General features: G+C 44.9%; 59 protein-coding genes (2 of these 59 cut by a window edge). 6 read left to right on the forward strand and 53 right to left on the reverse strand.

Annotation, left to right across the window (positions count from 1 at the left end):
• From ACTNCK_RS00575 to ACTNCK_RS00590, 4 genes are all read left to right on the forward strand, one after another.
• Positions 1 to 786, forward strand: partial view of a sulfate adenylyltransferase subunit 1 gene (locus ACTNCK_RS00575; protein ID WP_441080324.1) — the 3' portion only. Its footprint begins 813 nt before the window's first position; 786 of the gene's 1,599 nt are visible here — the last part of the coding sequence; the start codon falls outside the window, past its left edge; it ends in the stop codon at positions 784 to 786.
• A 71-nt stretch (positions 787 to 857) separates the two neighbouring features.
• Positions 858 to 3,320 carry an ATP-dependent DNA helicase gene (locus tag ACTNCK_RS00580; protein WP_441080325.1) on the forward strand — a complete coding sequence of 821 codons (2,463 nt, stop codon included), beginning with the start codon at positions 858 to 860 and terminating at the stop codon, positions 3,318 to 3,320.
• Positions 3,292 to 4,248 (forward strand): DMT family transporter, encoded by a 957-nt coding sequence (locus tag ACTNCK_RS00585; RefSeq protein WP_441080326.1) that lies wholly within the window; start codon positions 3,292 to 3,294, stop codon positions 4,246 to 4,248. Before ACTNCK_RS00580 ends, ACTNCK_RS00585 begins: the two co-directional genes overlap by 29 nt.
• On the forward strand, positions 4,235 to 5,257 hold the full coding sequence (locus ACTNCK_RS00590; protein WP_441080327.1) for a nicotinate-nucleotide--dimethylbenzimidazole phosphoribosyltransferase: 1,023 nt from the start codon (positions 4,235 to 4,237) through the stop codon (positions 5,255 to 5,257). Before ACTNCK_RS00585 ends, ACTNCK_RS00590 begins: the two co-directional genes overlap by 14 nt.
• On the opposite strand, the gene pgeF is transcribed toward ACTNCK_RS00590, so the two are convergent.
• Complete coding sequence (pgeF, locus tag ACTNCK_RS00595) at positions 5,254 to 6,069, reverse strand: peptidoglycan editing factor PgeF (protein WP_441080328.1); 816 nt, start codon at positions 6,067 to 6,069, stop codon at positions 5,254 to 5,256. The two genes, ACTNCK_RS00590 and pgeF, sit on opposite strands and share 4 nt — an antisense overlap.
• 122 nt (positions 6,070 to 6,191) lie before the next feature.
• On the opposite strand from pgeF, the gene ACTNCK_RS00600 reads away from it, so the two are divergent.
• Together ACTNCK_RS00600 and ACTNCK_RS00605 are read left to right on the forward strand one after the other, a co-directional pair.
• Positions 6,192 to 6,893: a zinc metallopeptidase gene (locus tag ACTNCK_RS00600; RefSeq protein ID WP_441080329.1), complete on the forward strand. Its 702-nt coding sequence runs from the start codon at positions 6,192 to 6,194 to the stop codon at positions 6,891 to 6,893.
• 142 nt (positions 6,894 to 7,035) lie between these two features.
• Entirely contained in the window at positions 7,036 to 8,109 is a 1,074-nt protein-coding gene (locus tag ACTNCK_RS00605; RefSeq protein WP_441080331.1) for a tyrosine-type recombinase/integrase, read from the forward strand.
• Positions 8,110 to 8,118: 9 nt separating this feature from the next.
• On the opposite strand, the gene ACTNCK_RS00610 is transcribed toward ACTNCK_RS00605, so the two are convergent.
• From ACTNCK_RS00610 to ACTNCK_RS00865, 52 genes are all read right to left on the reverse strand, one after another.
• Positions 8,119 to 9,036 carry an RluA family pseudouridine synthase gene (locus ACTNCK_RS00610; RefSeq protein WP_441080332.1) on the reverse strand — a complete coding sequence of 306 codons (918 nt, stop codon included), beginning with the start codon at positions 9,034 to 9,036 and terminating at the stop codon, positions 8,119 to 8,121.
• Positions 9,015 to 9,533 (reverse strand): signal peptidase II, encoded by a 519-nt coding sequence (gene lspA, locus ACTNCK_RS00615; protein WP_441080333.1) that lies wholly within the window; start codon positions 9,531 to 9,533, stop codon positions 9,015 to 9,017. The genes ACTNCK_RS00610 and lspA overlap by 22 nt, the downstream gene beginning before the upstream one ends.
• 8 nt (positions 9,534 to 9,541) lie before the next feature.
• A complete protein-coding gene (gene aroB / locus ACTNCK_RS00620) occupies positions 9,542 to 10,642 on the reverse strand; it encodes a 3-dehydroquinate synthase (protein ID WP_441080334.1) in 1,101 nt (366 codons plus the stop codon).
• Positions 10,643 to 10,666: 24 nt separating this feature from the next.
• A complete protein-coding gene (locus tag ACTNCK_RS00625) occupies positions 10,667 to 11,428 on the reverse strand; it encodes a YlmH/Sll1252 family protein (RefSeq protein ID WP_441080335.1) in 762 nt (253 codons plus the stop codon).
• Positions 11,425 to 11,916: a cell division protein SepF gene (locus ACTNCK_RS00630; protein WP_441080336.1), complete on the reverse strand. Its 492-nt coding sequence runs from the start codon at positions 11,914 to 11,916 to the stop codon at positions 11,425 to 11,427. Before ACTNCK_RS00630 ends, ACTNCK_RS00625 begins: the two co-directional genes overlap by 4 nt.
• 12 nt (positions 11,917 to 11,928) lie before the next feature.
• Positions 11,929 to 12,621 carry a YggS family pyridoxal phosphate-dependent enzyme gene (locus tag ACTNCK_RS00635; protein ID WP_441080510.1) on the reverse strand — a complete coding sequence of 231 codons (693 nt, stop codon included), beginning with the start codon at positions 12,619 to 12,621 and terminating at the stop codon, positions 11,929 to 11,931.
• 18 nt (positions 12,622 to 12,639) lie between these two features.
• The gene (locus ACTNCK_RS00640; RefSeq protein ID WP_441080337.1) at positions 12,640 to 14,037 is read right to left on the reverse strand and encodes an HlyD family efflux transporter periplasmic adaptor subunit; all 1,398 of its coding nucleotides are present in this window, start codon (positions 14,035 to 14,037) and stop codon (positions 12,640 to 12,642) included.
• Between the two features lie 64 nt (positions 14,038 to 14,101).
• A complete protein-coding gene (gene rplT / locus ACTNCK_RS00645; protein ID WP_441080338.1) occupies positions 14,102 to 14,458 on the reverse strand; it encodes a 50S ribosomal protein L20 in 357 nt (118 codons plus the stop codon).
• Positions 14,459 to 14,488: 30 nt separating this feature from the next.
• Positions 14,489 to 14,686 carry a 50S ribosomal protein L35 gene (gene rpmI / locus ACTNCK_RS00650; protein ID WP_441080339.1) on the reverse strand — a complete coding sequence of 66 codons (198 nt, stop codon included), beginning with the start codon at positions 14,684 to 14,686 and terminating at the stop codon, positions 14,489 to 14,491.
• Between the two features lie 16 nt (positions 14,687 to 14,702).
• Complete coding sequence (gene infC, locus ACTNCK_RS00655; RefSeq protein ID WP_441080340.1) at positions 14,703 to 15,209, reverse strand: translation initiation factor IF-3; 507 nt, start codon at positions 15,207 to 15,209, stop codon at positions 14,703 to 14,705.
• A 239-nt stretch (positions 15,210 to 15,448) separates the two neighbouring features.
• Entirely contained in the window at positions 15,449 to 15,649 is a 201-nt protein-coding gene (locus ACTNCK_RS00660; protein ID WP_441080341.1) for a hypothetical protein, read from the reverse strand.
• Between the two features lie 101 nt (positions 15,650 to 15,750).
• Positions 15,751 to 17,925, reverse strand: coding sequence for an RNA degradosome polyphosphate kinase (locus ACTNCK_RS00665; RefSeq protein WP_441080342.1), 2,175 nt, complete (start codon positions 17,923 to 17,925; stop codon positions 15,751 to 15,753).
• 10 nt (positions 17,926 to 17,935) lie between these two features.
• Entirely contained in the window at positions 17,936 to 19,468 is a 1,533-nt protein-coding gene (locus ACTNCK_RS00670) for a hypothetical protein (protein ID WP_441080343.1), read from the reverse strand.
• A gap of 29 nt (positions 19,469 to 19,497) precedes the next feature.
• Complete coding sequence (gene pheA, locus ACTNCK_RS00675) at positions 19,498 to 20,631, reverse strand: prephenate dehydratase (RefSeq protein WP_441080344.1); 1,134 nt, start codon at positions 20,629 to 20,631, stop codon at positions 19,498 to 19,500.
• A gap of 27 nt (positions 20,632 to 20,658) precedes the next feature.
• The gene (locus tag ACTNCK_RS00680) at positions 20,659 to 25,104 is read right to left on the reverse strand and encodes a PolC-type DNA polymerase III (protein ID WP_441080345.1); all 4,446 of its coding nucleotides are present in this window, start codon (positions 25,102 to 25,104) and stop codon (positions 20,659 to 20,661) included.
• Complete coding sequence (ispG, locus tag ACTNCK_RS00685; protein WP_441080346.1) at positions 25,085 to 26,146, reverse strand: flavodoxin-dependent (E)-4-hydroxy-3-methylbut-2-enyl-diphosphate synthase; 1,062 nt, start codon at positions 26,144 to 26,146, stop codon at positions 25,085 to 25,087. Before ispG ends, ACTNCK_RS00680 begins: the two co-directional genes overlap by 20 nt.
• 8 nt (positions 26,147 to 26,154) lie before the next feature.
• Positions 26,155 to 27,195: a M50 family metallopeptidase gene (locus ACTNCK_RS00690; protein WP_441080348.1), complete on the reverse strand. Its 1,041-nt coding sequence runs from the start codon at positions 27,193 to 27,195 to the stop codon at positions 26,155 to 26,157.
• Positions 27,196 to 27,223: 28 nt separating this feature from the next.
• Positions 27,224 to 28,378 (reverse strand): 1-deoxy-D-xylulose-5-phosphate reductoisomerase, encoded by a 1,155-nt coding sequence (locus ACTNCK_RS00695; protein ID WP_441080350.1) that lies wholly within the window; start codon positions 28,376 to 28,378, stop codon positions 27,224 to 27,226.
• Between the two features lie 13 nt (positions 28,379 to 28,391).
• Positions 28,392 to 29,231 (reverse strand): phosphatidate cytidylyltransferase, encoded by an 840-nt coding sequence (locus tag ACTNCK_RS00700; protein WP_441080351.1) that lies wholly within the window; start codon positions 29,229 to 29,231, stop codon positions 28,392 to 28,394.
• A 39-nt stretch (positions 29,232 to 29,270) separates the two neighbouring features.
• The gene (locus tag ACTNCK_RS00705; RefSeq protein WP_441080511.1) at positions 29,271 to 29,957 is read right to left on the reverse strand and encodes an isoprenyl transferase; all 687 of its coding nucleotides are present in this window, start codon (positions 29,955 to 29,957) and stop codon (positions 29,271 to 29,273) included.
• Between the two features lie 67 nt (positions 29,958 to 30,024).
• Positions 30,025 to 30,579 carry a ribosome recycling factor gene (gene frr, locus ACTNCK_RS00710; protein WP_441080352.1) on the reverse strand — a complete coding sequence of 185 codons (555 nt, stop codon included), beginning with the start codon at positions 30,577 to 30,579 and terminating at the stop codon, positions 30,025 to 30,027.
• A 26-nt stretch (positions 30,580 to 30,605) separates the two neighbouring features.
• Positions 30,606 to 31,301, reverse strand: coding sequence for a UMP kinase (pyrH, locus tag ACTNCK_RS00715; RefSeq protein ID WP_441080353.1), 696 nt, complete (start codon positions 31,299 to 31,301; stop codon positions 30,606 to 30,608).
• On the reverse strand, positions 31,301 to 32,200 hold the full coding sequence (locus tag ACTNCK_RS00720) for a polymer-forming cytoskeletal protein (protein ID WP_441080354.1): 900 nt from the start codon (positions 32,198 to 32,200) through the stop codon (positions 31,301 to 31,303). Before ACTNCK_RS00720 ends, pyrH begins: the two co-directional genes overlap by 1 nt.
• Before the next feature lie 16 nt (positions 32,201 to 32,216).
• Positions 32,217 to 33,137, reverse strand: a complete 921-nt coding sequence (locus ACTNCK_RS00725; RefSeq protein ID WP_441080355.1) for a polysaccharide deacetylase family protein — start codon at positions 33,135 to 33,137, stop codon at positions 32,217 to 32,219.
• 67 nt (positions 33,138 to 33,204) lie between these two features.
• Complete coding sequence (gene tsf, locus ACTNCK_RS00730) at positions 33,205 to 34,134, reverse strand: translation elongation factor Ts (protein WP_441080357.1); 930 nt, start codon at positions 34,132 to 34,134, stop codon at positions 33,205 to 33,207.
• Positions 34,135 to 34,158: 24 nt separating this feature from the next.
• The gene (gene rpsB / locus ACTNCK_RS00735; protein ID WP_441080358.1) at positions 34,159 to 34,896 is read right to left on the reverse strand and encodes a 30S ribosomal protein S2; all 738 of its coding nucleotides are present in this window, start codon (positions 34,894 to 34,896) and stop codon (positions 34,159 to 34,161) included.
• A gap of 170 nt (positions 34,897 to 35,066) precedes the next feature.
• The gene (locus ACTNCK_RS00740) at positions 35,067 to 35,669 is read right to left on the reverse strand and encodes a hypothetical protein (protein ID WP_441080359.1); all 603 of its coding nucleotides are present in this window, start codon (positions 35,667 to 35,669) and stop codon (positions 35,067 to 35,069) included.
• 2 nt (positions 35,670 to 35,671) lie between these two features.
• Positions 35,672 to 36,451: a DUF6115 domain-containing protein gene (locus ACTNCK_RS00745; protein WP_441080360.1), complete on the reverse strand. Its 780-nt coding sequence runs from the start codon at positions 36,449 to 36,451 to the stop codon at positions 35,672 to 35,674.
• Between the two features lie 19 nt (positions 36,452 to 36,470).
• Positions 36,471 to 36,794, reverse strand: coding sequence for a hypothetical protein (locus ACTNCK_RS00750; protein WP_441080361.1), 324 nt, complete (start codon positions 36,792 to 36,794; stop codon positions 36,471 to 36,473).
• 9 nt (positions 36,795 to 36,803) lie between these two features.
• A complete protein-coding gene (locus ACTNCK_RS00755) occupies positions 36,804 to 38,408 on the reverse strand; it encodes a DUF342 domain-containing protein (RefSeq protein ID WP_441080362.1) in 1,605 nt (534 codons plus the stop codon).
• 71 nt (positions 38,409 to 38,479) lie between these two features.
• The gene (locus ACTNCK_RS00760) at positions 38,480 to 39,241 is read right to left on the reverse strand and encodes a FliA/WhiG family RNA polymerase sigma factor (RefSeq protein WP_441080363.1); all 762 of its coding nucleotides are present in this window, start codon (positions 39,239 to 39,241) and stop codon (positions 38,480 to 38,482) included.
• Positions 39,242 to 39,252: 11 nt separating this feature from the next.
• On the reverse strand, positions 39,253 to 39,555 hold the full coding sequence (locus ACTNCK_RS00765; RefSeq protein WP_441080364.1) for a hypothetical protein: 303 nt from the start codon (positions 39,553 to 39,555) through the stop codon (positions 39,253 to 39,255).
• Entirely contained in the window at positions 39,552 to 40,037 is a 486-nt protein-coding gene (locus ACTNCK_RS00770) for a chemotaxis protein CheD (RefSeq protein WP_441080365.1), read from the reverse strand. Before ACTNCK_RS00770 ends, ACTNCK_RS00765 begins: the two co-directional genes overlap by 4 nt.
• A 14-nt stretch (positions 40,038 to 40,051) precedes the next feature.
• The gene (locus ACTNCK_RS00775) at positions 40,052 to 40,672 is read right to left on the reverse strand and encodes a chemotaxis protein CheC (protein WP_441080366.1); all 621 of its coding nucleotides are present in this window, start codon (positions 40,670 to 40,672) and stop codon (positions 40,052 to 40,054) included.
• 20 nt (positions 40,673 to 40,692) lie between these two features.
• Complete coding sequence (locus ACTNCK_RS00780) at positions 40,693 to 41,175, reverse strand: chemotaxis protein CheW (protein ID WP_441080367.1); 483 nt, start codon at positions 41,173 to 41,175, stop codon at positions 40,693 to 40,695.
• A gap of 11 nt (positions 41,176 to 41,186) precedes the next feature.
• Entirely contained in the window at positions 41,187 to 43,316 is a 2,130-nt protein-coding gene (locus tag ACTNCK_RS00785) for a chemotaxis protein CheW (protein WP_441080368.1), read from the reverse strand.
• Positions 43,317 to 43,320: 4 nt separating this feature from the next.
• Positions 43,321 to 44,370 carry a chemotaxis-specific protein-glutamate methyltransferase CheB gene (gene cheB / locus ACTNCK_RS00790; protein WP_441080369.1) on the reverse strand — a complete coding sequence of 350 codons (1,050 nt, stop codon included), beginning with the start codon at positions 44,368 to 44,370 and terminating at the stop codon, positions 43,321 to 43,323.
• Positions 44,371 to 45,120 carry a flagellar brake protein gene (locus ACTNCK_RS00795; protein WP_441080370.1) on the reverse strand — a complete coding sequence of 250 codons (750 nt, stop codon included), beginning with the start codon at positions 45,118 to 45,120 and terminating at the stop codon, positions 44,371 to 44,373. It abuts the gene before it with no gap.
• A gap of 6 nt (positions 45,121 to 45,126) precedes the next feature.
• Positions 45,127 to 45,996 (reverse strand): MinD/ParA family protein, encoded by an 870-nt coding sequence (locus ACTNCK_RS00800; RefSeq protein WP_441080371.1) that lies wholly within the window; start codon positions 45,994 to 45,996, stop codon positions 45,127 to 45,129.
• Positions 45,996 to 47,414 carry a flagellar biosynthesis protein FlhF gene (flhF, locus tag ACTNCK_RS00805; RefSeq protein WP_441080373.1) on the reverse strand — a complete coding sequence of 473 codons (1,419 nt, stop codon included), beginning with the start codon at positions 47,412 to 47,414 and terminating at the stop codon, positions 45,996 to 45,998. Before flhF ends, ACTNCK_RS00800 begins: the two co-directional genes overlap by 1 nt.
• A complete protein-coding gene (gene flhA / locus ACTNCK_RS00810; protein ID WP_441080512.1) occupies positions 47,411 to 49,447 on the reverse strand; it encodes a flagellar biosynthesis protein FlhA in 2,037 nt (678 codons plus the stop codon). The genes flhF and flhA overlap by 4 nt, the downstream gene beginning before the upstream one ends.
• A 95-nt stretch (positions 49,448 to 49,542) precedes the next feature.
• The gene (gene flhB, locus ACTNCK_RS00815) at positions 49,543 to 50,658 is read right to left on the reverse strand and encodes a flagellar biosynthesis protein FlhB (RefSeq protein ID WP_441080374.1); all 1,116 of its coding nucleotides are present in this window, start codon (positions 50,656 to 50,658) and stop codon (positions 49,543 to 49,545) included.
• A complete protein-coding gene (locus tag ACTNCK_RS00820; RefSeq protein WP_441080375.1) occupies positions 50,658 to 51,446 on the reverse strand; it encodes a flagellar biosynthetic protein FliR in 789 nt (262 codons plus the stop codon). Before ACTNCK_RS00820 ends, flhB begins: the two co-directional genes overlap by 1 nt.
• A 2-nt stretch (positions 51,447 to 51,448) precedes the next feature.
• The gene (gene fliQ, locus ACTNCK_RS00825; protein WP_441080376.1) at positions 51,449 to 51,718 is read right to left on the reverse strand and encodes a flagellar biosynthesis protein FliQ; all 270 of its coding nucleotides are present in this window, start codon (positions 51,716 to 51,718) and stop codon (positions 51,449 to 51,451) included.
• Positions 51,719 to 51,734: 16 nt separating this feature from the next.
• Positions 51,735 to 52,634 (reverse strand): flagellar type III secretion system pore protein FliP, encoded by a 900-nt coding sequence (gene fliP / locus ACTNCK_RS00830; protein ID WP_441080377.1) that lies wholly within the window; start codon positions 52,632 to 52,634, stop codon positions 51,735 to 51,737.
• Positions 52,631 to 53,020: a flagellar biosynthetic protein FliO gene (locus ACTNCK_RS00835; protein ID WP_441080378.1), complete on the reverse strand. Its 390-nt coding sequence runs from the start codon at positions 53,018 to 53,020 to the stop codon at positions 52,631 to 52,633. Before ACTNCK_RS00835 ends, fliP begins: the two co-directional genes overlap by 4 nt.
• On the reverse strand, positions 53,017 to 53,379 hold the full coding sequence (locus ACTNCK_RS00840; RefSeq protein WP_441080380.1) for a response regulator: 363 nt from the start codon (positions 53,377 to 53,379) through the stop codon (positions 53,017 to 53,019). The genes ACTNCK_RS00835 and ACTNCK_RS00840 overlap by 4 nt, the downstream gene beginning before the upstream one ends.
• A gap of 18 nt (positions 53,380 to 53,397) precedes the next feature.
• On the reverse strand, positions 53,398 to 54,549 hold the full coding sequence (gene fliY, locus ACTNCK_RS00845; RefSeq protein WP_441080381.1) for a flagellar motor switch phosphatase FliY: 1,152 nt from the start codon (positions 54,547 to 54,549) through the stop codon (positions 53,398 to 53,400).
• Positions 54,550 to 55,533: a flagellar motor switch protein FliM gene (gene fliM, locus ACTNCK_RS00850; protein ID WP_441080382.1), complete on the reverse strand. Its 984-nt coding sequence runs from the start codon at positions 55,531 to 55,533 to the stop codon at positions 54,550 to 54,552.
• An 18-nt stretch (positions 55,534 to 55,551) separates the two neighbouring features.
• A complete protein-coding gene (locus ACTNCK_RS00855) occupies positions 55,552 to 56,091 on the reverse strand; it encodes a flagellar basal body-associated FliL family protein (RefSeq protein ID WP_441080383.1) in 540 nt (179 codons plus the stop codon).
• A gap of 27 nt (positions 56,092 to 56,118) precedes the next feature.
• Positions 56,119 to 56,973, reverse strand: a complete 855-nt coding sequence (locus tag ACTNCK_RS00860) for a flagellar motor protein MotB (RefSeq protein WP_441080385.1) — start codon at positions 56,971 to 56,973, stop codon at positions 56,119 to 56,121.
• Positions 56,973 to 57,671, reverse strand: the 3' portion of a protein-coding gene (locus tag ACTNCK_RS00865; protein WP_441080386.1) for a motility protein A. Its footprint extends 108 nt past the window's final position; the window shows 699 of its 807 coding nt (coding positions 109-807); the start codon falls outside the window, past its right edge; it ends in the stop codon at positions 56,973 to 56,975. The genes ACTNCK_RS00860 and ACTNCK_RS00865 overlap by 1 nt, the downstream gene beginning before the upstream one ends.

Below are 57,671 nucleotides of genomic sequence, written 5' to 3' on the forward strand. Positions count from 1 at the left end.
AAGGAAAGCGATAAGGCCTCTATTGGTTCGCCTGTTACTATCACACTCGACAGGGAGATAGATGTATCCAGAGGAGCTGTTATAGCAAAGGATACCAGTCTTCCTCTTTCAGACAGGGTAGAGGTCGAGCTGCTCTGGATGGATGACGAGGAGCTTACAAAGGGTAAGAATTTCTTCGTGAAGCTTGGGACAAGGCAGATTCCTGGTATAGTTACTGACATCCTTTATAAAACAGATGTAAATACCGGTGAGAGAAAGCCGGCTCGGTCTCTGAAGAAGAATGAGATTGCAAGGGTAGTAGTCGCATTTACTGAAAAGATAGTGGTAGATGAGTTTGAAAAGCACAAGACTCTGGGAGAGCTTATCCTTATAGACAGGATCTCATATATGACAAGTGCCTGCGGAGTAGTAAGGCAGATACTTGATTCTAAGTCAGTCCTTGATGGAAGAGTGACAGCTGAGATAAGAGCCAGACTGCTGGGGCAGAAGGCAGGTGTCTTTGCTCTTTCCGATGCTTCAGATCATATTGATAAGGATACAGCAGAGCTGATCGAGAAAAAACTCCTCGGAAAAGGAAAGCATGTGCTGCTTCTTTCGGAACAGGCTGCTTCATCCGCTGCAATCAGGGCTCTTACCGATGCAGGAATAATCGTCCTTGTATCGGGAAAGGCTTCTCTTTCATCTGAGCCAGGCTACATTGGCCTTGAAAGGGCAGATGGATCGCTTAGTGGTCCCGAGCTTGCGGATAGCGCCGCCGATCAGATAGATGGTCTTACAAATCTCTGATACGGCTTTATAAATGATGATAAAGAGATAAGGATAAGCTCCTTATCTCTTTTTGTGTTATAATCTATTCTATGAGCGAAAGAAAACAGATTAGTATTTCAGTCAGGCGACTGGTAGAATTCATACTAAGATCCGGTGATATTAGCGAGGGCATGCAGATCCGTGATACTCTGGAATCAATGCAGGCCGGAGCTCGTATCCATAAGAAGCTTCAGAGCAGCGCCGGAAGTGACTATCATGCGGAGGTTGCTCTTTCTGTCACTATAGATATGGGGGATTATGATCTGATAGTACAGGGGAGAGCTGATGGGATTATCTATAAGGAAAAGTCAAAAGCATCAGAAAAGGGCATAATGCCTGACTCCCTTAAGGCCTATAGTATTGACAAGGGATTTTTTCCTGAGCTAAAAAGAAGCTTAGGCACGGGGATCGATGAGATCAAGGGAACCTACAGGGATCTGCGTCTTATGAAGGAGCCTGATCCCTTACATATAGCTCAGGCTAAGTGCTATGGCTTTATATTTCTTTTTGCAAATAATCTTAAGGAGACTGATATAACTGTTACCTATTGCAATATCGATTCCGGGGCCATAAAAAGGTTTACATACAGCTATTCGGCTGACCAACTCAGGGAATTTTTTACCGATCTGGTAGAAAAATACAGGAAATGGTCTGACTTTTCCTATAATTTCAGCAGAGAAAGTCTTGATTCCATACACAGGCTTAGGTTTCCGTTTGATTACAGGCCTGGCCAGTTCGATCTTATAGCCTCCGTATACAGAAGCATAGAGCACAAGGGACTGCTTTTTCTGATGGCGCCGACTGGTACAGGAAAGACACTTTCCACTATATTTCCGTCACTTATGGCAGTAGGAGAGGGCATGGCAGATAAGATCTTTTACCTAACTGCAAAGACCATGACCGCAAGAAATGCGCAAAATGCCTTCCTGCTTTTTAAGGAAAAGGGCTACCGGGGAAAGACCGTCTCTCTTACGGCAAAGGAGAAAATGTGCATAAACGATAAGATGGTCTGCGACCCCTTTTTCTGCAAGTATGCAAAGGGACATTTCGACCGGATAAATGATGCCATGTACCAGCTTTTAATAAGCGAGGACATCATTTCCAGAGATATACTTACAGATACCGGGAAAAGGTCCATGGTATGTCCCTATCTGCTCGAATACGATCTTTGTGACTGGTGTGACAATATTATAGGAGACTTCAACTATGTATTTGACCCCAGGGCATATCTCAAAAGATTCTTTGCAGGAGATAACAGCGATCAGTATATATTTCTTATAGACGAGGCCCATAATCTTCCGGAACGTGGCAGAAGGATGTATTCAGCGTCTCTTTCGGCAGGAGAGCTGTTTGCTGTAAGAAAGCAGGTTCCAAAGGGCTTTAGCAAGCTTAGGAGCAGGATAAGTCAGGTAATAAACGCAATAGATAAGATCTGTTCGGACAGGAAAGGGGATTTTATTGCTAAGGATCTCGACAGTCTCATTCCGAAGCTATTAAGGCTAAAGGCCTTCCTTGACGAATTTCTCGACGATGAAAGCAACAGATATGATCAGATCGAGAATCTGAGACAGATGTATTTTAATATTTCTTTTTTCCTTGAGATCTATGAGGAGCTTGATCAGAGATATGTGATAAGGGTGCATTCCGAGGAGAAGAACAGTTCCATAAGGCTCTTCTGCATAGATCCTTCACTTAAGCTGCAGAACAGGCTTGACGCAGCCAGGTCCTCCGTCCTTTTTTCGGCTACCCTTCTGCCGCTTTCATATTACAAAAATCTGTCCTGTACTGTAGAAAAGCCATTTGCTGTCTATGCGAAAAGCTCGTTTTCAAGAGAAAAGAGGCTAATAATAGCTGGAGGTGGAGTTACAAGCCTGTATAAGAGAAGAAGCGATTCAATGTATGCCCGTTATGCCGCTTATATAGAAAAGATAATATCGTCCCATAAGGGCAACTACCTGATATTTGCTCCATCCTATGCGATCATTGAACAGATCAGTGAAAGAATGGATAAGGGAAAAAACTATATACTGCTTCAGACTCCTGAGATGACAGAGGATGACAGGGATGGCTTTCTTGATGAATTCAAGAAGGAGAGAAAGACTTCTCTTGCCGCCTTTGCTGTCGCCGGAGGGATTTTTTCCGAGGGGATAGACCTGACCGGAGAAAGCCTTATCGGGGTAATAATAGCAGGTGTCCCTCTGCCTCAGGTGAATTTCACCCAGACCATATTAAGCGACTATTATGACCGCCTCTATGGGAAGGGCTTTGATTATGCCTATCTCTATCCGGCTGTAAGCAAGGTCCTGCAGTCGGCTGGGAGACTTATACGTACTGAAAATGACAGTGGAGTGATCGCTCTTTTAGACGACCGCTATCTGAGATATGATTACAGATGTCTCTTTCCAAGAGAATGGGACGATATAGTAAATGTCACTGAAGAAAATGTTACCGGGATCATAGAGGATTTCTGGAAAGGAGTAACTGATGTCAGAAAAGAAAACGATCTGGGCTGAAACACCATTTGTGATACTGATCGCCTTTATCTGCTGCTTCCTGTGGGGGAGTGCCTTCCCGTCGATAAAGTCAGGCTACAGGATATTTCAGATACCGTCATCGGATACGGCTTCTGTCCTTGTCTTTGCCGGGGTAAGGTTTTTTCTTGCCGGCTGCATGGTAATAGTGGCAGGAAGTTTTATTAAAAAAAAGCCTCTTATAGTAAGGCCAGGTGGCATTCCCTGTATACTTGCCCTATGCGCCTTCCAGACCTTCGGACAGTATTATTTTTTCTATATTGGACTTGCCCATGCCTCCGGAGTAAGCTCATCCGTCATCGAGGCCTCAGGTACTTTTATGACTATACTTATAGCGGCACTTATCTTCAGGACTGAAAGGCTAAGCCCTAGAAAGATAGCTGGAACTGTCCTCGGCTTTGCCGGGGTAATGCTAATTCAGATAAACGGTATCCATCAGGCCTTTTCCTTTACTCTTATGGGAGAGGGCTTTATACTGATATCAGCTCTTTTAGGCGCCTTCTCATCATCCTTCATAAAGCTTTTTTCGAAGAAATATGATACCGTAGCCCTATGCGGATATCAGTTCATGGCCGGTGGACTGCTGCTTTTTATAACAGGCTGTCTTAGCGGAGGCCATCTGTCTGTTGCCAGAGCCGGCGCCCCTGGCATAATGTTAATAATCTATATGGCCTTTATTTCTGCCTGTGCCTATACTCTATGGGGCATCCTGCTTTCACATAATCCTGTAAGCAGGATAGCAGTATTTGGTTTCATGAATCCTGTCATCGGAGTTCTCCTTTCGGCCATTATACTGGGAGAATACGACCAGGCCATAAGGCTCCAGTCGCTTGTGGCCCTGCTTCTGGTATCACTTGGTATAATCGTTGTAAACCTTACCGGAAAGGAGAAGGATCATGTGCTCACTTGATAAGGCTGCGATGAAGGAAGCAAGGGAGAGATGGGATGGCATAGCCCATCCTCTTTACGGGCTTGGACAATTCGAAGATCTGATAGTTCAGATAGCAGGAATAAAAGGGACAAGTGACATTTCTCTTGACAAAAAAAGAGTCCTTGTTTTCTGCGGAGATAACGGAATATCTGATACCCCGGTCTCACAGAGCGACAGCAGCGTCACAGCTATGGTAGCAGATGAGATCGCAGAGGGCAGGAGTGCGATAAATGAAATGGCATATTGTGCCGGAGCCGATGTAATCTGTATCGATGCTGGCATAAGGAACGATATTGTTTCTACAAATATCATTGATAAGAATGTAGTCAGAGGAACAAAGAATTTCATTTATGAGCCGGCTATGACAATTGAACAGACAAGACAGTGTATTGATGCCGGGATAGAGACCGTAAGAGAATTATCATCTGATATCATTGCAGTAGGTGAGATGGGGATTGGAGATACCACATGTGCCTCACTTATCACTGCATCGCTTCTGGGATTATCTGCCACAGATGTGACAGGGAGGGGCGCCGGCCTTTCAATGGATGGACTTTGCTATAAGGAAAGAGTGATAGGTCAGACTATAAAAAAATATGATCTCTATAAGAAAACTCCGCTTGAGATCCTTTCGATCAGCGGAGGCGCAGAGATTGCGGCAATGACAGGAGCCTTCATCGGGGGCAAAAAATACCATATCCCTCTTATAATTGACGGGGCAGTAAGTCTCTGCTCAGCCCTTCTTGCCGAGAGGCTGTCTCCAGGAGCAAGGGATTTCATGATCGCCTCCCAGCTGGGAAGAGAAAAGCTTTCTCCATTTATACTAAAGGAGATGTCCCTTAAGGCTCCAATCCATGCCGGGCTTGCCTTCGGAGAGGGCAGTGGGGCGGTAATGATGTTTCCTCTTTTAGATCAGGCACTAAGTGTATACAATACTGCTCATTCCTTTGAAAGCATGAGTCTTTCTCCCTATAAGCATATGAGCTAATCTCTTATCATGATAAATGCTCCCTGGACTCCGCGCTTGCCATGGCTTGCCCTGTGAGAAAAGAGGAGATCAGGATTTTCACAAGTGCATATATCGCTGATATGGATATTTTCTTTACGGACTCCGGCCTCCTCCATAGTGATAGCAACTGCTCTTTTCAGATCGAGAAGAAAGTGACCTGGTCTGTTCCTCCTAAGTATCTGGTCGGCCTTATCAGGAAAGACCGCCTTGAATTTTTCGGCTACTTCGTCGCTTACCTCATAGCAGTTTCCGCAGATAGCAGGACCAATCCCGCAGATGATATCAGCCGGATCTGATCCGTAATTTTCCTGCATAGCCTTTATAGTATTCAGAGCTATTTTTTTTACACTTCCCCTCCATCCGGAGTGGGCAGCACCTATGCATTTCTTTACCGGATCAGCGAAGATAAGGGGAAGGCAATCGGCTGAGAAGACCGATAGTACAAGCCCTCTCGTGTCTGTAACCAGTCCGTCCACATCATGATAGCCTCTTTCCTTAATAAGGCCGGCTCCCCGGTCACTTTCTCCTACAGCAATGACACGGGCTGTATGTGTCTGGTCGGTAAGGACCAGATCTTCTGCGCTGCATCCCATAGCCCCTGCCACCCTGTTGAAATTCTCCCTGACATTGGTTTCGGGATCAGAAAGACCTGACTTTAAGTTCAGGCTTTTATAATATCCCTGGCTTACGCCTCCCCGCCTTGTAGTAAACATATGCTTAATAAAGGGAAGTTCCAAAAAGGCATCGAAGCCGAAATAGGGAAGCTCTCCGTCATAAAATCTCATATTCATAGCTTTTTCCTTTCAGAGGGTTATCGTTATTCTACCACCGAAGCAATCCGACTTCAAGCCGATTGCATTGAAGGGTCCCTTATGATAAAATGTTTTGAAAGAAACGGGGAAAGGAGAAGCTTATGTATCCATTCATGTATTATTTTGATCCAACCTATATACTGGTAATAATCGGCGCTATAATCTGTGCTATTGCCTCTGCCAGGGTCCATATCACCTATAGCCGCTTTGACAGGGTTCATAACAGAAGAGGAGTGACTGCAGAACAGGTAGCCGATATGATCCTTAGAAGCGCCGGAATAATGGACGTAAGGATCATGCATGTTAACGGAAATCTCACCGACAACTATAATCCTTCCAATAGGACCCTTAATCTTTCAGACGCTGTTATGGGAAAGACCTCAGTTGCAGCTATAGGAGTTGCTGCCCATGAATGTGGACATGCTATTCAGGATCAGCAGAATTACGGACCGTTAAGACTTAGAGCCATATCTGTTCCTCTGGCCAATATTGGCTCTTATCTGTCGTGGCCTATTCTTATTCTTGGCGTGATACTTGGTTCACCTAAGCTTGCAAATATTGGAATTATTGTATTCCTTTTCGTGATTGCCTTTGAGCTAATAACTCTGCCTGTCGAATTCAATGCATCCCACAGGGCTCTAAAGATCCTGTCAGAATCTCAGATTCTTGAAAGAGATGAGGTGAAAAAAGCAAGAAGCGTGCTAGCCGCCGCAGCCATGACCTATGTAGCAGCTTTGTTCTCAGCTTTTCTTCAGCTGTTTAGGATGATACTGATAGCTGGGAGTGCAGACAGGGATGACTGAGAGGTTAGGGCCTAGGGGGTAGTCCATAAACCCCTAACGACCTCCGGTATCTATCTAGCGGATAAATATCTGTTTATCCGCATTTTATATTGAAAAGCAATCTGTAATCATGTATAATAGATTTTATTGGAGGCTTTTTATTATGGCTAAGGATTCAGACTTCTATAAGGAAAAGAAAAACAAACAGACTATAAAGCTGCGGGAGCTTCTTTCAAGGCTGCCAGGCTTTGCATGTGACTATATCTACAGCAAGGAAATGACATCACAGACCAGTACCCTGGTCGCATATTGCTATGATCTGATCACATTTTTCCAGTATATGATCGATACAAATCCTATCTGCAAAGGACTAAGTACCAAGGATTTCAGGCTTGAAATATTAGAAAAGGTCACATCCGAGGATATTGCCGAATACCAGAGATATCTCCGCCTTGACTTAGACAGCGATTCAAAGACCATTCATGAGAATGACAAGAAGGCGATCGCAAGGAAAATGGCCCCTCTGCGTGGTCTTTTCCATTATCATCTGATCCATAAGAACATAAAGGAAGATCCGACAGTCCTTGTCCCGCTCCCAAGGCTTAAGAAAGATAAGAATATAATCCGTATGTCAAATTATGAGGTTCAGGCAATACTTTCAGCGATAGAGAACGGTAATGCCTCTATGTCAAAGCGTCAGAGGATCTACTGTGAGAAAACAAAGCAGAGGGATCTGGCCATACTTACCCTGATGCTGAATACAGGGATCCGTGTTTCAGAGTGCAACGGGCTTGACTGCACGGATGTAGATCTTAAGGTAAATACTATCACCATAGTAAGAAAGGGTGGCGGAACAGACGTCCTGTATTTTGGAGATGAGGTCCACCAGGTATTAGATGACTATATGGATGGCGAAAGAAAGGGAATAATCCCTAAGGACGGCCATGAGAAGGCTCTCTTTCTGTCACTCCAGGGAAAAAGGATGAGCGTTGATGCTATTGAGCGACTTGTGAAAAAATATGCAAGGATGGTCGTCCCAAATAAACATATCACTCCTCATAAGCTAAGGAGCACATATGGCACGGCCCTTTACAGGGAAACCGGTGATATAAGGCTTGTAGCTGATGTGCTGGGACATGAGAATATAAACACCACGATCGACTACTATGCTGCTATTGAGGATGAGCACAAGAAGGAGGCTGCAAACGCTGTTGACTTTCACAGAAAGGATCAGTAGCCTCTGGACCTACTTATCCTTAAGAAGCTTTAAAAGCCTTACAAAATAATCCGGAAGAGGTGCATTTACTTCTATATATTTCCCTGTTGTGGGATGGATAAAGCCCAGTGTCATTGCATGCAGGCACTGTCCCTGAAGTCTGAACGGACATTTTGACGGACCATATACAGTGTCCCCAAGAAGAGGATGCCCGATAGAGGCCATATGAACTCTTATCTGATGTGTACGACCGGTTTCCAGCCTGAATTCACAATAGGCATAATCTCTGAAATTCGAAAGGACCCTGTAATGGGTCACCGCTCTCCTGCCGTGGACCTGGTCTATAGCCATTTTCTTCCTGTCCTTGCTGCTTCTGCCGATCGGAGCGTCGATAGTCCCGGACCTATCAGGCATTCTTCCAATTACTATACCCCTGTAGATCCGGTTTAAGGAATGCTCCTTTATCTGCTGGGCAATAAGCAGATGGGCATGGTCATTCTTACATATTATCAGAGAGCCTGTAGTATCACGGTCTATCCTATGGACAATGCCCGGACGGATAACTCCATTTATAGCTGAAAGTGAGTCACCGCAATGGTACATGACTGCATTTACAAGAGTATGGTCAGGATGTCCGGGCGCCGGATGGACCACCATTCCCTTGGGCTTATTTACTACAAGGACATCGCAATCCTCATAGAGTATATCAAGCGGAATGTTTTCCGGACTTACATCAAGGACCTCCTCCTCGATAGGGAGGATGGTGATCATGTCATCGGTACGAAGCTTGTAATTATTCTTGACTGGCTTGTCGTTTACAAGGATCTTCTGGTCCTCAATGGCCTTCTGATAGAATGAACGGGTCTTATCTCCATTATCTGCCAGAAACCTGTCTATACGTATTCCCTCTGATCCTTTATCTATAACTATCTGTTCTTCTTTATCCATGTATTAAGATCCTCATCAGACATTCCGAAAATCAGGAAGATAAGAAGGAAAATGACGGAAAGAGTCACATAGATATCAGCGACATTGAAGACCGGAAAATTGATCAGAGAAAAATATATGAAGTCAGTCACCTTATGAAAGGCAACCCTGTCAATATAATTTCCGATTGCTCCAGCGAAAAGGGTGGATAGGCAGAAGGCCATACGAAGATACTTCCTCTCGAAGGGGAGCCGGAGGAAGAAATAAGTCACAAGGGCTGCTACCAGTGGAGTCAGGATAAAGAATACAAGTGACTTTCCGTTAAGAATCGAAAAGGCTGCTCCAGTATTGAACAGTAGCTGGAGCTCAAGTACGCCTGGTATAAGTACTACATTTCCTGAGCTTAAGGCTTCTCTTGCTATCTGCTTTGTCCACTGATCTAAAAGGATTAGAAGGATAATATAGATCAGAAAGAAAATATAATATTTTTTCTTGCTTTTATACAGCATATTTTTCATCGTAAAAATCATTTCAGGATCTGATCGATCGCGGTCAGCAGGTCTTGATCTGTGAGTCCTGTATCTATCATAGCCTCACCGATTTCTTTAAGAAGGATGAATCTGATATGACCACAAGCCATCTTCTTATCGGATTTCGTCGTAGCCAGAATTTTTTTTGCATCATATCTGTCAGCTGGAACTGACAGAGGAAGGTCGTATGAAGATATCAGATCAAGAATCATCCTATAGTCGTCGGATGAGATATATCCCTTCTTCATGGATAGATATGAGGCGGCATTCATTCCTAAGGCCACGCACTGGCCATGAGACAGAGAAAAATCCGAAAGCTTCTCCACAGCATGTCCGATCGTATGACCGAAATTCAATGTGGCTCTGATGCCCTGCTCCTTTGGATCAGTCTCAACTACCCTTCCCTTTATCTGACAGCTTCTCTTTACTACTGTAAGCATAGCATCTGGATCAAAGGAGCGGATCTTTTGCCTCTTATCTATCAGGAAGTTAAGATAGGCCTTATCAGCTATAAGTCCGTGCTTTATGACCTCTCCCATGCCTGATGCAAGCTGGTCGGCAGGAAGACTCTCTAGGACAGAAAGATTCATATAAACGAGTCTGGGCATATAGAATGCTCCCACCATATTCTTGAAGGCCCTGAAATCGACTCCGGTTTTGCCGCCTATTGAGGAATCTACCATAGAAAGAAGGCTTGTAGGCATCTGGATAAAATCTATGCCGCGAAGATAAGTCGCTGCGGTAAAACCGCAAAGATCACCAACTACACCGCCTCCTAATGCAACAAGCAGATCATGTCTGTCAAAATGAGACTTTATCAGGAATTCGTAAAGATCTTCCACTACATCAAGGTTCTTTGAAGCCTCTCCTGCCCTGAATACGAACTGAGTGACAAGTGAGGCTGCATGGCAAAGGGTATCCTTTACAGCATCCAGATAAAGCTCTGATACGTTTGAATCGCTGACTATACAGATCCTGCTATAGGTCCTGCCGGTTTTACTGATATAGTCTAAAAGCCTGCTGTAGTCATGTGTAAGAGCTATCCTGTAGCAGGGACTGCCCTCGTAATTTATCTGTAATTCATCTGTATCTTTCATAATATCATCCAATTATCTGATTGGTCAGTCATACCATTCTATGCTGACCTTTATCCGTCCTTTATTTGTCAATCCTGTGAAATCACTGATACGGAATTTTCCGTTTCCACGGATTGTTATTATATCCCCTGAAGAGATCTGCCTGGTGTGACTTTTCTCTATGCGGCTGTTTATCATCACTCTTTCAGAATCGATAAGTAAGCATCCTTTAGTCCTTGAGGTATGGGCTGCTGCTGCGACAAGAGAATCAAGCCGGTCTGAGCTTATGATTATAGTCTCCTGGCGAAATGAGGGCCTGATATCTGATCCATGAAAATCAATAAGCGAAGCAAAGACCTCGGTGTGCCTTACACTAATAATATTGTCAGGGATCAGGGGAGCGATCCTGTCAACACAAAACAGGGTGCATGAATGGTCTTTACTGTCTACAAGCAAATCACCAAGAAGTTCTCTTCTGATACCAAGGTTCATAAGAGCCCCCAGATAGTCCCTGTGAGTCAGGGACTCGGCAAAGTTCTGATTCCGACAGGAAATCCTTATGGCCTTAAAGGGGAAGTCTCCATTCTGTTCAAAAAAAGCGTCAGAGGGCATAAAACATACCATCTGACGCTCTGACAATTCATATCCACCATCAGTAGTTACAGTAGAGAAAAAGTGCATGGTATGGAGAATAGAAAGCTCTCTCGCATCGCAGAAATCTGTATAAACCGGATAGGCTCTTGCACTGGCCCTTTGGTCAAGGTCATTGAATCTCTTACGGATAAAATCATCTGTATCTGTCTTCATTGCAGTGACTGTACCGATGATATAGAGCCAGGCAGATTATCCACCATCTGAAGGAAGTCACCAGTGATAGTCACATCCTTCGGAGTAATAAGGAATATAAAATTCGATACCCGCTGCAGGTTGCCTTCCTTAGCGTAGCAGACACCAGAAACAAAGTCTATTATACGCTGTCCTACGCTCATGTCGAGTCCTTCGGTATTTAGCAGTATTGTCGTACCGCTTATCAGAGTATCTGCAATCTCCTGTATATCGCCGTAGGAAGTCGGCTTTATTGATGCAACAGCCATGCCGTCAGCCGCCTTATATGACCTTCTTTGGGAGCTTTCCTTTGATCTTATAGGGGTGATTTTCGAAGATGCGGCCTCATCCCTGTCCCTGGTTCTGCGACGAGGACGTTCTTCTTCTGTTTCTTCATAATCCTCGTCATCATATTCATCATCGTCTGACGGAAGATTTACTGCATCAAGGAACTTATCAAATATGCTCATAAACGACCTCTCTTATATATTATAATAACGTGCTCCAAAAATTCCGGTGCCGACACGGACCATTGTGGCACCCTCCTCAATGGCTACCTCATAGTCATTAGTCATTCCCATGGACAGAACATCCATACTCACATTATCATATTTTTTGCCCGCTATGTCAACCGATTTATCCTTCAGAGTCCTGAAAACCTTCCTGTTATCCTCTGGATCCTCGACAAACGGTGCTATGGTCATAAGCCCCTTTACGGTTATGCCGTCAAGTGAAGCACATTCTGCGACCAGATCCTCTGCCTCATCGAGCTTTACTCCGAATTTGCTTTCCTCGTCTGCCACATTGACCTCGATCAGGACAGGGATTATTACTCCGTGCTTCTTGGCCTGTATATTGATCTCCTCAGCAAGTCTGAAGCTGTCTACAGAATGGATAAGGGCTACCTTTCCGGCAATATACTTTACCTTGTTTCTCTGCAGATGGCCTATCATATGCCACTCAATGTCATCTGGCATCTTATCGATCTTTCCGGTAAGCTCCTGAACCTTATTCTCACCGAATATGCGGATCCCGTCATTATATGCTTCCATCAGCATTTCTACAGGCTTTGTCTTGCTAACAGCAATAAGAGTCACCTCAGAGGCATCCCTCCCGGCGCGGTCACAGGCAGCATGGATTCTTTCTTCAACAGCTTTTAGATTTTCAGTAACTATTCCCATCAGTATCACTCCTTAGTTGTCATTAAGCATCTGTCCGTCTTTCACACCCTTTGCCTTAAGAACCACCCTGTCGTAAAGTCTCAGCTGATTATTGTATACAGGCTCTATTATGCTGTACTGATTGTTTCTGTAAAGCAGGATAACCTGAATGAGCTGTGTGTATCCCTTGTTTGCCAGATATACGCCATAGGTCTTCTTCACATCGCAGTCTGACAGGGACAGGCTCACTGAGGCCGAATCAGGCTTTAAGATGATGGTATCATTGTCTGCCTTACTGAAGCTTGCCCAGTAACCTCCATCGGCTGCCTTCTGGTATAGCCTGAATTTGCGAAAAAGGCTTTCGCTGCCATCCTTTGTATAAACACCAGGCTTCTTTGAAGATCCGCTTGTCGTAACATATTCCGATGGAATATGATATAGAATCTTCTTGACAAGTGAAGAATCCGGAACCTTAAGTCCCTTCACCTGATCAAGCATAAGACCAATATCTAAAAATCTGCTTTCAGCAAACCTGTCCATCGAATCATCAAGAGAAAGCACCAGATATTTCCTTCCCTGTCTTTCACTTATAGCTGCATTGGCCCAGGCTGTCGTATGATCCTTCTCAAAGCGGATCTCTATTACTGATTTATCCTTAAGACGCTCGGCCATCTTATCATTAAGCTTACATACAAGCTGCCAGTTGTCATCGGTAACAAGACGAAAGGCCACATCTCCTGAGGAAAGCGACTGACCAGAGGAGAGCTGTTTAGTATTAAGACGCGAAGGATCAAAGCTGTCCGCACCTACCTGATCTGCGCTTATGCCGCAGAGATCGTCATACGAAAGGCATACAAGCCCCTCTGTAGGAGCCTTTATGGGTGTGAAATCGACATCTGAGCCGGAATCCTTTTTTACCTCAGAAAGAGTGCTCTTTATCCGGTCTCCATTAGCAATATTTAAAATATCAGCACCTGATTGTAGGAGCTGGTAGGCCTCAGAAAAAGAATTCGGAGAATATCCCTTATTGAAATTAGATAAGAGCTCTACAAGTTGCTCCCTTTGTATATCTGAAAGCTCCTCTTTACCTTCGTTCTGCTTCTTTAGGGTTGAAACAAAGGCTCCGGTCCTGTCGATACCTGACACCTGAGAATTTTTCGCGGCGACATTTCCCTGAGGGATCAGATATACCACCTGACCAGATGAGTCAGTCCTTACAAGAGTCTCCTTCCTTATGGCTATGGCACGGAGATTGTCGTTTTCAACTATCTGACCCTGTCTGACCTCTGTAACCGGTATATGATTCCCTGAGAAAAGTGAAACAACATGGAAGACAATATATATAAAAAAAAGAACCAGAATAATGAAGTCTATATGAATCCTGGGAATCTTTCCCGGAAACCTTGTGATCTTGTCATCATTTTCTCTCAATAGAATCTCTCCATATAAAAAAACTCATAATGCAGCAGGATAGCCGCATTATGAGATCAAAGTCTTATGCTACCTTGCTCTTTGCAAGATCACAGAGCTTTGCAAAACCCTCTGCATCTGAAACAGCCATGTCAGAAAGCATCTTGCGGTTGATATCAACTCCTGCAAGCTTTAAGCCATGCATCAGAACGCTGTATGAAATACCGTTGATCCTTGCTGCTGCATTGATACGTGCGATCCAGAGCTGTCTGAACTGTCTCTTCTTCTGCTTTCTTCCTGCATAAGCAGTTGTAAGAGCTCTCATCACAGACTGCTTGGCCACACGATACTGCTTTGACCTTGCTCCTCTGTATCCCTTAGCTGCCTTTAAAACCTTGTTATGCTTTTTTCTGGCGTTTAATCCGCCCTTAACTCTTGCCATTTATGTATTCCTCCTAACTACCACTCACCATTAAAGATATGGTAAGATCTTCTTCATGTTCTTCTCGTTTGTAGCATCTGTCATAGCTGCCTTACGAAGATTTCTCTTACGCTTGGTAGTCTTCTTTGTCAGGATATGGCTCTTGAAAGCCTTGTTTCTCTTCAGCTTACCTGTTCCTGTTGCTTTAAAGCGCTTTGCAGCTGCTCTTTTGGTCTTCATCTTTGGCATGACTTTTCTGTCCTCCTTATTTCTTGATTTCCTTTACCGGTGCAAGCACAAGGCTTACACTTCTGCCCTCCTGCTTGGAAGGCTTCTCCACTGTGGCTACATCCACGAGCTTTTCTGCTACATCATCAAGGATGTGGCGGGTCTCCTTTATATGAGCCATTTCACGTCCGCGAAAACGCAGAGTGAGCTTTACCTTATTGCCCTTTGCAAGGAATTTCCTTGCATTATTGAGCTTGGTATTCAGATCATTCTCATCGATATTTGGAGAAAAACGGATCTCCTTTATCTCGATAACCTTCTGCTTTTTCTTAGCTTCCTTCTCTTTTCTGGCGAGCTCATAGCGATACTTACCATAATCTATGATCTTGCACACTGGGGGGTGTGCATTAGGAGATACCATTACCAGATCAAGGTCTGCTTCTCTGGCTTTAAACTGAGCTTCCTTGGCACTCATTATGCCTATCTGTTCTCCGTGCTCTCCTATAAGCCTTACTTCTCTGGCCCGGATCTTTTCATTAATCAATAATTCGCTAATGGTACACCTCCAGTTCGTCGAGCTCTTACGCAGCAGTCCTGCCGCAGCGCATTACTCCGCAACACGTAAAAAAAAGTGGATAGCACAGACTATCCACTTCAATACAATCATTCTGATCGATATGTAAACACTGATGCACACCAACCGGGTGATCAGGTGAGAGGGGATACTCTGCTTTCACAACGGTAGATATGATAGCATAGATATCCTCTCATGTCAAGAGTTTTTTATAATCTGAGTATTCCCTCAAATACCTCACTTGCACTTCTGCTGTTAAGGAATGACTGTGAATAGTCATGAAAAACAGGGGAAAATCCGCTTCCATCCTCCTTCTTCGCACGCTTTTTGAAAAAGAAGGCTGCTTCTGATCCGTCTCCATGACTGTCAGCAACAGGACTTATCCTTTCTACTCTGTATAAAGCTTCCATAATACCAGCCTCCTTTCCGGCGACCTATGCAAACTCCATAACCTTTATGTTATTATAATACAGAGTACAGAAAACCACAAGAGTATTTGCATATATTCAGACTATTCAGTTTCTTCTGGAGGCTTGGCCGGAGTAAAAAGCCTTCCTTCGTAGTTTTCCTTATTTTTTCTGCTTTCGGCCTCCTCGGTTCTCTCTATTGCCTCCTGACAGAAGACCATCTGACTTCCGATACTCTTCTGTCCTCTCCTGTCCTTTCTCTCATAACTGCCATCAGGCTTAAGGAAATAAGCCTTCAGATTATCAGCCATTTCGACCTTAAGGATATGCCTGGCCTCTTCCCTTATATCAGCATCCTCAACAGGAAAAACGACCTCCACACGACGGTCCAGGTTACGAGGCATCCAGTCAGCAGAGCCCATATAGACCTCCTCCTCTCCATCATTGTAGAAATAGAAGATCCTGCTGTGCTCGAGGAAGGTGCCTACTATTGATTCGACAGTAATATTTTCACTGACCTTTGGGATTCCGGTACGCAGGCAGCAGATACCTCTTATTATGAGATGGATCTCTACTCCGGCATTGCTTGCCTCATAGAGCTTTGCGATCATTTTTTTATCGCAGAGCGAGTTCATCTTGGCTACTATTTTGGCCTTCTTTCCTGATCTGGCATGGCTTATCTCCCTGTCTATCAGACGGTAGAACCCGTTTCTAAGCCAGATAGGTGAAACTAATAGCCTGTTCCAGAATGCAGGCTCTGAATAGCCTGAAAGCATGTTGAAAAGAGCCGTAGCGTCCTCTCCGATAAGCTCTGAGCATGTAAGTATACCGCAGTCGGTATATATCTTTGCGGTCTTGTCGTTGTAGTTTCCTGTACCCAGATGGACATAACGCCTGATTCCGTCCTCCTCCTGTCTTACAACAAGAGCTATCTTGGAATGAGTCTTTAGGCCTACCAGACCATAAAGGACATGGCAGCCTGCCTTTTCAAGCTTTTTAGCCCAGCCTATGTTATTTTCCTCATCGAAACGGGCCTTCAGCTCGACAAGGACTGTGACCTGCTTGCCGTTTTCAGCTGCCCTGGCAAGAGCAGCGATGATAGGAGAATTTCCTGATACCCTGTAGAGGGTCTGCTTTATGGCAAGGACCTGTGGATCCTTAGATGCCTGCTTTATGAAATCTACTATGGTATCAAATGAGTCATAAGGATGCTGGAAAAAGAGGTCCTTTTTTCTGATCTCGGCAAAGAGATCGTGACAATCAGCTACTCTTGGATTCAGCTGAGGAGTAAAGGGCTCTTCTCTCAGGTCATCATAGCCCGGCAGTGAGGCAATCTTCATGCAGATAGTCAGATCGAGAGGTCCGTTTATCATATAGACTGCATCATCGCTTACCTTGAGATTCTTCTTCAGGATATCAAGCAGCTTCTCATCTATTCCATCCTCGACATCAAGTCGGATAACCTCTCCCCATTCTCTCTTCTTTAGCTGCTTCTCCATCTCCTTCATCAGGTCTGCTGTCTCCTCCTCGTCAAGCTCGAAGTCAGCATTTCTCATTATCCTGTAAGGATAGGTGCAGATGACCTTATAGTTAAGGAAAAGCTTGTCCATATTGCCCGCTATTATCTGTTCGAGCAGGATGAAATCCTGTTCCTTATTCTTCGATGAAGGAAGGGAAACAAGCCTTGGAAGTACCGATGGCACGGCAACAGTCGCAAACTGGACCTCACCTGGCTTGTCAAAATCCTTAAGAAGTCTTGAGCCCTTTTCTGGTGTAAGAAGAGCTGCCAGATTAAGGGTCTTGTTGGCTATATGAGGGAATGGCCTTGATGAATCGACGGCCATTGGAGTAAGGACAGGGAATACATTATCCTTGAAATAGGCATCTGCATATTCCCTCTGCTCATCTGTCATGTCCTTGTAGCTATGAAGAATACAGATGGAATTCTTCTCAAGCTGCGACTTAAGTGACCTGTTCAGACAGCTGTACTGCCTGTCTATAAACTGATGGGTCTCCTTCCGTAAGGTATCAAGCTGCTCGCTTGCTGTCATACCGCATATATCACGCTTCTTATAGCCTGCATGGACCATGTCTACAAGTGAGGCAAGCCTTACCATAAAAAACTCGTCCAGATTCGATGCTGTGATCGCTAAGAATTTGAATCTGTCCAGAAGTGGAAGCTTATTATCCTTTGCTTCATTTAATATCCTCTGGTTGAACTTCATCCAGGACAGTTCCCTGTTTTCATAATATTTCGGATCTGAAAAATCTATATCCATTTTGCCCTCCTTAGAATTCCTTTTTGTCCTTTATTTCCGGTCTTATTCCAAATATATCAAAGAAGAACTGTCCCTTTTCACTGAAATATTCCTTTTCCAGATTCAGCGGCTGCTGTGAAGATACCGTTATATAAAGGGTATCATTTCTGAGCCTTATAGACATATCCTTGAACTTCTGCTTGTGACTTGAATCAAGAGCATTGCAGATACGAAGGATAGCTAAAAGCTTAAGGAAGATCACATAATCATCCTCAGAAAGGTCATCCTTTAAGTCCTTATAGGTGAAATGGCTCTTGTGGTTGTACTTTATCACAAGTGCTATAAGCTTTCTTTCAGCGTGTGTTATGCCAAGTATCTCTGATGACATAACTATGGTATATGAGCTTAGTGCTGCCGATGAAAGACTTATATACTTGCCGCAGTCATGCAGTATGGCAATGACTCTGGTAAGGATCCGGCATCGTCTTGGAAGCGCCGATCTCTTTGCGACAGCATCATAGATAGCTGTGCTGATCTTATCCATCATCTTTATATGTGGCTGATAGGATCCGAATCGCTCGGCTGTAAAGTATGCCGCACTTATTATATCCTTGTCAAAGTCATGAGAGCTCCTTAGTGTTCCGGTGTTGTAGAGAGTATGGTAGATAATACCATCATGGATGGATATTCCCGGACTTGAGATCTTCCTGCAGTCAGTCTGCATGATAAGAGCCTTATATACCAGAAGGAATGGCAGGACCATTCCATCAGGATCCTCTATTCCGAACTTCTCAAAGGTATTACGGAAAAAATTAAGCGATCCTATCCTGTTTAAAAAATTAACTGTATCCTTTTTTTCTATTGCCTTTTGAAGCTTACTGTTCTCGCTGAAAAGAGAAAGGACATTATTGAAGTTGTCGTTTAAAAGGATAAGATATTCAGGCTTCCTGTCCTTCAGATACATATTAAAGAATGTATCGGTTTCCTTGAGTATCATCTCATAAACCTGTTCCCTCGCATCTGCCTTCTGGGCAAGGGAGATGAGATTTTCCCTTACAGAGGCTGCCCCAAAAAGGATATGCTGGGTTGTAAGGAGCTTTCCGTCGCGGAAGAGGGTAAGCTGGATGGATGATCCTCCTATGTCGGCAAGGAGGGCTGAGCTTTCTGTCATCCTACTGAATTCGGGAAGAGCAGCCAGAGCCTCATAATTATAGAAACGCTGCTGTGAATTGGTAAGCAGCTTGACGAAAAGGCCGCATTTAAGTCTGATACGGTCTGATAATATCAAGAAATTCGCAGCCTTTCCAACCGCATATCCTACATATACCTGATAGAAATCTATCCTGTATTCCTCAAGCGCCTGCTTCATGTCTACAAGAGAATCAATGATACTATCCATAGTCTCGTGTGATATATTGCCACTGGTATAGATATCGTGTCCAACTGAAACAGGTTTCCTCAGATCATCGATTACCCTTAGTCCCTGATCCTTTTTTACCTCATAGATACGAAGCGAGGTCTCATAGGTTCCTATATAAATAGATCCGTATGTTTTCACCCTCATAATTTATAACCTCTTTCAAATACTATTGTTTAATAATTTCCCAGAATCTTCAGATCATCTGTCTCACAGGAAAGACCGACAAGGGCGTTTATGACTCCCTCGTCCAGGAGATTTCCCTCGAAATCAACAAAGAAACGGTATTCCCATGGGCGTCCCTTCAGAGGTCTTGATTCTATCCGGCTCATATTGATGCCGTTAAAGGCAAAATGAGTCAGAATCCCGTAAAGGCTTCCCTCCTGATTCGGCAGAGTAAAGCAGATCGAGATATTGCAGGCATCGCGTCTGAATATCTTCTTTGCTGAAACGATTATAAATCTAGTCTCGTTATCCTTCTCATCCTGAATGGAGCTTTTTATGACCTGAAGGTCATAAAGGCTCGCATTGATGCTTCCTGCTATCGCTGCTTCTGTAGGATCATTATCCTCCTTTACCTTCTGTGCAGCGAGGGCCGTGTTCTCGACCTGGGTCGTAACCACTCCGTCCATATCGCATCGAAGGAAGGAGGCGCACTGCATAAGGGCCTGGGGATGGGAATATACATGCTTTATCGACTCAAATGTAGCATCCTTTGTCCCTAAAAGAGCATGATCTATTTTAAGGATCTCTTCTCCAATTATAGCACAATCATATTCACTTAGAAGATCAAGATTCTGACTTACCGTACCGGCTGTAGAATTCTCTATAGGAAGGACTGCGTAATCAGCCTTTTTTTCACGAAGAGCATCCATTGCATCTCTCCAGGTAGCCACATGAAATGAGTCCACGTCCTTGCCGAAAAAATCATTGGTTGCAGCCTGACTGTATGCACCCTCTACGCCCTGATATACGACCCTTACTCCTGTCAGATTGAAGGATCCGACACAGGTGAAGCCTGTATCAGTCCGTATTCCTCTTTCAGCCAGCATCTGGTACTGCTTCTTGCGGCTTATAGACATGATCAGAGAAAAGAATTCACGGATACCTATCTCCATGAATGAATCCTTTACTCCCTCAGTCAGATGGGCGATCTTGGCCTCTTCCCTGGCCTTGTCCATAACAGGCCGGTTATGGGCTATCTTATATTCTGCCACATCGCATGAGTAAGCAAGCCTCTTCTTGAAAAGCGACAGCAGCTCGTTGTCAACATCGTCAATATTTTGCCTTATTTGTGTTAAATCTTCCATCCTGTTTCCTTTAAATCCATGTAAAATTTATAGCATATCGAAAAACGACAGCTGGTTGCTCTCAGGCAGTCCCTTAAGAAGTCCAAGATTTTTCATAGTATCACAGACAGTCTGCGACACATGACCTCTCTCCTTTATATCATCGATAGAAAGAAACGGCTTCTGGGCTGCTGCTATTGCTAAGGATTCTGCTGCTGCCTCTCCCATTCCATCGATCGATGAGAAAGGAGGAAGAAGCTTTCCGTCAACTATCTTGAAGTATCTGGCATCAGATCTGTAAAGATCCAGAGGAAGGAAATCGAAGCCTCTGGCATACATTTCCTGTACTATTCTCATATCTCTTTCGCTTCCCTTGTCCTTTGCAGTAAGCTTTTCATTGCTCTTTCCCTTATCGTCAAGTTCCTTAAGGTAGTGCTTTAATACCTCCTCTCCCCGGCACATTTTCTCATAGGAAAAATCTGTCGCCCTTATAGAAAAGAAGGCTGCATAATAGGCCAGAGGGTAATATACTTTAAAGTATGCCACCCTCCAGGCCATCATCACATAGGCCGCAGCATGAGCCTTAGGGAACATATATTTGATCTTCTCGCAGGATCCCTTGTACCAGTCCGGCACTCCATGTGCTTTCATATCTGCTACCCAGTCATCCCATTCTGCAACCTGATGCTTTGCGACCTTTCCCTTTCTTACCCGCTCCATTATCGTGAAGCTTTCCTCAGGATCAAGTCCCTTGTTTATCAGGTAGATCATTATATCATCACGGCAGCAGATACAGGTGGAAAGATCGGCTGTCCCGCTTTTTATCAGGTCCTGTGCGTTTCCAAGCCATACATCGGTACCATGGGAAAGACCTGAGATCCTTATCAGATCCGAAAACATCTTTGGCTTTGCTTCCTTAAGCATCCCCATTGCGAAATCAGTTCCGAACTCAGGTATACCAAGGGTTCCCATTTCAGTATGCTTCCACAGGTCATCGGGGCTTACTCCAAGTGCTGATGTGTCCTTGAAAAGGCTCATCACCATCTTGTCATCGAGAGGAATCCTTGTCGCATCAAGCCCCGTTATGTCCTCTAGCCTCCTTATCATTGTAGGATCATCGTGACCTAGTATATCAAGCTTTAAGAGGTTGCCGTCTATCTTGTGGTAATCGAAATGGGTCGTTATTATATCGCTTGACATATCGTTGGCAGGATGCTGGACCGGGGTAAATGTGTCTATTTCCTCACCTACAGGAAGGACCACTATTCCGCCGGGATGCTGTCCGGTAGTCCGTCTCACACCTACACAGCCCTGAACCAGCCGATCCATCTCACAGCGTCTTTTGCTTATATTATGGGTCTCACAGTAATGCATCAGATATCCATAGGCTGTCTTGTCTGCAAGAGTACCTATAGTACCGGCCTTGAAGGTCTGACCATCTCCGAATATGACCGCTGTATAGGCATGGGCCTTGGACTGATAATCTCCTGAGAAATTCAGATCTATATCAGGCTCCTTGTTGCCCTTGAAGCCAAGGAAGGTCTCGAATGGTATATCAAAGCCCTGCTTGCTTAATTCATGACCGCATACCGGACAGATCTTATCCGGCATATCGCAGCCTGCATTTCCGGCATAGGCCTTTACCTCCGGCGAATCGAAGTCCACATAATGACACTTTGGACACAGATAGTGGGCAGGCAGGGGATTTACCTCTGTGATCCCGGCCATGGTGGCGACAAACGATGAGCCGACCGAGCCACGGCTTCCGACAAGATATCCGTCCTCATTTGACTTCCATACCAGCTTCTGGGCTATTATATACATAACCGCATATCCATTTGAAATGATCGAGTTAAGCTCCCTTTCAAGTCTTGCAGAAACCTGTTCAGGAAGGGTCGGACCGTACATCTCATGCGCTTTTGTATAGCAGATGGCCCTTAAGGTCTCATCTGAGTCCTCGATTACCGGCGGACATTTATCAGGCCTTGTAGGCGCTATCACATCGACCATATCGGCTATCCTGCCCGGATTTTCTATTACCACCTCCCGGGCTTTCTTTTCTCCGAGATATGAGAACTCTTTTAGCATCTCATCTGTAGTATGGAGATAGAGAGGCGGCTGATGGTCATAGCCCTTCATCTCCTTTTCAGACTGGATTATCCTTCTGTATACCTCATCACAAGGATTTAAAAAATGCACATCACAGGTAGCACATACCGGCTTGTCAAACTCCTCTCCTAAGGCTACTATCCTCCTGTTTATCTGGCAAAGCCCCTCCTCGGAATCCACAGGGCTCTTATCATCCTCTATAAGGAAGTGGTTATTTCCATTAGGCTGTATCTCAAGATAATCATAGAACTGGACTATACGCTGTATGATCTCCTTTTCCTTTCCCAGCATAACGGCCTGATAGAGCTCGCCCGCCTCGCAGGCAGATCCTATTATAAGTCCTTCTCTGTGCTTTTCTATCTCGCTTTTGGGAATCCGGGGAGTCCTTCTGAAATACTTAAGATGTGATAAGGAGACAAGCCTGTACAGATTTATCCTTCCTATATCATTCTTTGCAAGGAGTATACAGTGATAGGGCTTTGCCTTCATAATGGCCTCTGCGTCCATATGTCCGCAGTCATTTAACTCCTTAAGTGTATGTATATCCCTCATATATAGCTTTTTTACAAGCTCAAGAAAGATAAGAGCCGTGCATTCCGCATCATCTACTGCCCTGTGATGATGTCCGAGAGGGACATCAAGGTTTTTGGCTACATTATCAAGAGTAAGCTTTCCTATACCAGGTATCAGAAAGCGTGACATGGGCATGGTATCTGCAAATGTAAAATCCCAGTCTATACCAAGGTCTCTTGCTTTATTATGGATGAAGCTGCAGTCGAAATCAGCATTATGGGCGACTAGAACAGAGTTACCGCAGAATTCCCTGAACTTTGGCAGGATCACATCTATACCGGGAGCGGAGCTTACCTGGGCATCGGTTATGCTTGTAAGCTCTGTTATCCTGAAAGGAATAGGTTTTTTGGGGTTTACAAATTCACTGAAGCGGTCAGTGATCTTTCCGTCCTCTATCTTTACAGCACCGATTTCTATAATATCGCATTTTTCGGCAGAAAGTCCTGTCGTCTCTATATCAAAGACGACAAAGGTATCTGAAAGGGTCTGGTCCTTTGGGTTTGTGACTATTGTCTTTGTATCATCAACCAGATAGACCTCGCAGCCATATATGATCTTGAAATCATCATGTCCCTTTGCAGCTGCTGCTGCATCAGGGAAGGACTGGACTACTCCATGATCTGTTATGGCAATGGCCTTATGGCCCCAGCTGATTGCCTGCTTTATGATATCGGAGACATCGCTTACACCGTCCATATCGCTCATCTTTGTATGGCAGTGAAGCTCTACTCTCTTTTCGGCGGCATTATCCATCCTTCTGACACGGAAGTCACTGATCTCACGGATCCCCTTTACCATACTTATAGATACCTCATGATCAAAGGCATCCATTGATGCAAGACCCTTAAGCTGTATGAAGGATCCGTTCTTTACTCTTGCCTTAAGGAGATCGAACTGGTCCTTTCCGAGGAACATCTTTACCTTTATGGAATCTGAGAAATCTGTAAGAGCAAACATATAGAGGATCTTGCCGTTTCTAAGCTCACGATCCTCAGCCATGAAGACCTGGCCGTGGACTGTTACCTGGCCCATGTCTCCGGAAATTTCCTTTATGGCGGTAAGCGGATCATCAAAATCCCTTCCGTATATCATCATAGGATCCTTGGAGCGGGTGAGATAAACCTTCCTGGTAAACGGCTGCTCCTTATTTTCCTTATCAAAGCCGGCTGCATCAGGATGCTTTTCGAGCGGGGCATCCGCTTTCTTTATAGCTTCCTTTTCCTGTCTTTTTTCTGCATCCTTCTCTATCTGCTCTATCTCAAGACGAAGTCTGGCCTCATTTTCCTTCCTTCTCTTATCATGTGAACTGGCCTTTGTATATCTGGTATCGATGATAAGATCAAGGCCCAATCTCTCACAGAGGATACGGCTCAAAAGGCGGACAAGCTCATTGTCCACCTCATGACATAGAAGCTCATCCTCTATGACTATAGTCATATGGTTGCCGTCAAACTCCGCCCGGCTCCTGTCAAGGACCTGAAAAAGTACAGGTGAATATCTGTGGATCTCCTCAAGTATACTGTCCTTGTATGCCTCGTAAAGCTCCTTTGGGGAATAGCTGCTTGCAGCAAGATTAAACGACTCTATTATGGTGATGTTTACCGGCTTTTCACGGAAATAGACATCCTTTATCTTTTTTTCAAGATTCCAGATGGCTCTTTTAGGAATAAGAGCATCCGAACGGAGATATACCTTAAGCACAGAATGATCCTTTGTAGTGGAGAGCCTTTCTATATCACAGTTCTCCAGAACATATCCGCCTCTGTCCTCGCTTTTTAGTTTTCCAAAGACATCAAAGAATTTCCTTTTCATTTCTGATCCTTTTAAGCTCATCCTTAAGAGCATCAAGAAGCTCATCCTCCGGGAATTTCTTCACATGATCCCCTCTGATCAGGAGTCCGACTCCGTCTCCTCCGGCTATCCCGATATCAGCCTCTCTCGCTTCTCCAGGACCATTTACAACACAGCCCATAACAGCGATCTTTATGTTCAGATCATCGAATTCAGATGCTATCCTTTCAACCCTTTCAGCCAGTCCTATAAGATCTATCTGGGTCCGTCCACAGGTAGGACAGGAAACTATCTCTATTCCGCCCTTACGCAGCCCAAGAGTCTTTAATATCTCCTTTGCTGCTGTGACCTCCTCTATTGGATCAGCTGTAAGAGAAACTCTTATGGTATCTCCTATACCCTCTGAGAGGATAAGAGCCAGGCCTGTCGCAGACTTTATCAGACCTCTTCTAAGGGTTCCGGCCTCAGTGATACCGACATGAAGAGGATGGTCTGTCCTTGTAGAGATCAGCTTATGGGCTGCTACGGCTGTCAGAACATCAGATGATTTGATAGAGATGACAAGGTTGTCATAGCCCATATCCTCTATTACAGCTGCCTCTCTTAAAGCGCTTTCGACAAGAGCCTTGGGAGTTACTCCTCCATATTTCTCCAGAAGATCCTTTTCAAGTGAACCGGAATTGACACCTACTCTGATCGGTATATTCCTTTCACTTGCGCATTTTACTACCTCCCTGACTCTTTCCCTGCTTCCTATATTTCCGGGATTTATACGGATCTTGTCTGCCCCGTTCTCTATAGAGGCAATGGCAAGGCGGTAATCGAAATGTATATCTGCCACAAGAGGTATATGGATCCTTTTCTTTATTTCTGATATGGCCTTAGCTGCCTCCATTGTAGGAGCTGTGCAGCGGATAATATCACAGCCAGCCCTTTCAAGGTCAAGGATCTGTCTTACCGTAGCATCCACATCCTCCGTTCTGGTGTTGGTCATTGATTGTATCAGAACAGGGTTACCTCCTCCGATAACCCTGTCTCCTATATGTACCTCTTTTGTATCCATTTATGCTTTTACCTCGAAACGATAAGCTTTCTTATATCATTACCCATAATAAGGACCATAAGGGCCATAAGGATAACGAAACCGACTCCGTTGATATATTCCTCAACCTTTTCGGGTATTTTTTTCCTGCTTATTCCCTCAATGATAAAGATAAGTAGTCTTCCTCCATCAAGGGCCGGGAATGGCAGCAGATTCATCACACCGAGATTGGCTGTAAGAAGGATCGTAATATTTATCAGATTCATCACTACATAATATATGCCATCAGCAAGTGAGCTCTTATAGGTGTCTCCGATCGTCTTTACTATACCTACAGGTCCTGACATATCGTTTATGCTTACATGGCCAAGGATAAGCTCCTTTAAGCTCTCGATAACCACATAGATCTGATACTTTATCTCATAGAAGCCGTATGCAATGGTCTTTATCGGTCCCGGATGGCTGCGTAGCTCGCCGCCTCTTACTCCGATCAGATATCTCTTAGTGATCTTGTCATATCTTGGCTTAAGCCTGGCTGTCCTTATCCTTCCATCCCGTTCATACTTAATAGTAAGAGGCTTTTTCTTATGGAAAAAGGTATAGATGCTTATCTCATTATAGAAATGGATCGGGTAACCGTTTATCTGCCTTATGGTATCACCGGCAGTGATCCCTGCCTGCTCTGCCGGATAGCCGGCAGTGGTTCCTGAAACTGTCGGTGCATAAAAGCCGGCTGAGCCAATCATTATTACAGAAAGGATAAAGGCCAGCAGAAAGTTGAATAAGGGTCCGGCAAATACTATGAGGAATTTCTGCCAGATCGGTTTCTTATTGAAGGCTCTTTCATCGTCACTCTCTGAATCCTCTCCCTCCATCACGCAGCTGCCTCCGAATGGCAGCATCTTCAGGCAGTACCTTGTCTCTCCCTTTCCAAATGAGAAAAGAGTAGGCCCAAGTCCGAGTGTGAATTCATTGACTCTAACTCCGCAGGCCTTTGCAGTCAGAAAATGTCCGAGTTCATGGAATATGATTATAAATCCGAATATCAGTATGGCTATTACTATGTTCACCTGGTTTTCCTTTACTGTTGCATATCTGTTAAGAGTTTTCCTTTATCAGCTTCTCTACAAGCTTTTTTACATCTTTTTCTGTCGCAAGAATGTCATCAAGAGTCGGATCATCCTCATAGTCGGACTCCATCATTGCCTGCTGGATAAGAACAGGTATCTCTGTAAAGCTTATTCTTTCCTCTAGAAAGGCCCTGACTGCCTCCTCATTTGCAGCATTGAATACACAAGGCATATTTCCGCCGGTAAGACTGGCATCGAATGCAAGCTGAAGCCCGAAGAAGGTCTCCATATCAGGATGATAGAAATGCAGGGCACCTATCTGGAATAGATCTAGCGAATCCACAGAAAGCTCTCCTCTTCTCGGATAGGTAAGTGCATAATGGATAGGTATCCTCATATCCGGTACTCCCATCTGCCCTATTACAGCTCCATCATAGAACTCTACCGCAGAATGAAGTATGCTCTCAGGATGGACAAGGACCTGGATCCTGTTTAGAGGTACGTCAAAAAGCCAGTGAGCCTCTATGACCTCAAGTCCCTTGTTTATCATTGTAGCAGAATCGACTGTTACCTTCTTGCCCATTGACCAGTTAGGGTTCTTTAGTGCATCAGAAAGAGTTACCTTCTCTAGCTCCTCTAAGCTCATACCCCGGAATGGACCGCCTGAGGCTGTAAGCAGAATCCTCTTTATTTCTTCGGATCTGTTTCCCTTAAGGCTCTGGAAGATCGCTGAATGCTCAGAGTCCACGGGAAGGATTCTTACTCCGTTCTCCTTTGCCAGAGGCATTATGATATGACCGGCAGCTACAAGCGTTTCCTTATTTGCAAGAGCTATGTCCCTGCCCTTTTTTATCGCATAGACTGTCGGCATTATTCCCTTCATACCGACTATCGCATTAAGAAGCAGATCTGATTCATCATCCTCTGCAACTGCTCTTAAGCCCTGATCTCCATACATGACCTCGATTGGAAGCTCCTTTAAGTCCTCCTTCAGCCAGAGCGCATCCTCCTCACATTCGCAGGATATGAGATGAGGCATATATTTCCTCGCCTGCATCAGGAGCAGTTCCCTGTTCCTCCCGCAGGCTAATGAGCATACCTTTATGTCGCTCATCTGATCCACTACGTCAAGAGCCTGTCTTCCTATCGAGCCTGTTGAACCGATTATTGATATCTTCTTCATGAAATCTCTCCGATCAAACTATAAGGGTTATAAGGTAATAGATGACCGGAGCTGTGATTATCACTGAATCAAACCGGTCAAGTATACCTCCGTGTCCGGGTATAAGCCTGCCGAAATCCTTTATCTCTACATTTCGCTTTATAGCAGAGGCTGCTAAGTCTCCTATCATGGAAATAAGACCTGCAAGACAGGAACAGAGACTAAGTATCACTATGTCTTCTGTAGTAAGATGCGACAGATGATCTCGGAATACCAGCATATATATAAGGTTTAAAAGAAATACACCTGCTAATCCGCCGACCGCACCCTCCACTGTCTTCTTGGGCGAGAGCACCGGAGACATATGATGCTTCCCGAAGAGCCTTCCTGCACAGTAGGCACAGGTATCGCAGCCCCAGGATGCCAGGAATATAAGCCAGACAAGATACTTTCCATGTGTATAGATCCTTGTCTGATAGATGAATGAAAGCATTACAGATACATAGACCGGGCCGAAAAAGAGCTCAGCGATTAGCTCTATAGTGTACTTTGGATAGCTTAATACATAAAAGAAGAGCAGGGCTATAAGCATTATCACTGTAAGCAGAGGGAAAAGACCCCCTTTTAGCCCAGAGATCCTGCTTAATTGCTTGCAGTTATCTCCTGACAGTATATACAGATAATATATGACAGTAAAAGCATAGCCGACTGATGCAGCAGGCAGCTTATTAAGTCCCAGAGCCCTGTAATACTCAAACAGTCCGATCATTGAGATCAGTCCTGTGACAATAAGAAGCAATGGTCCTCCAACTATAAGGACTAAAAGCTGGATAGCCACAAGAACTATCCCGCTTAACAATCTGGTACGAAACATTTAACACCTTTCCTTTAAAGAGACCCTGAATCCGGGAACCTATACCTTTCCATATCTCCTGTTTCTGTGTCTGTATACATCGACAGCCTTTTTTAGCTCGTCCTCTGTAAAGTCAGGCCAGTCAACAGGTGTAAAATAAAGTTCAGTATATGCAAGCTGCCAGAGCATGAAGTTGGAAAGTCTCTGCTCTCCGCTGGTCCTGATAAGAAGATCAGGATCCGGGATATCACTTGTATCCAGATATCTCTCAAACCTCTCTGCTGTGATCTGGTCTTTATCATCTATATCTGAATACATGGCTCTCATTGCACGTACCATCTCGTCACGGCTGCCATAATTGATACAGATGCACAGACACATGCCTGTATTTTTTTCAGTAGAGGCCTCAAGATCAGCTGCCTCCGAAAGAAGTTCGTCTGGAAGCCCAGACCGCTCACCTATTATTCTGGCTCTCATACCCTGCTCCAGACAGAGCTTTTTGCAGATCTTCATATATTTAGCCAGAAGCTTCATAAGTGTGGAGACCTCCTCGGCAGGTCTCTTCCAGTTCTCAGTTGAAAATGCATACAGGGACAGATACTTTATTCCAAGCTCGCTGGCTGCCTTTGTAATTGGCTCTACTCTTTTTGCTCCCTGAATATGCCCATAGGTCCTGGGCATTCCCTTTGCCTTAGCCCAGCGTCCGTTGCCATCAAGTATTATGGCAACATGAGCCGGAACCGGCAGCAATTCATTATCCATTATGCTCCTTATAAAAAAATGGGACAGTATGCTGTCCCATTGAACGCTGTGGTCATACAGTCATTACTTCTTTTGTCTTGTCATCTATAGCCTGATCGATCTTAGCTATGAACTCATCGGTGAGCTTCTGGATCTGGTCTGTCAGATCCTTTGTCTCATCCTCAGACAGGTCCTCTTCCTTACCGGTCTTCTTTACAAAATCATTAGCATCGCGGCGTACATTCCTTACCGCAACCTTTCCGGCCTCACCCATCTTCTTGACTTCCTTGGATAGCTCCTTACGGCGCTCCTCTGTAAGGTCAGGGAAAACAAGCCTTATGGACTTACCGTCATTTGTAGGATTGATACCTACATCTGAGCAGAGGATAGCCTTTTCTATATCCTTTAGCAGAGAGGCCTCCCAGGGAGTGATCTGGATCATCCTGGCCTCAGGAACATTTATATTGGCAACCTGCTGAAGTGGAGTAGGTGCTCCGTAGTAATCGACTGTTATCTTATCAAGGATATGAGGATTGGCACGGCCTGCACGGATCGCTGCATAGTCCTTAAGCAGAGATTCATAGGATTTCTGCATTTTGTCCTTGAATTCGTCTAATCTTTTATCCATATTTTCCTTTCTTAAGAAGCACTGGATCAGGCTGTTACGGTAGTACCGTTGAAGTCACCGCTTACAGCCCTAAGGATACTGTCCTTTTCCTGAAGAGCGAAAACCCTCATCGGCATATGGTTCTCACTGCACATTATAGATGCTGTAAGGTCCATCACCTGAAGACGCTTATCTATTACCTCCTCAAGTGAGATAGTTTCATATCTCTTAGCATCAGGGTCTTTGGCAGGATCTGCATTATAGATACCATCCACTGCCTTGGCAAGAAGTATCATATCAGCGCCTATCTCTATCGCCCTTAATGCTGTCGCTGTGTCAGTAGAGAAATACGGGTGGCCTGTCCCTCCAGCAAAGAATACGACATGTCCAGCCTCCAGATATTTCTCAGCCCGGTCCCTTGAGTAGAGCTTTGTAAATGAGGAGCACTCAAACGGCGTAAGGATATTGGTCATGAGTCCTGTATGGCGAAGGGCCTCTGACATGTATATACAGTTCATGACCGTTGCAAGCATACCTATCTGGTCAGCCTGTGACCTGCCCATATCTCCTGAGGTACGCCCTCTCCAGAAATTGCCTCCGCCGATCACTATCCCTATCTGGATACCGGTATCGGCAACCTTCTTGATCTGGGAAGCAACCTCACAAGCCTTTTCTTCATCAAAACCAAAACCCTTGTCGCCCGAAAGAGCCTCTCCGGAAAGCTTTAGAAGAATCCTTTTCATTACTGGGCCTCACCGAAAACAGAGCTTACATCAACATCAGCATATGACTGTGAAACGCGTCCGTCGATTATAGCACCATTATTGATCTGGACACTCTTTGACTTGATATCACCCATTATGACAGCAGAGGTGTCGACTACAACTGGTCCCTGTACATCGATATCTCCCTTGACTGCTCCGGCTATAACTGCGCTCTGAGCAGTTACATTTCCGATGATGACAGAACCTACTCCAACCTTTACTGTGCCGTTTGAGACTACCTCACCCTGAATATGAGCTGAATCAGCGAAGAACTCGCTGGCCTGTGAATTACCAGTGATATTTCCAGAGACTGTAAGCTTGCCATTGCAGGTGACATTACCATTGATGGTTCCCTGTATACTTATCGATCCTGTAGAATCAAGATCACCGGTAATGGTCATACCTCCGGTAATAACTGCATTCTCGTCTGAAACTGTTGCGCTTACTGTCTGCTCTGTGAAATCCATTGGTTTTTCCTCCCTGTCTTTAGCTGGCTCTTTTTCCTCTGTAAAAGCACCTGTATCTGTATCATTATCAGCGGTATCCGGTGTCTCATTGTCAGTAACAGCAGAAACTGTTCCGCCAAGAAGATCGGAAGCCTTTACTGATGAAGTATCATCCTTGCCATTTAACAGATCTGCTGCTGTAACTGAATTAGCAGGTGCTGTCTTATTCTCTTCCTGATCATCAGAATCTACTTTCTTTGATACCTTCTCGAGAAGTCCATCAAGCTTAGAAAGCTCTGAATCAACATCGATATTGGAATCATCGATAGTACCAGAAAGCTTGTCCTCCTTTTTCTCAGCTGCCGGCTTTTCCCCGGACATATTGCCCACTGCATCTGAGAAGTCATCCTTAAAATCCTTAAAGAAACTCATCTAAAACCTCCGTATATTATTTATCAGAAAGGGTTACATGCTGGATCAGCCTTGTATCCTTGTCTATCGGCAATAACAGATCCCCTTCTTTCTGAAGTTTCTGTATCAGGGCCGGAAGCGCAGCTACTGTTGAATCCTTATTCGCTGCATCATGCATCAGAACCACCGATGTTTTATATTTTATCACATCTGACATTACGTTTTCAATAATTTGAGAAGATTTTAATTCATTTGAAACTGCATCGCCGCTCATCACGTTCCAGTCAAAATAGGTTACCTTTTCCTTATCGAGAAAACTTATCAGATCAGAAATATTTGTATTGCTTACTTTATTAGAGCTGCCTCCGGGGAACCTGTAGTAAACGGACTTTACACCTGTGGTATCGTAGATGAGCTTTCTTATCCTGAAAAAATCCTTTTCAAATGCCTCTCTGGAAGCATAAACCTGATTGTACCTGTGGGTATAGGAATGCATTCCTATGGTGTGCCCCTCATTTACTATCCTTTTATACATCTTTATAGAATGCTTATCTGTCCTGCCATTCACAAAGAAGGTAGCCTTTACATTATAGTCATCTAAAATATCTAAGATCTTTCCCGTATTTGAAGACGGTCCGTCATCGAAGGTCAGATATACCTTCCTGATATCGCTTTCGTCCGCCAGATTTTCCTTGTCCGTCTTATAGGAATTTTGTTTAAGATCATAGTCATAGGAAAGAGAATTCTTCCCCTGGGCAGAGTGTGTGGAAAGATATCTGATCGTCTGATCCAGCTTGTCAAGCTTTGAATTCAGCGAATAAACGCTTACTGCAAGGCATATAAGAGCAGCGATCGTAAATATTATAAAAATGCTTAAAAATACTGTGACAAGCCTTCTGGTCCTTTGAACCCTGCTTATCTGCTCGCGCTTTTTCTGGATAGCTTCCTGTTCGTCCATAGAAAACCGTATATAAGAAAGGACGCCATAGTCATGTGATATGGCGCCCAAAAACTTCTGTGAAATATTACTGCATCTGCTTTGCTACTTCTTCAGCAAAGTTCTCATTTCTCTTCTCGAGTCCCTCGCCAGTCTCAAAACGTACAAACTTTGTAACAGTAAGATCAGTACCACAAGCCTTTGCAACCTGTGCTAAATACTTTTCAACTGACTGCTTGCCGTCCTCTGCCTTCACATATACCTGATCCATAAGGCAGACTTCCTTGAGCTCCTTATTGAGACGACCCTTTACGATACCAGCTTTAACCTTGTCAGGTTTCTTAGCCTCCTTAGGATCATTCTCGATCTGGGCTCTGATGATCTCGGTCTCGTGATCGAGATACTCCTGATCGACATCAGAATCACGGATATACTTAGGATTAAGTGCTGCGATCTGCATTGCGACATTATGGAGAGCCTCTTTGATGTCGTCATTAACTGCAGGGCAAGAAGCCTTGATGATGACTCCGATTCTTCCGCCGCCGTGGATATATGTTACGACTACTCCGTCTTCAGCGCTTACCTTCTCGAAACGTCTGATAGAGAGCTTCTCGCCTATAACAGCGATCTCCTCGTCAAGAGCTTCCTTTACTGTCTTTGATGTATCAAGAGGCCACTTGTCTGCAAGGAAACCATCTATATCACTTGCCTTTGTAGCAAGAGCGGCCTTGGCTACCTCTCCTACATAGGCCTTGAACTTATCATTGTTTGCGACGAAATCGGTTTCTGAATTAACCTCTACAATGGCAGCTGTGTTTCCCTCTGAAACTATATCAACAATACCCTCTGCAGCGATCCTGTCAGCCTTCTTCTCTGCCTTTGCCTGACCGTTCTTGCGAAGGTACTCGACAGCAGCGTCCATATCTCCGTTTGTCTCGTTAAGGGCCTTCTTGCAGTCCATCATTCCAGCTCCGGTCTGCTCACGAAGGTCTTTTACCATTTTTGCTGTAACAGCCATTATTTTCTCCTTTTATTGCAAAATTTATGATGCTGATTCCTCATCTGCTGAAGCATCCTTATCAGGAACTGAAGCCTCAGCGCCCTGCTTTGCCTCAATGACAGCGTCTGCCATCTTTGAAACAACAAGCTTGATAGCGCGGATAGCGTCATCATTACCAGGGATGATGTAATCAAGCTCATCCGGATCACAGTTTGTATCTGCGATTCCGATTATTGTAAGTCCGAGCTTATTAGCCTCGTTTACGCAGAGAGACTCCTTCTTAGGATCTACTACAAAGATTGCGTCAGGGATACGATCCATATCCTTGATACCTCCAAGGTTCTTTGTGAGCTTCTCCTGCTCCTTCTTAAGTCCGGCAACCTCCTTTTTAGGAAGGACATCAAAGGTTCCGTCGGACTCCATCTTCTCGATCTTCTTCAGACGTTCGATTCTTGATCTTATAGTACGGAAGTTGGTAAGCATACCGCCAAGCCATCTCTCGTTTACATAATACATTCCGCAGCGGCTTGCCTCCTCGGCAATGGTCTCAGAAGCCTGCTTCTTGGTACCTACGAAAAGGATCGTTCCTCCCTGGGATACAATGTCAAATACTGCATTGTATGCTTCATCTACGAGACCTACTGTCTTCTGCAGATCGATGATATGGATACCATTTCTCTCTGCATAGATGTATGGAGCCATCTTAGGGTTCCAGCGACGTGTCTGGTGACCGAAATGAACTCCGGCTTCGAGTAACTGCTTCATTGAAATAACGCTCATTTTAAACCTCCTGTGGTTAAGTCTTGCAGCCGAATCTCCTGCATCAAGAACCCCTGCTAAAGGGCACCACTCTCTGCATTATCAGCTGTGTCAAATAAAAAAGAGACCACCCTGGTCTCTTTCGAGCCTATGGTATTTTACCACAAGCCACCACTTATTGCAAGCACAAATTAATTTGAAAATACACTCGCTATATTCTGGTAGGAGGTTCCCTTTTTGAAGGAATAGGTTCCGGAATGGATTGTCCGGTCGTATCCGTTCTTCTCGAGGAAATGATTGAAATCAGTGGCCGAATCGACTATTCCGGCACTTTCCAGCTTCTTTCCTACATCGAGGGAGGAATCTCCTCTTGATACTGTTACCTTGACACTTTTATCTGATGTCTTTTTCTGGCCTTCTGTCTTCTCCTTCTTATCTGCCGCCTTTTCCTCCTTGTCCTCCTTCTTGCCATCTGATGGAGTATCACCTGAGGAGTGTGGCTTAGTTGTTGTAGTTGTCTTAGTCTTTACTCCGGTTTTTTTATCTGTCGTAACAGTGGTCTTTGTTTTACTTTTTTTATCTGAAGAGGTCTTTTTCTCCTCCTCGATCTCCTTTAAGGTGCGGCTATTCGCATCCCCTGAGGCAGTATTCCCGTCGACCATGCCGAGCTGTCTTGCCCTTCGCCTTACAGCTGAATCAGACATAGGGTTCCCGAGAGCTATGCCTATCATAAAAAGTATGCTTGTCAGAATAATTCCCAGTCCAAGCCCTCTCATATAAAACTTGCGCTTCATCATTACTCCTTATCAGCAAACAGATCAAGGATCATCTGGATTTCTCTCATACCCTTCCCTGTCTCTCTGGCAATCTCCAACTCGGAATATCCCTCGCGATGCATGGAGATGACCTTTTCCTTGATAGCAGCCTTTTCCTGATCGGTAAGTCTCTCATTCTGCCCTTTAGACTTGTCGTCTCCGCTGTCATCACCGGACTTTTCTTCATCGGAAGAGGCTTCATCAGGAGCAGCAGTCTCATGCCTTTCTTTTCCGCTTTCCTCTGTCCTGACTTCGACTGCCTCCGTATCCGGGGCACTCTCTTCATCTGTCTTTTGTTTTTTTGGCTTTTCCTTTATGGGTGAGGCCTGTCCTGTCTTTTTTGCCTCAAGAAGAAGCTCTCTTACATGGGACTCGGCATCGCCCAGGGTCTTTGTCATCCTGGTAAGCGCCTCCTGCTTGTCATTAAGCATCTGATAGAGAAAAAGGATCTCCCCATGGGTCTTGTCTATTGATTTGAATACAGAATCTGCGTATTCGCCTATAGACATGATCCTTTCATTTGTCTCCTTGTCAGCGCCTGCTTCGAACTCCTCCAGCTTTGTGTCTGTCTTTTCTGAAATCAGCTTATCAATCTGAAGAGAGGCCTCGCCGATCTTTTTTTCGAGAAGGATCCTGATCTGATCCTCGCTCATGCCCTCTATCTCATTCATATCACTGTCTGAAAGCTTTTCTGCTATAAAAAAGCTCCCCACAAAAAAGATGGCTCCAATAATAAGAAGCCCTATCTCTAATCCGGTCATCTTCCTTCTCCAATATCTGTCAAACCTTTATATCAAAGGAAACGGTCTCGTCCTTTTTTATTACACGACCGTCTGGCTCTTGGTCAGTATCATTCCTGCGCTTTTTTCCTCTCCTGTCTGACATGGCTTCTCCTCCATTGGATCCATCAGGATTCAAGGCACTTTCCTTTGAGGATTCGCTTTTCTTTTTCACTGTCCGCTGCGACTGCTCGGTTTCCTTAGTCACAACTACAGACATATTCTGCTGATTTATAGCAGGACGGCTGTCATCTGAAGCTTTCTGCGTGGACACCCCCTGGGTGCTCTGTATCATTCCGTTAAAATCTACAGGTCTAATTGACATATCTTACCTCTATGAAATCGGGTTGCGCTCTATCTCTCCATTCTTTTTTTCGAACTGCAGGCAGGACAGCTTGTCCTTAGTAGTAAAGGAAAGATCTGATATCGTTATAGTGACACCTGGGAAAATATCCCTGTGGACTGCAACCTTTGAATGCTGACTTGTGATAAGCTCCTGATGCAGGGCATTAAAGCTTTCCCTGTGCTTCTTCAAGTCAGATCTGATCTGTTCTACCTTTGCCATTATATCTGAGAGGTATTTCCTGTTCTTCTCGTCAAGGACCTTACCGGCCTTAATGAACTGCTCGTAGCTGTCGATAACGGGAGCAATCTTTTCAAGCTGCTTTGTCTCATCAATTATCTGCTTCTGCAGCAGGTTATATCTTTCCTTCTTTTCAGGATCGATACCTACCTCTATCCTTGCTGCCGCCCCCATCTCTGAACCGATCGTAAAAGATTCCACCTTGCCTCCGGCTCTTATCACGGATCCGGCTATAATGCCCTTCTTATTCATCACAAGGACATCAGTTGATGCACTTACATTGCTGTAAAGGATAGATCCGGATTCCACATATCCTCCGGCTATCACTCTGGCACTTTCGATAAAGGATGAGATCAGATTGCTCCTGCATTTTATCAGGCCCTTGTTCATCCCGTGAATACCATGCTTTACTATGATCTGGCCTCCGGCATCGACAAATGCGCCCTCGACCACACCATCTATCACAATGTCTCCGGTAGCATGTACGGAAAATCCGCTTCTTAATGCTCCCTCGATATGTACATTGCCATCATAATCTATGTCTCCAGTGCTGTTGTCTACGTCTGACTTTATCTCAAGCTCATCCGAAACATTGACAGTGGAGTCGGGATCAAGACTTACATGACCGTTGATCTGGGAAAAAATCTCTGTGCCATCGGCATTTGGATATATATTTTTACCGTATTTCAGCTCAAGTGACTTCACATCTCGGACAGGTATGGTATTACCGAAGACATCCTTGCCCGGAATTCCCTGAACAGCAGGAATAAGCTTTGCCAGAAGATCCCCGGACTTCACCGGAGAAATCGTATTCAGATGCTTATAGTCGACCGAGCCGTCCTCCAGCCGTTTTGGACGTAAGGACGGATTGGTGTTGAAGTTGTAGATAATCCTGGCATCATGACCGATCTGGGGCATATCTCCTTTTGCAAGGATATACTCGGTATTATAATGTCTGTCAGAAATAAATGAAATTATCGCATCCTGATCGATCCCGTAAACGATCCCTCTTCCGGAAAGCTCTTCTATTATATCCCTTGGACCTAAAAGCTCTCCGCCAGAGGACGGAGGGAAAAATCTGACCATGACCTTCATCTTATCGAGAGAGACCTTTATGGTCATAAGCTCACTGAACTCGGGACCATCATAAGGAGACAGCGGTATCACAGTTGCCTTCGGACTTGCAAGCTGCTTTCCAAGAAGCTCAGCATCAAAGCCAAAGATCTGATGGTCATTTATATATGCGGATGCTTCATTAAGCTCCATGTTTTTCCCACCGGGAGAAGGAGGAAAATATCTGGAGTAAGCTTTTCCGTCTTTTAGCAATATCTGAATGTATCCGTCTGAGCTACCCATTATCCGCCTCCCAGCCATAAACTATAAGTCCATAACTATTATACCATATTATTATATAAGCCGCATTAACCTTACAAAAGTTCCATATACTTTCCCATGACCTTGCGCATCTTGAGCAGGGCCTTTGTATGAAGCTGAGAAACTCTTGATTCAGATACGGAAAGGACCTCGCTTATTTCCTTTAAGGTCAGCTCCTCATAATAGTACATAAGTATAACCTTTCTCTCCTTCTCTGTAAGAAGAGATAAGGATTCCTGAAGCTTGTCCTTTAATTCATCACGCGAAATCTTCTGCTCAGGCTCCTCGAAGAAGCTGTTATTCTTCGAATCTATCGCAGGCTCATTGCCTCCGGCATCCATAAACTCATTCAGCGAAACCAGATTTGTCATCTTAAGCGTTGACATGAAAGACAGATACTCGTCCTCAGTAAGTCCCATCTCATCCGCAATCTCGGAATCGTCAGGTTCCTTGCCGTTTTTCTGCCAGAGATTCTTTACAGCCTCGTCATAGGCTCGCTGCTTCTGCCTTATGGTACGGGGTATCCAGTCCATCTTCCTTATCTGGTCAAGGATAGCACCCTTGATCCTAAGCGAAGCATAGGTCTCGAATTTGACATCCTTCTTCAGATCGAATTTGTCGATAGCATCGATAAGCCCGAAGATTCCATAGCCAACCAGATCGTCATATTCGACCTTGTTGCAGAGGTACATGCTCATCTTGCCTGCAACGATTTTGACAAGAGGAGAATATTCTATTATAAGCTTCTCTCTGATTTCCTGAGACGGACGCTTTGAATACTCATCCCAGAGAGAGGAATTGAACTTAACTGCCAATTTCTGTCACCTCATTCCTCTTTTTCCTTGCTTTCATCCAAAGAGGCCTCCTCCCCGGAATCATCCGACTCGTTTAGATCCGCCTCAGTCTGGGCTTGCTTTTCCTCTTCCTTTTCATCTGTCTTAAATCCCAGATCAAGGAAAAACCTGACCAGGCATCCTAGTATACCAAAGATCACAACGGTAAAAAGAAGTCCCCGGACAAACTGCGGAAAGGATGCACCTTTAAGAATACTTATAAGGGAGGACATTGCTGAGGCTGCTAAGGTTATAAGTATCGGAATAGGTTTTGTGTTTGGTTTATTATATTTCATATCTTGTATGGCGTCTTTCCAACTGCCTTGATCAGAAAATCCCCGCTCTCGCTATACAGCTCAACCGTACGTCCGTAATTCTTTCCGCAATCCTCAGACAGAAGGGGAATACCCAGCTGCTTCAGCTTGTTCCTGCAGGCTATTGCATTTCTTTCCCCGACATTTATAGTACTTGATGCACCAGAGAGCTCAAACATCTTAGCTCCACCGGCAATCTTTGCACGGATCCTTGACCTCATGGCTCCTGCCTTTATCATATCATCATAAAGCTTCTGGATCCCGGTGTCAGCAAACTTGGCAATATTGCTGTTGTTCCTGATCTGGGTACTGTCAGGAAGCATTATATGGGCAAGTCCCGTAACCTTGCTTACAGGATCATACAGGGCTATTCCGATACATGAGCCAAGGCCTATAGTTGTAAGATTATCCGGAGCATGACAGACCTTCAGGTCAGCCATGCCAACTTTTATCATTTCACCCAAGCCTGAATCACTCCTTATACCGGTAGACCAAGAGCCGCAAGTATCTTCTGATAAGAGTCTCCCTCCGGCATCAGTATATAATAGCCTGAAATATCAAGGTCATCGCCCATTTCAGTCTTTATCATAAGAGCGTTATCTCCTACCATTCCGAACTGTATGGCCGGTACCGAAAGAATTGCCCCGGCCATATCTATTGCAACATATGGTACAGTAGGCGTGATCTTTAAGTTGGTAAGGCCTGACAGAGCTGACAGGTATGCTCCGGCTATGATATTGCCTATCTCCTTTATCGCGGAAAGATCCATTTCATCGAAATCAGCGTCATAATTGGCTGGACGCATCATAAGTCTGTTTACCAGATGATGGGCTGAGGGCATATCCATAAGAAACATCATGCTTCCTGTAATATCAGCCTCTACGCCAAGCATGATCCCAACAACCACCTCGTCCTCTGAGCCGATCGCGCTTACGATCTTTTCGACAGGAGTAAGCTCTACATGAGGCACGCTCATGTTGATCTTTACATTGAGCATATTGGCCACTGCAGTTGTGGCATTGCCTGCACCGATGTTTCCTATTTCAGAAAGGACATCCGGATACATTTTATTGATCTGCTCTAATGACAGTTTACTCATTTGCAATCTCTTTCAAAAAACTATTTCTGATCCTCAACGATAGCAGAAATATCAAAGATCGATACAAGATCGTCGCCTGTTTTTCCTATACCAGTGATAAATACGGTATCATTCCTGTGTGACGGCTTTACATTCCTGTTGATCTCTGACTCTCCGAGAGCGATCACCTCACGGACCTCGTCCACAAGGACACCGACATATCCCAGGTCCTCAAGCTTTAGTATGACTATCCTTGTCTTGTTCGTGATCTCATCGTCTCCTAAGCCCATCTTTCTTCTGACAGACATTACAGGGACAACCTCTCCACGAAGATTTATTATCCCTACGTAATGATACTGGACCTTAGGGACTCTGGTGATCTTCTGCATACGGACGATATTATCAACGAATGAAATATCGATCCCGTACTTCTCGTCACCGATCTTTACAACTATATACTGCTTCTTTGCCTCGTCAACGATGTCACCGTTGTCCTTGCGCTTGATCTCTTTCTTATTGTCCATTATTTACCCCCTTAAAACATTGCGTTTGAATCAAGGATAAGTGCCACTTCACCATCACCTAAGATAGTTGCTCCACTGATCATCTTGTTGTTGTCCATTACCTTGCCGAGAGACTTTATTACTATCTCCTGCTGACCGATAAGGCTGTCAACTACAAGGCCGGCATAATTGTCGCCCTTCTTTACAATGACGACGATCAGATTATCTGGATTGTCCTCTCTAGGCTTGCAGTCAAGAAGCTCATCAAGGTGGATAAGAGGGATCACGAGACCTCTTAGGTATATGACCTCCTTGGCCTGGACATATTTGATATCTGAAACAGATATGTTCTCTATGTTCATGATAGAGGCCAGGGCGATCGCATATTTCTCATCTCTTACCTCGACCATCAGAGCCTGGATTATGGCAAGTGTCAGAGGAAGTCTTATGGTAAAGGTAGAGCCTTTTCCAAGCTCTGACTTGACCTCAACGTCACCACCTAGCGCCTCAATATTGCTCTTTACCACATCAAGGCCGACTCCTCTTCCTGAGATATCTGTTACAACCTTTGACATTGAGAAGCTAGGCATGAAGAGGAAATCAATGATTTCCTTCTTTGTCAGGTTCTCAGCATCCTCCTCTGAGACAAGTCCTCTTTCGATGGCCTTCTGCTTTACTGCCTCTGTATCGATTCCGGCACCGTCATCTCCTACCTGGATTATGACATTGTTGCCCTCCTGATATGCGTTGAGGAAGACCTGACCGGTCTCTGGCTTTCCGGCTGCCTTACGGACCTCAGGCGCCTCTATACCATGATCTGCGGAATTACGGAGAAGATGCTGCAGAGGATCGCCGATCTGGTCTACAACAGTACGGTCAAGCTCCGTATCCTCACCGGTCATCACAAGCTCCATAGGTTTTTTAAGCCTTCTGGAGAGATCCCTTATCATTCTAGGGAATTTATTGACTGTATTCTCGATAGGGACCATCCTTACCTTCATTACTGATTCATGAAGAGTCGTAGTGATCCTCTCGAGATACTCTATCTGTTCCTGGAAGCTCTGTCTTGTACCCTGATTGTCAGGACTTTGTGCATTCTCCTGAGAGCTTAGGGAAACAAGGGAATTCTTGGCTATGATAAGCTCTGATACCTGATTCATAAGAGCATCGAGCTTTTCGATATCAACCCTTACTGTACGGGCTGTGACAGGCTTGTTGACCGTCTGCTTCTTCTTGGTGTCCTTCTTGGCCGGTGCCTTTGTAGCAGATCCGGCTGCCGGTGCTGTCTCTCCTGCTGCTGGAACCGGAGCTGGTGCCTTTTCAGCTGTCTCGACGGCAGAATCCTTATTCTTGTACATATCTGCTGTAACCTTGTCGCAGTCACAGGATTCGATCTCAGATACATTAAGAACCGCCTGCTTTATAGGCTCGAGCTCCTGCGAGGATGCAAGTATGAACGAGAAGGCCAGATCAAACTTCTCATCCTCTATATCCTGTGAGCTCGGAGAATAAACAAGGATCTCACCGAAATCCTCGACAGCCTTGTATACAAGGAAGGCTCTTGCGGCCTTTAGCATGCATTCCTTCTGTATATGGACTGTGAAGCCATAAAGGTTCATTCCTGAATTCTGACTTTCTGTCAGGGCATTTATTTCTTTCTCTTCGAGGCTTATGTTTTTGTATGCGAAGGCTGCATCAGGATTCGCTGCCTCGGGCTTGCTCTCCTGTGCTGCCTCAGCTGACTCAGCAGGAGCGGCCGAAGCATCATCTCCTTTTCCTCCCTCTGCGAGGAAATCATTCAGACGTTTGATAAGGGCTGCATTATCTTCATCACCCTCATTGGAGGTCTGCTTTATAGTGTCGACATAAGCCTCGATAGCATCGAGACAGTCAAAGAGGATATCGATAAGGTTTGAATTGACCTTTATCGTATCGTTTCTGATCTCCGAGAACACATTTTCCATATCATGGGTCAGATGCTGCATCTTCTTGAATCCCATGGTACCTGCCATTCCCTTCAGAGAATGGGCTGCCCGAAAGATCTCATTGATCACGTCCTTGTTCTCAGGTTCCTTCTCAAGGATCATGATGTTGTCTGATAAAGCCTGAATGTGCTCATTCGACTCATCGATAAAAATATCAAGATACTGTCCTACATCCATTGGTCTAAACCCCCAATTCCTTACTGATAGCTCTCGCTATCTCCGTAATAGGTACTGTTTCATCTGACAGGCCCCTTTCCTTTACGGATCTGGGCATGCCGTAAACCACACAGGAATTCTCATCCTGAGTGATAGTGTAAATATTCTTGCATTTCTTAAGCTGTGAAATGCCCTCTGTTCCGTCGGATCCCATTCCGGTAAGAACAACGCAGAGAATGTTGTCGCATGAGACCCTGCATAGAGATTCATACATAACATCGGCACAAGGTCTTAGGTTGTGAACAGGCGGACCGTCATAAACACAGGCCTTGAGATGTCTGTTGCCATCCTCACTCACCTCGAAATGACGACCTCCTGGAGCAATATAGACACAGTCAGGGAGAAGAAGCTCTCCATCCATAGCCTCCCTTACTCTTACTCTTGACTTTGAGTCGATCCTGTCGGCAAGGGATGCAGTAAAGCCAGCTGGCATATGCTGGACAACGACTACAGGTACCCCCAGATGCGGAGGGAGCATGGGTATCATACGGTTCAGAGCCTGCGGGCCGCCTGTCGAGCATGCAAGCGCAACAAGACTGAAGCTTGATATCATGTTTCTTTTTGTCTCCTTAATGCCATTTTGCTTTATACCGCCTGTCTGTGCATATGATCTGTTTCGGGAGGAGACTGCACGAAGCGCGCGTAAAAGGCTTCTCTTAAAACGGTCCGCCTCAGCTGCGTCATTGAAGCGGAAGGGCCTTACCACTACCTCTACTGCTCCTGCCTCGAGAGCCCTGACTGTTACCTCCCGATCTTCTCTGACTGCTGATGATATGGCTATAACCGGTATCACAGTGTTTTTGGAGCAGAATTTCTGTATAAGGTCTATCCCGCTCCAGTCACCAAGATATACATTCATCACTATGCAGTCAAAGCTCTTCTGCAACAGAAGCTCCTTTGCGCTTCTGATGTCACCGGCTGTTCCTTCTACGGAAAACTGTGGTTCCTGTGTTATTATATCACACAATCTTTTTCTCATGAGTGCAGAGTCATCTACCACTAGAACATTTATCATTCAAATTCCCTGTTCCTTCTTTCTCTGTCTTCTCTGCTCATCAAAGACATATTGTATTATACGTTCACGAAATCTCTGATTCTTAAAGACAAACATAATCCGATAGCGGAATTTTCCGTTTTCCGGGATCTGTCTGCAATCAAGGATCCTGCCTATGATTTCAAGTCTGTCCTGCTTTTTATCATCCTCGTTAAGTTCCATCCTAAGGAGCACAAATTCGTTTCCCTTCAGATTCCCTGCTGTCACGAAAAGAGCTCCTCCTCCACTGATATTAAGGATAACTCCCTTTTCAGGTCGTATATAGTCAGGTATATTCTCACTAATATACTTATCTATATCGCCTATCTGCAAGGGGTCAAGCTTGTCATCGCCAAGTGGCAGACAGGATGCTTCTATCGAGCAGTCAAGCCTGAAATACTCCCTTCTCTGGAATCTCTCAAGCGGTGAGGTAAGGACCGCGTCCATCAGATAGAAATTACCCTGCTTGTAAAGCGATGTGATATTGCCGTGAGAAAGAAGAAAGCCCTTATCCGTAGAAAACATGAAATCATATCTGAGCTTGGTGCTTAAAGCGATAAGCTTTCTCTTATCCATAGGGATATAGAGGACAAGTGTCCCATCATCTCTTATATCAAATATCTGCGAGAGATATTCCTTAGCGTGGACACTGCCTGTCTGCTGTTGTCTGGCTGTCTGCTGGGTGATCTTTATGATCACCTTTGTTCCGGCCCTGATACCTGTGAAAGCCATAGCTACCTACCTTCGCATGAAGCTTTCAAATAATGTCCTTATCGAAAAGCTTCTGTTCTTAACTATATCTTCATCCAAGAGCTTATATGCTATATCCGAAAAGCTCCTTGAGCTCCTTGACTGCGGATAAGCCATGCTTACTATCTTCTGAGCCCTTACAGCCTTATCGAGATTGGAATCCTGCGGAACAGCGCCTATGAAATCCACATGGCTCTCGAGGAACTGTCCTACTACCGAATCGAGTCTGTGATAGACTGTATTTCCGTCACTTTCATTCCTTATCCTGTTTGCCACTATTCCTACCTTACTGAAGCTCTTATTATAGAGCGGGTTTAAAAAAAGCGCCTTTAGAAGGGAATATGAGTCGGTGATCGAGCTCGGATCAGGAGTCGCTACCAAAAGGATCTCCGGCGAGGAGACAACAAAGTCCATCACATGATTGGAGATACCAGCTCCTGTATCCACTATTATTATATCACAGAGTCCTGAAAGCTGGGTCAGGGAACGGACAAGAAGATGCACCTGCTCCTCGTTTAAGTCATTAAGTGACATTATCCCGCTTCCGGCTGAGATAAAGCCGATACCCATAGGGCCCTCTGTGATCACATCGGAAAGCATATGGCCTTTGAATACCACATCGCTTAAGTTGTTTTTAGGGATAGTGTTAAACATCACCTCGACATTTGCCAGACCGAAATCTGCATCGAATATGATGACCTTCTTTCCCATTTTTGCAAAATTAACAGCAAGATTGACGGCAAGATTTGATTTACCGACTCCTCCCTTGCCACTGGTTATAGTGATGACTCTCGCAGAGGAGACATTTTGCTGATTGCTGGATTTTATTACATTTCGTAATCCTTCTGCCTGATCCATCAGTTGCCTCCAAGAAGATTCTTAACTAATTTCTGTGGGTCGAGTACTTTAAAATCCTCCGGGACATTCTGTCCATCAGTGATATACGACAGACTTTTGCTGCAGTACTGACGGATATTGTAGATATTCCCCAGGTTTGCCGTTTCATCAAGCTTTGTAAAGATAAGCGAGTAATCGGTAAAGTCACTGTAGGCATCTACTATCCTCTTAAGATCCATATACTTTGTAGTAGCAGAAAGCACAAGATAGATCTGAAGCATATACTTATCAGGTACAAGTGAGATAAGCCTTGAAAGATTCTGTCTCTGCTTGTCATTTGTGTGCGAAAATCCCACTGTATCGACAAAAATGATATCGCTGTCCCTGTATTTGGCAAGGGACGGTACTATATCATCCGGTGTCATAAGTATAGTAGTCGATACATCAAGTATATCTGCATAAACAGAAAGCTGCTCTGTTGCTGCTATCCTGTAGGTATCTGCTGTAAGAAACGAGACCTTTTTCTTCTGATTGACCTTGAAGAAGCTGGCAAGCTTTGCCAGAGTAGTAGTCTTTCCTACTCCTGTCGGGCCTACAAGAAATACAACAGCCGGATAGCCGTTGTCGCTGAGCTTTATCTGCATGGCCTGACCGGTCTTTAAGACCATCTTCTGATAGACATCAGAAATGAGATAATCCATGCTGTTTCCGGCTTCTATCATAGAATCCATATCGCAAAGAAGTGAATTCACATATCTCTCGTCCACCTCATGATCCACAAGAGTATTATAGAGCATCCTGGTGAAGCCTAAATATGCTCCGCTTCCCTTACTGCTGTATCCCGCATTCTTTACCTCCTGCTCCTTTAGATCAGGCTTATCTGTTGCAGGAGAAGCTGCCTTCTCCCCTGGCCTTGAAATATCCTGGGCTGTCTTTTCCAGCGGAACAAAGCTGCTCTTCTGCCCAGACTCTTTATTCTTCTGATCCGGGGATGGAGCTGACGGAGCCGTGATCACTTTTGAGACTTCATCAAATACGCTTTTCAATTCATCCGCATCTATATTCTTTTCAGGCGAGGCCTTGGCAGGAGCCTGTTCCTGTTTCCGGTACTGCTCTATAGCAGATGTGTGTCCACTGACCGGAGGAAGAGGAGCCGTAAGGTCAAGCTTTTCATCTGCAACTGCAGAGAAATTGGAATCCGCTTCCTTCTCAGGCTTCTTTTCAACGGTATAAGGTGCCTTCTTCGAAGCAGGATCCAAAGCCTGATAGTCATCCTCTATGGCGGCTGTCACCTCATAGGTGCTTTTTTTGAAAATGCCAAAGATCCCGCCCGGATGTATCTCCCTTACATTCATTATCACAGCAGAAGGGCCCAGATCCTCCTTTGCGGCATTTATAGCATCTTCCTTTGTTTTTCCTGTATATTTGTTTATCGTCATGAATCAGTTACCATCCCTACAGACTGAAGTTCAATATCGGACTCGATTTCATTATAGGATACAACGATCAGATCGCTGTAGTAATCCTCGGAGAGCTTCTTGAAATACATCCTGACTATTGGAGAAAGGACAACAATAGGAGTCTTTCCTGTGTCCTCCATAGTCTTCACAAGAGCCCCAAGAGAATTCATGATATCCTTTATCTTCTCTGGATCAAGGGTAATATATGCCCCCTGCTCTGTCTGCTTGACAGAACCCATTATCTCCTGCTCCACCTTAGGATCTACAGTGATCACCTGATTAGGCTCGCCCTGATCAAAGAACTTGGCTGAAATAGCAGGCTTTAGCCCCTGTCTTACATACTCTGTAAGCACATCTGTATCCTTGGTATTAGGCGCATGGTCGGCAAGGATCTCGAATATGGAAAGGAGATCCCTTATAGATATGCCCTCAGCGAGAAGATTCTTAAGAACCTTCTCTATATCTCCAAGTGAAAGCTCCGCAGGGGTAAGCTCATCAACAAGCGCAGGATTGGATTCCTTTAAGTTGTTGACAAGATTCTGTACATCCTGTCTGGTAAGAAGCTCAGCTATATGGCTCCTTATCACCTCGGTCAGATGTGTGGCTATTATGGATGGAGGATCGACGACTGTATATCCGAGTGACTCAGCCCTCTCCCTCTGTCCCTCTGTGATCCAGAGTGCCGGAAGATGGAAGGAAGGCTCCGTAGTAGGGATACCTGTGATCTCCTCCTCGACATAGCCGGGATTCATCGCCATATAATGGTCGAAAAGGATCTCTCCCTCGGCGACCTGTACTCCCTTTATCTTTATGATATACTGGTTGGGATTTAACTGGATATTGTCACGGAGCCTTATGATAGGCACAACTGTACCAAGCTCAAGAGCTATCTGCCTCCTAATCATAACGACACGGTCAAGGAGATCTCCACCCTGATTCACGTCAGCCAGAGGGATAATACCGTATCCGAACTCAAGCTCGATAGGATCGACAGAAAGAAGTGAAACGACATTTTCAGGCTTCCTTATCTCCTCAGCCTGAGTCTCCTCCTCCTCGACCTGATTCTTTATATCCTCCTTGCCTATAGTCTTGTTCATCCTGTTGGCTATCACCAGAAAAGCAACTCCGAATGCTATGAAGAGGACATGGTTAAGAGGTGTCACGGTCCCAAGGAGGATCATGATAATGCCTACGACATAGAGCACTCTTGGTATTCCGAAGAGCTGCTTCATCAGCTGACCTGAGAAATCAGCCTCCTTGGCTCCCTTGGTCACAAGAAGACCTGTAGCCAGGGATATAAGGAGAGAAGGTATGGATGATGATATACCATCACCTATAGTAAGTAGTCCGTATCTGTTCAGGGCGTCAGTGGCAGCCATACCCTTGCTTGTGATACCCATTATGGTTCCGCCTGCCAGGTTTATAACTGTGATAATAAGACCTGCTGTTGTATCTCCCTTTACGAACTTGGTAGCACCATCCATGGAGCCGAAGAAGGAGGATTCCTCCTGAAGCTTGTCTCTCTGTCTCTTAGCCTCCTTCTCGTCGATAGATCCTGAGGAAACATCAGCCTCTATGGCCATCTGCTTTCCTGGCATCGCATCGAGTGTGAATCGGGCTGTTACCTCTGCGACTCGCTCAGTTCCCTTATTGATGACTATAAACATTATGATAAGGATAATGATATAGACTATGGCGCCGATTATTATATTTCCTCCGCCTACAAAGGAGCCGAAGGTCTCTATTACATTACCGGGCTGACCGGTGGTGAGTATAAGTCTTGTCGATGCAACATTAAGTGAGATACGAAAAATAGTGGTAAGGAGCAGAAGTGTCGGATAAAAGGACATATCAAGAGGCTCTACCACGAAAAGCGAATTGATGAGCACGGTAAGAGCTACCGCAATATTAAGGGCCAGACAGATATCAAGAAGCCATGAAGGAATCGGCACAATAAAAAAGATGACCGCAGCAAGAAGATATGCTGTGACCGCGAGATCTGTACTTCTTATGCCGGTTTTTTTCGCAAGGACATTATCCAATGCCTGACTCCTTTTCTTTAAGCATTTGTCTGTTGTATTTATTCTAGGTCAAATGACTAAATCTTTCAACCCGAGGACCTCCTCTTATTATAAATCACAGCGAGCACTTCCGCAACTGCCTGATAAAGCTCAGGCGGTATCTGCGAGCCTATATCGACTGTCGTATAGAGGGCTCTAGCAAGAGGTTTGTTCTCGACTATCTCGACGTTATTTTCTCTGGCTATCTCCTTTATCCTCGCAGCTATTATCTCCTCTCCCTTTGCTACTACAAGGGGAGCCTCCTGCGAATCCTGATCATAGCTTATGGCAACAGCTATATGGGTAGGGTTTGTGATGACGACATCCGCCTTTGGGACATCCTTCATCATTCTACGCTGGGAAACCTCACGCATCTTCTGCTTCTGACGTCCCTTGATCTGGGGATCACCCTCTGTATCCTTGTATTCATCCTTTACTTCCTGTTTGGTCATCTTGATCTCGTTGCGGAACTTCCTTCTCTGGAAGACATAATCAAGAAAGCCGAGCGCTAAGTATACCGCACTTATACGAAGTCCTGTATCTATGACCAGACTTCCTATAAGGGCAATAGCCTGATTTAAGTCAAGCTCATAGAGGATGAAGATCTCGTTTAAATGACCCTTTATCACAGAGTAGGCGACAAAAAATATTATCACTATCTTTGCGATAGAAATGAAGAGATTCATAAGAGCCTGCTTTGAAAACATTCTCTTGAATCCATTCAGGGGGTTTAGCTTATCAGCTGTAGGCTTAAGCGGTTCGGTCGAGACCTTGAACTGAAACTGCAGACCATTGCCCAGAAGAGCGCTTAAAAAACCGGCCAGCATAAATGGCAGTGAGATAATAAGCATCTGCTTATATACCTCGTTTAAGACACCATGTACCGAGGCAACGGTCGGATTGCCCCTTTCTGATGCCATATAGGTCGGAATAAGGTCTGCTATTGACCATCTGTATATATTTACAAAGCTTTTTCCCATCCAGGCAGCAAAGATCTTTAGGCTTATAAAAAGCACAAGAAGCTCTATTGCCATTCCAAGCTCCTGGCTTTTGGCAACAGAACCCTTTTTTCTGGTGTCTGAAATCTTCTTGGCTGTAGGTTCCTCTGTCTTATCTGAGAAATAGGTCAGATCCAGAGGAAGCAGCTTATGCATCTGATCCATCAGGAATGCAGTCCCTCCGCAAAATTGCGCAGATTGATCTTTATCTGCTGACTGACAAGGTCTACTACTTCAGGAAAAAGGAAAACCAGAAGATACATGATAGCAAAGCCCACAAGGATCTTAAGCTGGACTCCTATAGTAAACATATTCATCTGAGGGGCGACCTTGGCCATTATTCCAAGCAGCACGTTCATAATAAGCATGACCGAAAAAACCGGCAGCATCACCCGAAATCCTATCACGAAAAGATTCCCCATATATCTGGTCATTGCTTCAAGAAGTATCCTGCTCTTGAATTCCACCAGACCGACAGGGATCAGAGTAAAGGAATCACAGAGTGAGTGGATCAGGTATCTGTGCATACCTCCTGTAAGGAGAAGAAGCAAGGTAAAATAATAGTACATATTTGCGGTGATAGTGATCTGTGAATTCATGGAGGGATCAAACTCTGTTACCATGGAGAAGCCCAGATCCATATCCATCACATTTCCGGCAAACTGAACTATTGCACTGCAGATGTTTGCTGCAAATCCAAGAAGCATGCCTGTGATCGCTTCCTTAAATACTATTACTCCATAACCGATCACACTTACATAATCAGCCTTATAGGAATCCACTCCCAGAGTACTAAGCATCATTATCGATAAAAGAGCAGAAAGCCCGATCTTGGTCTGACCCGGAACGCCCTTCATCGAAAAGAATGGCGCTGTAAGCACAAAGCAGCTGATCCGCACCAGTATGAGCAGAAAATATTCTATTGTGTCGAGATCAAACGTGTAATTTACCATTGCTACTTAATGTAAACGCTGAAATTCGACCATAGTGTCGTGATATACTTCACGAGATTATTCATTATAAAGGAGCCAAAGATCATCAGAGCTATAAATATGGAAATAATCTTTGGTACAAAGGTAAGGGTCTGCTCCTGGATCGAGGTGACAGTCTGGAAAATACTTATCACAAGTCCGACTATCATGGATATCAGAAGCATAGGAGCTGAATTAACTATGACGTTGTAGAAAGCGTCACGCATTATGTCAAGTACCTGTCCTTCAGTCATATGTCTCCTTTCTCTGTCATTGGAAGGTTTTTACAAGGCTTCCTATAACCAGATTCCATCCGTCAGCCATAATGAAAAGCAGTATCTTGAACGGAAGTGAGATCGTAGTAGGAGGAAGCATCATCATTCCCATTGACATAAGAACCGATGCGACTACCATATCTATTACTATAAACGGGATATAGATCAGAAATCCCATTATAAAGGCGCTTCTAAGCTCGCTTAGGATAAAGCTGGGTATCAGGACGTGCATAGGCACATCATCATAATCCTTATACTTTATGCCTGCAATATCACAGAAAAGATTCAGATCCTTTGACTGGGTCTGTCCGTACATGAACTCCCTGATAGGCTCCTTGGCTCTCTTGTAAGCCTCCTGCTGGGTTATCTGTCCCTTGTCAAGCGGCTGTATGGCCCGGGTATTTATCGTCGAAATGGTTGGCCACATTATAAAAAGGGTAAGGAAAAGTGCCAGACCAATTATCACCTGATTAGGAGGCGATGTCTGGGTTCCTATAGCCATCCTTACGAAGTGAAGCACTATTATGATTCTGGTAAAGCTTGTAAGCATCACTAGAATGGATGGCGCTAAAGCCAGTACAGTAAGGACCAGAAGGATCTTTACAGTAGAGGAAAGATTCCCTGTGTCACCGTTGAAATCAAGAGAAAAGCCGCCTCCCTGCGATGGACCAGTGACTTCATTTGAGGTGTTTGGAGAATTACCGGTTCCTCCATACTGTCTGTTGGCCGGAGCTCTGCCATCAGCCTCTGCCCTCTCGTTTGTGGTCCCTTTTCTGGAATTATTGCTGTTGGTAGCAAATGCATTCTGTGTGCTGAAAAGAAAAACGGCGCTTGAGAAAGAACCCAGACCCAGACAGAGAAGTATCATTAAAATAATCTTCTTAAATCTCCTCATGACTCTGAATCATCCTTTCCGCCACGCCCTGCATATTTCTTAAACATCTCCCTGAATCTGCCAAAATCCACCTGTTCTTTTCCTGCAGGATAGGACTTAAAGCTGATCTGATCCTTGTCGATCTTATCGATCAGTGTGATCTCATCCTTTCCGACACCGATTATATAATAGCTGTCGGTCCCGGCCTTTACTATTGCGATGAATTTATTGTTCGCTATCCGAAAGGAATCCACGATCGCAAAATTACCGGTCGATAGCTTTTTTTTCTGATATTGTCCAATAAAATGGGTGGTAAAGTAGCATAAAGCCACTACCACCACAAACATCACTATTGCTGCAACAAGCTGTCCCAGACTGGATATACTGCTGGCCTGCAAGAGGATCACCCTATTACCTTTTTGACAGCCTCTAACACTCGTTCTGCCTGGAAAGGCTTTACAATGAAATCCTTTGCTCCGGACTGGATAGCCTCTATTACCATAGCCTGCTGTCCCATTGCTGAGCACATGATCACATTTGCATTCGGATCCTTGGCGCGGATACCCTTTAATGCACCGATACCATCCATTTCAGGCATCGTTATATCCATAAGAACAAGATCCGGCTTGGTCTCTGAATACATATCTATGGCCTTTACTCCATTCTCAGCTTCACCTACTACGCTATAGCCGTTCTTTGTAAGGATATCCTTGATCATCATCCTCATGAATGCAGCATCATCGCAGATAAGTATGTTCTTTCCCATTAGTTTATCTCCTTTAGATTACTTTACAATCTCGGTGATCCTTACACCGAATGATTCCTCTATGACTACCACCTCGCCCTTGGCGACGTACTTCCCGTTTACTAGAATATCTACAGGCTCACCAGCTATCTTGTTGAGCTCTATTATAGTACCAGGCGCGAACTCTAAGATATCGTGTATCGACTTATGTGTCCTTCCAAGCTCGACTGTCACCTCAAGCGGGACATCCATTATCAGGTCGATATTTTCATTCGACATTGCAGGAGTTATGCCCTGTACAAACGGTGTAAACTGCGCTCCCTGCACGTTTACAGGATTTGTGACAGGCTGTTGCGGTGGCATATTGCCCATATTTGTTGCCATGTGAACTGCCTCATTACCAGCTGTCTGCTGACTGGCCGGATGCGGCGCGGGAGCAGGCTGCTCGAAGGAATTATCCTCTACTGTGGAGGAAGAATCCTGTTCCATATTGCTTGTTACCAGATTACACATATCCTTGGCAAGACTTACCGGATAAAGCTGCATGATCTTGGAATCCACAAGATCTCCGATCAGCATCTTGAACTCGATCTTTACAAAGGTCCCGCTCAGGAAATCATCAATATCACTGGCATTTATCTGCTGGGTCAGATCTAAAAGATCAGACTTGGGAGGAGAAATGTCGACTGTCATATTAAGCATTGATGAAAGAGATGTCGAAGCGGAACCCATCATCTGGTTCATAGCCTCGGAAATAGCGGAAAGATGAAGCTCCGTAATATCTCCGTCTGTATTGGTTCCGTCACCACCCATCATCAGATCTGTGATGATCTTGACATCGTTTTCCTTTAATATCAGAACATTGGATCCATGAAGGCCCTTTGTATAACTGATCTTCACCATTACACATGGACGCTCGTACATTGCAACAATATCGTCCCATGTGGCTGTTGAAACAACCGGAGTGGAGATCTCTACTTTTTTATTGACAAGAGAGAAAAGTGTAGTGGCGGCTGTGCCCATGCTTATATTGCCAATCTCGCCGATCGTATCCTTTTCGTTCTCTGTCAGGGCATTTGAATCATCTGCAGGATTATCAACCGGCGAGCCTGCCGGATCAGGCGATGCCTGAGCACTCTGCTGACTCAGCAGAGCATTGATCTCATCCTGGGATAATGTTGTGTCTCCCATTTAACCTTCTTCCTCTCGTATTACCGATGTGATCTGGACTGCATACTTCTTGTCGTATGAGCCCGGAAGAGCCTTAAACTTTTTCATCGAGCCAACATAGACGCTGAGCTCGTCATCAGCCTTCCTGTCGAGCCTTATGATATCACCATTCTGCAGGGACATAAAGTCACTTACGCTGATCGTTGAATTACCAAGCACTGCCGTAACAGGGATTTCAGCCTTATTGATAAGGACCTCCATATCCTCGGATGATACAGCCTCATCATGATCCTGCATATTGGAATACCAGAACTTAGTATTTAGTTTATCCATTACGGGCTCAAGTGTCAAATATGGAAGGCAGAAATTCATGAGTCCTTCCACTTCTCCGATCTTGAGGTTCAGTGTCACTATGGCGATCATTTCCGATGGGGATATGATCTGGGCAAACTGCGGATTGGTCTCTATCCGGTTGAGCTTGGGATGGAGATCACATACATTTTCCCACGGTTCCTTCAGAAGCTCGACACAGCTGCTCATTACACGCCTAATGATAAGGAGCTCGATCTCGGAAAAATCCCTGATCTTCTCGAGAGGAAGCCCTTCTCCGCCGAGCATGCGGTCAACAATGGCAAAACCAAGCTTTGTAGCCACCTCCATGATGATATTGCCCTTTAGCGGTTCAGCGTCAATAACGCCTAGAAGAACCGGGTTCGACAGCGCGTTTGTGAATTCCTGAAAGGTAACGGCCTCCGAATTCATCACCTCTACCTGTACATTTTTCCTCAGATATACAGGCAGATTTGTCGACAGAAGCCTTCCGTAATGTTCGAAAATAATTTCGAGCGTCCTTAAGTGTTCTTTGGAGAATTTGGACGGTCTGGAGAAATCATAGTCCCTGACCTGTACCTCCTTCTCCTTTGTCATCTCATCGACATCCACCTCACCCTTGCTCAGGGCACTTAGCAGGTTATCGATCTCAGACTGAGACAGGACATCACTCATCAAATCACCCCTGTCTCTTTACTGAGTGGTCAGGCTTGTGAATACAACTCCAACCACATATTCTTTATCCAATACCTTCTGAACGGCAGCTGTGCATTCATCAGTTATAGACTGCTGATCGCTTCTGAGCTCCGATACAGTATGCTGCGAGAGTGTCTGCTGAACGGCCTGTATCACGAGATTCTTGGCCGGAGATGTGCTGCCTTCCTTGAAGGCTGCTGAATTGTCCTTGTAGCTCTTTGCCTTCTTGTTGACAGTCAGTGAAAACTTGACTACAGCATAATGCTCCTGTCCGTCATCACCGCTCTTTAAGTTTACCGTGATACCGTCATCGCCTGTGATATCAACCGACTCCTGATCAGAAAGAGCGACCTTTGCTGTTCCGGAATCTCCATCACCGCTTGATGCGCTGTCAAGATCAATGGCAGCTGCGACCTTGGAGATCAGGCTGTTGGCATTCTTTACCTCAGGAAGTACTGCAACAGCAAGTATGGCAGTAAGCAGCAGGTTCACAAGGACAAGTGCCAGCGTGATCATTGTAATTAAACTCTTTTTCATCTGTTCTCTCTTTTCTATCTATCTGTCCTATCTCTTTGAGTTATAGGAATTATAGATCTTGATCTCAACCCTTCGGTTCCTTGCCCTTCCCTCTGGTGTCTTGTTGCTTGCTACAGGATTGTATTCTCCTCGTCCCGAGCTGTAGATCTTTGCAGGATCGAGCTTTGAGTACTTCCTGATGTCATTTGCCACATTAAGGGCACGGTACATGGAAAGGACATTATTGTCCTCGTACTTTGCTGAATGGATAGGGACATTGTCTGTATATCCCTCGACCTCTATCAGGCTGTTATTATATGAATTAAGGAGCAGGGAAACCTTTTTTATGATAGGTCTGGCTCCCTTCTTCACTTCACTTTCTCCGGTATTGAAAAGGAAGGCACCGTTTAAGGTAAGCCTTACATACTGTCCATTGAAATCCACCTGAATCCGGTTCTGTATGCCGTATCTCTTTGCCTCTTTTGTGACATTCTCGGCCATCTTCTCGGATTCTAAAAGAGCCTTCTTCTCTACTTCCTTCTCTGCTGATCTACTTCCCTGATCCTCGGAGGCGTCTGCAGAGGCTGAATCGGCTCCATTTGGATTGTTTCCCTTATCATTTGCAGCCTTGCTTAAGGAATCACCGAAATAGTCGGCTATATCCGGAAGCTGGCTTATGCCCGCCGATACAAGCTTACCGTTTGAAACAGTAGCTCCTCCGCTGGGCATTATGGAAAAGGCATTGCTTATCGATGCTGCCACCTGCTCCAGCTTATCCTGCTGGATAGTAGACATGGAAAAGAGCAGGACGAAAAAGCACAGAAGCAGGTTCATAAGATCTGAGAAGGTCGACTGCCAGAGTGGGAAGCTTTTAGGCGGATCCGGCTTCTTCTTGAAAGCCATTAGCCTTCACCGCCTTCCTTCGCCTTTGAAGCGTCAATACCAACTGAATCACGCTCTGCTGGAGCAAGGAAGGTCTTTAGCTTCTCCTCTATGATACGAGGGTTCTCGCCTGCCTGAATCGACAGAAGTCCCTCGACTGTCAGAGTCTTTACAAGGATCTCGTTATCATTGTTTATCTTAAGCTTGTTTACTACCGGCACGCAGAGCCAGTTGGCAATCACTGATCCGTAGAATGTAGTGATAAGGGCCACGGCCATATTTGGTCCGATAGCGGAAGGGTCACTTAAGTCCTTAAGCATGTTGATAAGTCCGATAAGGGTTCCTATCATTCCCCATGCCGGGCACTGGGTACCCCAGGTATCGAAGAAGTTGATTATCTTATTGTGTCGGTCAGTCATAGATCCCATATCATTCTCAAGGATCGCTCTTACCAGATCTGAATCTGTACCATCTACGACAAGCATCACGCCCTTCTTCAAGAACTCGTCTGATATGTCGTTCGCCACTCCCTCTAGTGCTAATAGCCCGTCCTTACGGGCCACATTGGCCATGTCAAGGATGGTCGTGATGATCGCCTTCGGATCGCCGTTCTCAGGCTCCTTTATAGCCTTCTGAAGTCCTACCTTGAGGGCGTTTATGAAGTCCGGAAGCTTGTTACTGGTCATGACCGAAGCCAGAGAACCTCCGATCGTGATGAT

This window comes from Candidatus Weimeria sp. HCP3S3_B5, from assembly GCF_052064335.1.
In the GTDB taxonomy this organism is placed as follows: domain Bacteria; phylum Bacillota; class Clostridia; order Lachnospirales; family Lachnospiraceae; genus Weimeria.

Coding starts and splice junctions, on each gene's coding strand:
- ACTNCK_RS00795 (WP_441080370.1), bottom strand. CDS start 45,120: ATGGCTTTCACAGGTATCAGGGCCGGAACAAAGGTGATCATAAAGATC.
- ACTNCK_RS00610 (WP_441080332.1), bottom strand. CDS start 9,036: ATGGATAAAGAAGAACAGATAGTTATAGATAAAGGATCAGAGGGAATA.
- cheB (WP_441080369.1), bottom strand. CDS start 44,370: ATGATAAATGTTCTAGTGGTAGATGACTCTGCACTCATGAGAAAAAGA.
- ACTNCK_RS00680 (WP_441080345.1), bottom strand. CDS start 25,104: ATGAAAAGGAAATTCTTTGATGTCTTTGGAAAACTAAAAAGCGAGGAC.
- ACTNCK_RS00820 (WP_441080375.1), bottom strand. CDS start 51,446: ATGGTAAATTACACGTTTGATCTCGACACAATAGAATATTTTCTGCTC.
- pgeF (WP_441080328.1), bottom strand. CDS start 6,069: ATGAATATGAGATTTTATGACGGAGAGCTTCCCTATTTCGGCTTCGAT.
- ACTNCK_RS00695 (WP_441080350.1), bottom strand. CDS start 28,378: ATGAAGAAGATATCAATAATCGGTTCAACAGGCTCGATAGGAAGACAG.
- ACTNCK_RS00700 (WP_441080351.1), bottom strand. CDS start 29,231: ATGTTTCGTACCAGATTGTTAAGCGGGATAGTTCTTGTGGCTATCCAG.
- ACTNCK_RS00855 (WP_441080383.1), bottom strand. CDS start 56,091: ATGAAAAAGAGTTTAATTACAATGATCACGCTGGCACTTGTCCTTGTG.
- flhF (WP_441080373.1), bottom strand. CDS start 47,414: ATGACGATAAACAAATATACAGGAAAAACAAAGGAAGATGCTATAAAT.
- fliQ (WP_441080376.1), bottom strand. CDS start 51,718: ATGACTGAAGGACAGGTACTTGACATAATGCGTGACGCTTTCTACAAC.
- ACTNCK_RS00625 (WP_441080335.1), bottom strand. CDS start 11,428: ATGAAGACAGATACAGATGATTTTATCCGTAAGAGATTCAATGACCTT.
- ACTNCK_RS00590 (WP_441080327.1), top strand. CDS start 4,235: ATGTGCTCACTTGATAAGGCTGCGATGAAGGAAGCAAGGGAGAGATGG.
- fliY (WP_441080381.1), bottom strand. CDS start 54,549: ATGGGAGACACAACATTATCCCAGGATGAGATCAATGCTCTGCTGAGT.
- flhB (WP_441080374.1), bottom strand. CDS start 50,658: ATGGATCAGATGCATAAGCTGCTTCCTCTGGATCTGACCTATTTCTCA.
- ACTNCK_RS00785 (WP_441080368.1), bottom strand. CDS start 43,316: ATGGATGTAGGACAGTATCTTGATATTTTTATCGATGAGTCGAATGAG.
- ACTNCK_RS00665 (WP_441080342.1), bottom strand. CDS start 17,925: ATGGATATAGATTTTTCAGATCCGAAATATTATGAAAACAGGGAACTG.
- ACTNCK_RS00840 (WP_441080380.1), bottom strand. CDS start 53,379: ATGGGAAAGAACATACTTATCTGCGATGATGCTGCATTCATGAGGATG.
- ispG (WP_441080346.1), bottom strand. CDS start 26,146: ATGGATACAAAAGAGGTACATATAGGAGACAGGGTTATCGGAGGAGGT.
- rplT (WP_441080338.1), bottom strand. CDS start 14,458: ATGGCAAGAGTTAAGGGCGGATTAAACGCCAGAAAAAAGCATAACAAG.
- ACTNCK_RS00775 (WP_441080366.1), bottom strand. CDS start 40,672: ATGAGTAAACTGTCATTAGAGCAGATCAATAAAATGTATCCGGATGTC.
- ACTNCK_RS00800 (WP_441080371.1), bottom strand. CDS start 45,996: ATGGATCAGGCAGAAGGATTACGAAATGTAATAAAATCCAGCAATCAG.
- ACTNCK_RS00585 (WP_441080326.1), top strand. CDS start 3,292: ATGTCAGAAAAGAAAACGATCTGGGCTGAAACACCATTTGTGATACTG.
- ACTNCK_RS00720 (WP_441080354.1), bottom strand. CDS start 32,200: ATGAGTTTCTTTAAGGATTTTAAGGATGACTTCTCAGATGCAGTGGGC.
- rpmI (WP_441080339.1), bottom strand. CDS start 14,686: ATGCCAAAGATGAAGACCAAAAGAGCAGCTGCAAAGCGCTTTAAAGCA.
- ACTNCK_RS00765 (WP_441080364.1), bottom strand. CDS start 39,555: ATGAAATATAATAAACCAAACACAAAACCTATTCCGATACTTATAACC.
- ACTNCK_RS00580 (WP_441080325.1), top strand. CDS start 858: ATGAGCGAAAGAAAACAGATTAGTATTTCAGTCAGGCGACTGGTAGAA.
- aroB (WP_441080334.1), bottom strand. CDS start 10,642: ATGAAAGATACAGATGAATTACAGATAAATTACGAGGGCAGTCCCTGC.
- ACTNCK_RS00630 (WP_441080336.1), bottom strand. CDS start 11,916: ATGAGCATATTTGATAAGTTCCTTGATGCAGTAAATCTTCCGTCAGAC.
- ACTNCK_RS00600 (WP_441080329.1), top strand. CDS start 6,192: ATGTATCCATTCATGTATTATTTTGATCCAACCTATATACTGGTAATA.
- pheA (WP_441080344.1), bottom strand. CDS start 20,631: ATGGAAGATTTAACACAAATAAGGCAAAATATTGACGATGTTGACAAC.
- fliP (WP_441080377.1), bottom strand. CDS start 52,634: ATGAGGAGATTTAAGAAGATTATTTTAATGATACTTCTCTGTCTGGGT.
- lspA (WP_441080333.1), bottom strand. CDS start 9,533: ATGAAAAATATGCTGTATAAAAGCAAGAAAAAATATTATATTTTCTTT.
- ACTNCK_RS00725 (WP_441080355.1), bottom strand. CDS start 33,137: ATGGACGAACAGGAAGCTATCCAGAAAAAGCGCGAGCAGATAAGCAGG.
- fliM (WP_441080382.1), bottom strand. CDS start 55,533: ATGAGTGATGTCCTGTCTCAGTCTGAGATCGATAACCTGCTAAGTGCC.
- rpsB (WP_441080358.1), bottom strand. CDS start 34,896: ATGAGCGTTATTTCAATGAAGCAGTTACTCGAAGCCGGAGTTCATTTC.
- ACTNCK_RS00670 (WP_441080343.1), bottom strand. CDS start 19,468: ATGAGGGTGAAAACATACGGATCTATTTATATAGGAACCTATGAGACC.
- ACTNCK_RS00740 (WP_441080359.1), bottom strand. CDS start 35,669: ATGAAGCGCAAGTTTTATATGAGAGGGCTTGGACTGGGAATTATTCTG.
- ACTNCK_RS00860 (WP_441080385.1), bottom strand. CDS start 56,973: ATGGCTTTCAAGAAGAAGCCGGATCCGCCTAAAAGCTTCCCACTCTGG.
- ACTNCK_RS00780 (WP_441080367.1), bottom strand. CDS start 41,175: ATGGACAATAAGAAAGAGATCAAGCGCAAGGACAACGGTGACATCGTT.
- ACTNCK_RS00755 (WP_441080362.1), bottom strand. CDS start 38,408: ATGGGTAGCTCAGACGGATACATTCAGATATTGCTAAAAGACGGAAAA.
- ACTNCK_RS00745 (WP_441080360.1), bottom strand. CDS start 36,451: ATGACCGGATTAGAGATAGGGCTTCTTATTATTGGAGCCATCTTTTTT.
- tsf (WP_441080357.1), bottom strand. CDS start 34,134: ATGGCTGTTACAGCAAAAATGGTAAAAGACCTTCGTGAGCAGACCGGA.
- ACTNCK_RS00605 (WP_441080331.1), top strand. CDS start 7,036: ATGGCTAAGGATTCAGACTTCTATAAGGAAAAGAAAAACAAACAGACT.
- ACTNCK_RS00750 (WP_441080361.1), bottom strand. CDS start 36,794: ATGTCAATTAGACCTGTAGATTTTAACGGAATGATACAGAGCACCCAG.
- pyrH (WP_441080353.1), bottom strand. CDS start 31,301: ATGAAAAGGATTCTTCTAAAGCTTTCCGGAGAGGCTCTTTCGGGCGAC.
- ACTNCK_RS00660 (WP_441080341.1), bottom strand. CDS start 15,649: ATGGAAGCTTTATACAGAGTAGAAAGGATAAGTCCTGTTGCTGACAGT.
- frr (WP_441080352.1), bottom strand. CDS start 30,579: ATGGATAAAAGATTAGACGAATTCAAGGACAAAATGCAGAAATCCTAT.